This window comes from Thermopetrobacter sp. TC1, assembly GCF_000746275.1.
Taxonomy (GTDB): Bacteria; Pseudomonadota; Alphaproteobacteria; order Rhizobiales; family Aestuariivirgaceae; genus Thermopetrobacter.
Genome location: NZ_KN050831.1, coordinates 66463 through 120994, shown reverse-complemented (window position 1 = coordinate 120994; position 54532 = coordinate 66463). Strand labels below are relative to the sequence as shown.

Annotated in this window: 42 protein-coding genes and 2 pseudogenes (1 of these 44 cut by a window edge); 28 read left to right on the top strand and 16 right to left on the bottom strand. The window is 60.9% G+C overall.

Annotated elements, in window-relative coordinates; genetic code table 11:
• Positions 1 to 279: pseudogene (locus tag EK16_RS12670) on the top strand (hypothetical protein); the annotation flags it as partial.
• A 149-nt stretch (positions 280 to 428) separates the two neighbouring features.
• Here the strand turns inward: EK16_RS12670 and nadB are convergent.
• On the bottom strand, positions 429 to 2060 hold the full coding sequence (gene nadB / locus EK16_RS10870; RefSeq protein WP_051929280.1) for an L-aspartate oxidase: 1632 nt from the start codon (positions 2058 to 2060) through the stop codon (positions 429 to 431).
• A 215-nt stretch (positions 2061 to 2275) separates the two neighbouring features.
• On the opposite strand from nadB, the gene EK16_RS10865 reads away from it, so the two are divergent.
• A complete protein-coding gene (locus EK16_RS10865; protein ID WP_038037033.1) occupies positions 2276 to 3010 on the top strand; it encodes a cytochrome c biogenesis CcdA family protein in 735 nt (244 codons plus the stop codon).
• A 645-nt stretch (positions 3011 to 3655) separates the two neighbouring features.
• Here EK16_RS10865 and hfq read toward each other — a convergent pair.
• Both hfq and gltX read right to left on the bottom strand, forming a co-directional pair.
• Complete coding sequence (gene hfq / locus EK16_RS10860) at positions 3656 to 3901, bottom strand: RNA chaperone Hfq (RefSeq protein WP_038037031.1); 246 nt, start codon at positions 3899 to 3901, stop codon at positions 3656 to 3658.
• Between the two features lie 405 nt (positions 3902 to 4306).
• Positions 4307 to 5746: a glutamate--tRNA ligase gene (gene gltX / locus EK16_RS10855; protein WP_038037029.1), complete on the bottom strand. Its 1440-nt coding sequence runs from the start codon at positions 5744 to 5746 to the stop codon at positions 4307 to 4309.
• Between the two features lie 177 nt (positions 5747 to 5923).
• Between gltX and EK16_RS10850 the strand changes: the two genes are divergently transcribed.
• From EK16_RS10850 to nadC, 3 genes are all read left to right on the top strand, one after another.
• A complete protein-coding gene (locus EK16_RS10850; RefSeq protein ID WP_038037027.1) occupies positions 5924 to 8374 on the top strand; it encodes a ComEC/Rec2 family competence protein in 2451 nt (816 codons plus the stop codon).
• Positions 8375 to 8472: 98 nt separating this feature from the next.
• Positions 8473 to 8931 (top strand): polysaccharide biosynthesis/export family protein, encoded by a 459-nt coding sequence (locus tag EK16_RS11665; RefSeq protein WP_051929279.1) that lies wholly within the window; start codon positions 8473 to 8475, stop codon positions 8929 to 8931.
• Positions 8932 to 9150: 219 nt separating this feature from the next.
• Positions 9151 to 10050, top strand: coding sequence for a carboxylating nicotinate-nucleotide diphosphorylase (nadC, locus tag EK16_RS10840; protein WP_051929278.1), 900 nt, complete (start codon positions 9151 to 9153; stop codon positions 10048 to 10050).
• 85 nt (positions 10051 to 10135) lie between these two features.
• Here nadC and EK16_RS10835 read toward each other — a convergent pair whose 3' ends face one another.
• Positions 10136 to 10663: a gamma carbonic anhydrase family protein gene (locus EK16_RS10835; protein WP_038037086.1), complete on the bottom strand. Its 528-nt coding sequence runs from the start codon at positions 10661 to 10663 to the stop codon at positions 10136 to 10138.
• 521 nt (positions 10664 to 11184) lie between these two features.
• On the bottom strand, positions 11185 to 11814 hold the full coding sequence (locus EK16_RS10830) for a transglutaminase-like cysteine peptidase (RefSeq protein WP_197059689.1): 630 nt from the start codon (positions 11812 to 11814) through the stop codon (positions 11185 to 11187).
• 171 nt (positions 11815 to 11985) lie between these two features.
• On the opposite strand from EK16_RS10830, the gene EK16_RS10825 reads away from it, so the two are divergent.
• The 3 genes from EK16_RS10825 (at position 11986) to EK16_RS10815 (ending at position 14397) form a co-directional block, all read left to right on the top strand.
• Complete coding sequence (locus EK16_RS10825; protein WP_038037023.1) at positions 11986 to 12411, top strand: secondary thiamine-phosphate synthase enzyme YjbQ; 426 nt, start codon at positions 11986 to 11988, stop codon at positions 12409 to 12411.
• 303 nt (positions 12412 to 12714) lie between these two features.
• Positions 12715 to 13935, top strand: a complete 1221-nt coding sequence (locus EK16_RS10820; protein WP_038037022.1) for a hypothetical protein — start codon at positions 12715 to 12717, stop codon at positions 13933 to 13935.
• A gap of 45 nt (positions 13936 to 13980) precedes the next feature.
• Entirely contained in the window at positions 13981 to 14397 is a 417-nt protein-coding gene (locus EK16_RS10815; protein WP_038037020.1) for a bacteriohemerythrin, read from the top strand.
• A gap of 103 nt (positions 14398 to 14500) precedes the next feature.
• On the opposite strand, the gene EK16_RS10810 is transcribed toward EK16_RS10815, so the two are convergent.
• Both EK16_RS10810 and EK16_RS10805 read right to left on the bottom strand, forming a co-directional pair.
• Positions 14501 to 14722 (bottom strand): DUF2905 domain-containing protein, encoded by a 222-nt coding sequence (locus EK16_RS10810; RefSeq protein WP_038037018.1) that lies wholly within the window; start codon positions 14720 to 14722, stop codon positions 14501 to 14503.
• A gap of 224 nt (positions 14723 to 14946) precedes the next feature.
• Positions 14947 to 15456 (bottom strand): NUDIX hydrolase, encoded by a 510-nt coding sequence (locus tag EK16_RS10805; protein ID WP_051929277.1) that lies wholly within the window; start codon positions 15454 to 15456, stop codon positions 14947 to 14949.
• Positions 15457 to 15849: 393 nt separating this feature from the next.
• Between EK16_RS10805 and nosZ the strand changes: the two genes are divergently transcribed.
• The 10 genes from nosZ to EK16_RS10755 all read left to right on the top strand — a co-directional run bounded on the left by nosZ (position 15850) and on the right by EK16_RS10755 (position 27481).
• Positions 15850 to 18153: a Sec-dependent nitrous-oxide reductase gene (nosZ, locus tag EK16_RS10800; RefSeq protein ID WP_038037016.1), complete on the top strand. Its 2304-nt coding sequence runs from the start codon at positions 15850 to 15852 to the stop codon at positions 18151 to 18153.
• A 133-nt stretch (positions 18154 to 18286) separates the two neighbouring features.
• On the top strand, positions 18287 to 19003 hold the full coding sequence (locus EK16_RS10795) for a c-type cytochrome (RefSeq protein WP_051929276.1): 717 nt from the start codon (positions 18287 to 18289) through the stop codon (positions 19001 to 19003).
• 119 nt (positions 19004 to 19122) lie between these two features.
• Positions 19123 to 19899 (top strand): c-type cytochrome, encoded by a 777-nt coding sequence (locus EK16_RS10790; protein ID WP_051929275.1) that lies wholly within the window; start codon positions 19123 to 19125, stop codon positions 19897 to 19899.
• Positions 19900 to 20323: 424 nt separating this feature from the next.
• Positions 20324 to 21619: a hypothetical protein gene (locus EK16_RS10785; RefSeq protein WP_038037013.1), complete on the top strand. Its 1296-nt coding sequence runs from the start codon at positions 20324 to 20326 to the stop codon at positions 21617 to 21619.
• A gap of 234 nt (positions 21620 to 21853) precedes the next feature.
• Positions 21854 to 23284 carry a nitrous oxide reductase family maturation protein NosD gene (gene nosD / locus EK16_RS10780; RefSeq protein ID WP_051929274.1) on the top strand — a complete coding sequence of 477 codons (1431 nt, stop codon included), beginning with the start codon at positions 21854 to 21856 and terminating at the stop codon, positions 23282 to 23284.
• The gene (locus tag EK16_RS10775) at positions 23281 to 24060 is read left to right on the top strand and encodes a 4Fe-4S dicluster domain-containing protein (RefSeq protein WP_038037011.1); all 780 of its coding nucleotides are present in this window, start codon (positions 23281 to 23283) and stop codon (positions 24058 to 24060) included. The genes nosD and EK16_RS10775 overlap by 4 nt, the downstream gene beginning before the upstream one ends.
• Positions 24061 to 24063: 3 nt before the next feature.
• A complete protein-coding gene (locus EK16_RS10770) occupies positions 24064 to 25041 on the top strand; it encodes a NapH/MauN family ferredoxin-type protein (RefSeq protein WP_038037010.1) in 978 nt (325 codons plus the stop codon).
• A 192-nt stretch (positions 25042 to 25233) separates the two neighbouring features.
• Positions 25234 to 26094, top strand: a complete 861-nt coding sequence (locus EK16_RS10765) for an ABC transporter ATP-binding protein (protein WP_038037009.1) — start codon at positions 25234 to 25236, stop codon at positions 26092 to 26094.
• Positions 26094 to 26579 (top strand): nitrous oxide reductase accessory protein NosL, encoded by a 486-nt coding sequence (locus tag EK16_RS10760; protein ID WP_038037008.1) that lies wholly within the window; start codon positions 26094 to 26096, stop codon positions 26577 to 26579. Before EK16_RS10765 ends, EK16_RS10760 begins: the two co-directional genes overlap by 1 nt.
• Positions 26580 to 26650: 71 nt before the next feature.
• Positions 26651 to 27481 carry an ABC transporter permease gene (locus EK16_RS10755; protein WP_038037006.1) on the top strand — a complete coding sequence of 277 codons (831 nt, stop codon included), beginning with the start codon at positions 26651 to 26653 and terminating at the stop codon, positions 27479 to 27481.
• A gap of 32 nt (positions 27482 to 27513) precedes the next feature.
• Here the strand turns inward: EK16_RS10755 and EK16_RS10750 are convergent, their stop codons facing one another.
• The 6 genes from EK16_RS10750 to EK16_RS10725 all read right to left on the bottom strand — a co-directional run bounded on the left by EK16_RS10750 (position 27514) and on the right by EK16_RS10725 (position 34098).
• The gene (locus tag EK16_RS10750; protein ID WP_038037004.1) at positions 27514 to 28137 is read right to left on the bottom strand and encodes a hypothetical protein; all 624 of its coding nucleotides are present in this window, start codon (positions 28135 to 28137) and stop codon (positions 27514 to 27516) included.
• A gap of 81 nt (positions 28138 to 28218) precedes the next feature.
• Entirely contained in the window at positions 28219 to 28818 is a 600-nt protein-coding gene (locus EK16_RS10745; RefSeq protein WP_038037003.1) for a LysE/ArgO family amino acid transporter, read from the bottom strand.
• A 212-nt stretch (positions 28819 to 29030) separates the two neighbouring features.
• On the bottom strand, positions 29031 to 29813 hold the full coding sequence (locus tag EK16_RS10740; RefSeq protein WP_051929273.1) for a cytochrome b/b6 domain-containing protein: 783 nt from the start codon (positions 29811 to 29813) through the stop codon (positions 29031 to 29033).
• A gap of 3 nt (positions 29814 to 29816) precedes the next feature.
• Positions 29817 to 31490, bottom strand: a complete 1674-nt coding sequence (locus tag EK16_RS10735) for a tetrathionate reductase family octaheme c-type cytochrome (RefSeq protein WP_038037001.1) — start codon at positions 31488 to 31490, stop codon at positions 29817 to 29819.
• A 295-nt stretch (positions 31491 to 31785) separates the two neighbouring features.
• A complete protein-coding gene (gene ppk2 / locus EK16_RS10730; protein WP_051929272.1) occupies positions 31786 to 32685 on the bottom strand; it encodes a polyphosphate kinase 2 in 900 nt (299 codons plus the stop codon).
• Between the two features lie 132 nt (positions 32686 to 32817).
• Positions 32818 to 34098 carry an OmpP1/FadL family transporter gene (locus tag EK16_RS10725; protein ID WP_197059688.1) on the bottom strand — a complete coding sequence of 427 codons (1281 nt, stop codon included), beginning with the start codon at positions 34096 to 34098 and terminating at the stop codon, positions 32818 to 32820.
• Positions 34099 to 34442: 344 nt separating this feature from the next.
• On the opposite strand from EK16_RS10725, the gene ubiE reads away from it, so the two are divergent.
• The 10 genes and pseudogenes from ubiE (at position 34443) to EK16_RS10670 (ending at position 50087) form a co-directional block, all read left to right on the top strand.
• The gene (ubiE, locus tag EK16_RS10720; protein ID WP_038037065.1) at positions 34443 to 35204 is read left to right on the top strand and encodes a bifunctional demethylmenaquinone methyltransferase/2-methoxy-6-polyprenyl-1,4-benzoquinol methylase UbiE; all 762 of its coding nucleotides are present in this window, start codon (positions 34443 to 34445) and stop codon (positions 35202 to 35204) included.
• Between the two features lie 15 nt (positions 35205 to 35219).
• Positions 35220 to 36143 (top strand): 1,4-dihydroxy-2-naphthoate octaprenyltransferase, encoded by a 924-nt coding sequence (gene menA, locus EK16_RS10715; RefSeq protein ID WP_231573675.1) that lies wholly within the window; start codon positions 35220 to 35222, stop codon positions 36141 to 36143.
• Between the two features lie 52 nt (positions 36144 to 36195).
• A pseudogene (locus EK16_RS10710) lies at positions 36196 to 37062 on the top strand (bile acid:sodium symporter family protein); the annotation flags it as partial.
• 233 nt (positions 37063 to 37295) lie between these two features.
• Positions 37296 to 40784 (top strand): DNA polymerase III subunit alpha, encoded by a 3489-nt coding sequence (dnaE, locus tag EK16_RS10705; RefSeq protein ID WP_038036999.1) that lies wholly within the window; start codon positions 37296 to 37298, stop codon positions 40782 to 40784.
• 242 nt (positions 40785 to 41026) lie between these two features.
• The gene (locus tag EK16_RS12340; RefSeq protein ID WP_197059687.1) at positions 41027 to 42316 is read left to right on the top strand and encodes a hypothetical protein; all 1290 of its coding nucleotides are present in this window, start codon (positions 41027 to 41029) and stop codon (positions 42314 to 42316) included.
• A gap of 26 nt (positions 42317 to 42342) precedes the next feature.
• Positions 42343 to 43668 (top strand): hypothetical protein, encoded by a 1326-nt coding sequence (locus tag EK16_RS10695; protein ID WP_156098584.1) that lies wholly within the window; start codon positions 42343 to 42345, stop codon positions 43666 to 43668.
• A 458-nt stretch (positions 43669 to 44126) separates the two neighbouring features.
• Positions 44127 to 44615, top strand: a complete 489-nt coding sequence (locus EK16_RS10690; RefSeq protein ID WP_156098583.1) for a hypothetical protein — start codon at positions 44127 to 44129, stop codon at positions 44613 to 44615.
• 551 nt (positions 44616 to 45166) lie between these two features.
• Positions 45167 to 47299: a sodium-translocating pyrophosphatase gene (locus EK16_RS10680; protein WP_038036994.1), complete on the top strand. Its 2133-nt coding sequence runs from the start codon at positions 45167 to 45169 to the stop codon at positions 47297 to 47299.
• Positions 47300 to 48485: 1186 nt separating this feature from the next.
• On the top strand, positions 48486 to 48854 hold the full coding sequence (locus EK16_RS10675) for a DUF2147 domain-containing protein (protein WP_038036993.1): 369 nt from the start codon (positions 48486 to 48488) through the stop codon (positions 48852 to 48854).
• A 348-nt stretch (positions 48855 to 49202) separates the two neighbouring features.
• Entirely contained in the window at positions 49203 to 50087 is an 885-nt protein-coding gene (locus tag EK16_RS10670; RefSeq protein WP_197059686.1) for a homocysteine S-methyltransferase family protein, read from the top strand.
• Positions 50088 to 50202: 115 nt separating this feature from the next.
• Here the strand turns inward: EK16_RS10670 and EK16_RS10665 are convergent, their stop codons facing one another.
• The 3 genes in view from EK16_RS10665 to EK16_RS10655 are tightly spaced (at most 35 nt apart) and all read right to left on the bottom strand, a layout consistent with a single transcriptional unit that may run on beyond the window.
• Entirely contained in the window at positions 50203 to 51180 is a 978-nt protein-coding gene (locus EK16_RS10665) for a tetratricopeptide repeat protein (RefSeq protein WP_051929270.1), read from the bottom strand.
• 35 nt (positions 51181 to 51215) lie between these two features.
• Positions 51216 to 53222 (bottom strand): ShlB/FhaC/HecB family hemolysin secretion/activation protein, encoded by a 2007-nt coding sequence (locus EK16_RS10660; protein WP_197059685.1) that lies wholly within the window; start codon positions 53220 to 53222, stop codon positions 51216 to 51218.
• 30 nt (positions 53223 to 53252) lie between these two features.
• Positions 53253 to 54532: the 3' portion of a filamentous hemagglutinin N-terminal domain-containing protein gene (locus EK16_RS10655; protein WP_038036989.1), read on the bottom strand. Its footprint extends 1042 nt past the window's final position; only the last 1280 of its 2322 coding nucleotides appear in the window; the start codon falls outside the window, past its right edge — the gene reads right to left on this strand; the stop codon is at positions 53253 to 53255.

Here is a 54532-nt window from a genome sequence, read left to right as displayed (position 1 = left end):
TTCAAGTGGTTGAAGCAAAATCTGAAGGTCAAGCGTTTCATGGGCGAAAGCCGCAACGCCATTCTTGTACAACTGTGGGTGGCGGTGATCGCCTGGCTTCTGCTGCGTGAATATCACCGCCTGGTCACGAAAGCAGATACCGCAAGTGGTGCAATGAGGCTCAAGGACATCCGCGTGCTCGTGGCCGCAACCCTTTTTCACCCGCCGCCAAAACCGCCACGCGCCACACCCCACCCCACCACTTCCCTGCCCCTTTTCGAGGAGCTCCTCCCATGCTGAACTTTCCTTGGACACCAGTGGGCTTTCGCCGGTATGACGATGTGGGGGTCGTTTAGTCTGCGAGACAACACGACTGCGCCTGAGCCGGATGCTTTGCGCGGTGGCAGGGAGCGGTTTGCCGGATTTTCTACAGGACCTTTCAAAACGGCTCAGGACAGGTGGCCTTCGAGCATGAATTCGCAGCCCCAGAAGCGGTCGGGCACGAGGATGGTGGGGTGGCGCTGGCTTTCGCGCGGTTCGGGATAGTCCAGGGTATAATGCAGCCCCCGGCTTTCCTTGCGGCGCAGGGCGGAAGTGATGATCAGCTCCGCCACCAGGGCGAGGTTGCGCAGCTCGAGAAGATCGGAAGTGACGCGAAAGCCGCCGTAATATTCCGCGATCTCCTGCTGCAGGAGCGTGATGCGGTTGCGCGCCCGCTGCAAACGTTTGGTCGTGCGCACGATGCCCACGTAATCCCACATGAAGCGGCGGATTTCATCCCAGTTGTGGGAGACGACCACCATTTCATCGGAATCGGTGACCCGGCTTTCGTCCCAGGCGGGCAGGGGCGGCGGCGGCGGGATGTCCTCCAGACGGGCGAGCAGGTCATGCACCGCCGCCTCGGCATAGACCAGGCACTCCAGCAGGGAATTGCTGGCCATGCGGTTTGCCCCGTGCAGGCCGGTATAGGTCACCTCACCGACGGCATAGAGATTCTCGATATCGGTGCGCGCGCGCATGTCCACCATCACGCCGCCACAGGTATAGTGCGCCGCCGGCACCACCGGGATCGGTTCGCGCGTCATGTCGATGCCGAACTTGAGCAGGGCGGCGTAGATATTGGGAAAGTGGCTGCGGATGAAATCGGCGGGCTTGTGGGAAATGTCGAGATAGACGTGATCGATGCCCAGGCGCTTCATTTCGTGGTCGATGGCGCGGGCGACGATATCACGCGGCGCCAGCTCGGCGCGCTCATCAAAACGCGGCATGAAGCGCTCGCCATTGGGCAGCAGCAGCCGGCCGCCCTCGCCGCGCACGGCCTCGGAGATGAGCTGGGCCTTGGCCTGGGGATGATAAAGGCAGGTGGGGTGAAACTGCTCGAATTCCATGTTGGCCACGCGGCAGCCGGCGCGCCAGGCCATGGCGATGCCATCGCCGGTGGTGATGTCGGGATTGGTTGTGTAGAGATAGACCTTGGAGGCCCCGCCGGTGGCGAGAACGATGGCGCGCGCGCGAAAGAGATCAACGCGGCCGCTGTTGCGGTTGAGAACATAGACGCCAACGATGCGGCCGTATCCTTTTCCGGGCACGTGTTCGCGAATGAGGTCCACGGCCATGTGTTGTTCGAAGATGGTGATGTGCGGCGCGCGGCGGGCCTTGGCCGCCATGCTCTCTTCCATTTCGCGGCCGGTGGCATCGGCGGCGTGCACGATGCGGCGGGCGGAATGGCCGCCTTCGCGGGTTAAGTGATACTGGCCGTCATCTGCGCGGGTGAAACGGGCGCCATAGCGTTCCAGGCGGGCGATGGCCGCCGGCGCATGCTCCACGACGAAGCGCACCACCTCCTCATCGCACAAACCCGCCCCGGCGATCAGTGTGTCCCTGATATGGGCCTCGAAGCTGTCGGCATCATCGAGAACGGCGGCAATGCCCCCTTGCGCATGCCAGGTGTTGGTCTCCTCAAGCTCCGTCTTGGACAGAACGGCAACCTCCACCCCCGCCGCGTCCAGCTGCAGGGCGACGTCCAGACCGGCAGCGCCGGAGCCGATGACGATGACATCGAAGCTGTGCTCTTCCGACATGATGTCGGTTCTATAGCGGCTTGCTCAGGCTGCTTCAACGGCGCATGCCGCTTCAAGCCGGATTTCAGGGCACGATAACGGCGGGAAAGAGAGAGGAAAGGCGGTAGAAACAGTCATGCAACGTGTGCATGCGTGACAGGGCAGGGCGCTTTCGCTATCGTCTCTGCACAAAAACCATAAAACGCCTTGAGGAAACGAACGGGAACGAGGCATTCATGACGTTCGACATCGGTCTGGGAGGGGCTTTCCTGGCCGGAATCCTCTCCTTTCTCTCGCCGTGCGTTCTGCCCATCGTGCCGCCTTCGCTGGCCTTCATCGCCGGCATGTCCTTTGATGAAATGACGGACGAAAAGGCCGGGCGTCGCGGACGGCTTGTCCTGGCCACCGTGGCCTTCGTGCTTGGCTTTGCCACCATCTTTGTCCTGCTTGGTGCCACGGCGAGCACTGTCGGGCAGCTTCTGCAGCAGTATCGCGATATCGTGGCCGTCATTGCGGGCGGCATCATCATCCTGCTGGGCCTGCATTTTCTCGGCGTGTTCAGGATGATGATGCTCTATCGCGAGGTGCGGGCGCAGCCGCGGCAAAGGCCGGTGGGCCTGGCCGGCGCCTATGTGGCGGGGCTGGCGTTCGCCTTTGGCTGGACGCCCTGCGTGGGGCCGGTGCTGACCAGCATTCTCTTCGTTGCCGGGGCTCAGGATACCGCCATGCAGGGGGCTGCGCTGCTCTTGGTCTATGCGCTGGGCATTGGCGTGCCTTTCGTGGTGGCGGCCGCCTTTCTCGAACAGTTCATGGGCTTCATGCAGCGCTTCCGCCGCCATCTTGATGTCATGGAAAAGATCATCGGCGGCTTTCTCATCATCACCGGCATTCTCATCATGACCGGTGCCATGAACGCCATCGGCGAGTGGATCCAGAAGACCTTCCCGGCGCTGATGGAATTCGGCACATGAAATCCCGGAACGCGCAATAGCCCTTGCGGCCTAGCGCTCTCCGGCCATCTTCACCCACAAGGAGGGCGGAAGGGCAGGGGGGCGTTCCTTGAAAACGTTTCGGCGGGGCATGTTACCCCGCCGTCCATGCCTTAGGGTGAAGGTGAAAAATGCCAGGGGTCGTCCTAGATAAATAAGTCAATGTTGTTTTATGTCATTGAAATCATGGTAATTTTTCAATGTCTCCATAACATGGTTTTCAGGGTTGAGAGAAGCGCCAATGGCGATTTTTCGCCATTGGCGCTTCATGACCATTCTTTTCGCAACTCATTGAATGTCAAGCATGAAACCGCTACGCGGCGGCCCGCAGGGCCGTGCTTGACATTCAATGAGTTGTGGAACAGCAAAACCTAGTTTCTAGGACAGCCCAAAATGCCAAACAGTTCCGGAAGGATATGAAGTGTCCTTCCGGGCATGGATGTTTATTGCAATTGATTTGGGCAGGCACGGTGCCGCGCTGAAGATGGGACAAGGGCAGGCCTGACTTAAAAAAGGCGCTTGTCTGTTGAGGAGCAAGCGCCTTTGCATGATCCGTCAGATCTTTTTTCGCCTTTTTGTACCCCATCATCCAGAAGCGCACGGGGCAAAGGCGGAGGGATGCCCCGATCAGCTCTCGTCTCCCGATTCCTCATAGAGCTGGATGGGCTGGCCCGGCATGACCGTGGAAATGGCATGCTTGTAGACAAGCTGGGACAAGCCATCCCGCCGCAAAAGGACGCAGAAATTGTCAAACCACGTGATGATGCCCTGCAGCTTCACGCCATTGACGAGAAAGACCGTGACCGGAACCTTGTTCTTGCGAACGTGGTTGAGGAAGGTGTCCTGAAGATTTTGTTGTCTGTCCTGTCCCATGTGCCACCTCTTCCCGTGTCCGCCCTCTTTTAGGAATACGCCGCATCATCAGGCGGACAGTCGGTAACCCCCGTCTTTGCTTTGCATGCCTCCCCGCGCACTCTCTCAAGCCCCCCGCAGGGCCGGCATGCACTCGATGCTTCCAGAAACAGGGCAGGGCAGCCAAATCACATCAGGCCGAACGCAGGCTTGCATATCTCGCCCGGGATTGCGGCCCCCGAAACGCCCCACCCGTTTTTCGGCCGCACCATATCACATTTGTTGGAACGGTTCGAGTGTCAGAAGAAATTATCCCCATATAGGTGCAAAAATGTCACTCTTGCGCGCCATAATAGGCATCACTGCGGGCAGGAATGCCCAAGATGCCATTTCTGCGCGCAAGAGGGTTGTGTTCCGTGATAGTGCTTAGGCGAGCTGATCGCGAATGCGCGCAAGGCTTTCCTCGCGGCCAAGGACGGCGAGAACCTCGAAAATGCCGGGCGAGACATTGGAGCCGGTGAGCGCCGCGCGCAAGGGCTGCGCCACCTTGCCCAGCTTGAGTTCTTGTGCTTCCGCAAAGGCCTTGATGCGCTCTTCCAGTGTCTCCTCGGTCCAGCCGGCCTCATTGATCGCTTCAAGGACGGGAAGAAGATCGCGCAGGACGTCACGGCCGCCCTTGTCCAGGATCTTTGCGGCCTTCGGCGCAATCTCCAGCGGGCGCTCCGCATAGAGATAATAGGAAAGATCAAGGAGTTCCACCAAGGTTTTCGCACGTTCCTTCAGGCCGGGCAGGGCCTTGAGGAAACGCTGGCGTCCCTCAGGCTGCTCAAGCAGGCGCCGGGCCAGCTCCGCCCGGGTGCGATGGTCCTTATCGGCATGGGGCAGGAACTGTTCAAAGCGGGCAAGCAGCCGCTCATCGTCAAGATTGCGGATCCACCAGCCGTTCACACTCTCCAGCTTGACGAAATCGAAGCGCGCCGGAGACTTGCCGATGGCATCGACATCGAACCACTCAATGAGCTGTTCGGTGGTGAAAATCTCGTCATCGCCATGGCTCCAGCCGAGGCGGGCGAGATAATTGCGCATGGCCTCGGGCAGATAGCCCATGGCGCGATAGGCCTCAACGCCCAGTGCCCCGTGGCGCTTGGAGAGCTTGGCGCCATCGGGGCCGTGAATGAGGGGGATGTGTGCCATTTTCGGCATCTCCCAGCCGAGGGCGTCGTAGATCATCTTCTGGCGGGCGGCGTTGGTGAGGTGATCCACGCCGCGGATGACATGGGTGATGCCCATGTCGTGATCATCGACGACAACGGCGAGATTATAGGTGGGCGTGCCATCGGCGCGCATGAGTACGAGGTCATCCATGGCCTCGGCCTGCCAGCGCACCTCGCCCTGCACCATGTCGTGAATGACGATCTCGCCCTCGCGTGGCGCAGCAAAGCGCACCACCAGCGGCTTGTCATGCGGCGGGCACAGGCCCAGCTCGCGGCAGCGGCGGTCATAGGTCATCGGGCGGCCTTCGGCGCGGGCCTTCTCGCGCATCTCGGCCAGCTCCTCCGGCGTGCACTGGCAATAATAGGCATGCCCGCTTTCCAGCAGCCTGTGCACAATCTCGCGGTGGCGCTCCACCCGGGCGAACTGGGAGATGGGCTCGCCGGCCCAGTCCAGCTCCAGCCATTTCAGGCCCTCGATGATGGCATCCACCGCTTCCTGCGTGGAGCGTTCGCGGTCGGTGTCCTCAATGCGCAAAAGCATCTCGCCGCCGTGATGCTTGGCATAGAGCCAGTTGAACAGGGCGGTGCGGGCGCCGCCGATATGCAGAAAGCCCGTGGGCGAAGGGGCGAAGCGGGTTCTCACCTTGCTCATGGTTGTGAACGCTATCCTTAAGCTTGCGGATGTGACGGATCCTTGGTCTTTACGCTCCGTGCCGGGGAGTGCGCGCCTTGCTGTTGAAAACCGGGAGGCGGCGACGGGTCTGCACGGAATGCGTGCCGGAAACGGCGAATGGTGCTAGGCTTTTGCCAGTTTTTGCGGGGGCAGGCAATGGGCCTTGAACGTTTCTGGCAGGAGCGGGACGGCAAGAACACGCGGCGGCAGGGTGAAACACCGCCTGCGGCAGGCGTATGGCCGAATGACGAGGCGGAGGCCTTCGATGCCCTGAATGACGGCGAAGGCGATGATAGGCCGTGGCGTTTCTGGGGCAGGGGTTTGCGGCTGATGCGCAGGCCACTGGGGCCAGCGCCGGTGGCGGGCGATCTTGTGGCATGGCTGGCGGTGTTTCTCTGGGCCGGGGCGGCGCTGTGGTTCATCGCACCGGTGCGGCCGGGCCTGCTCTTATCAGGCCCCGTGGCCGGGCTTTTTCTGTTGCTTGGGATCTGGCAGGCGGCAAGAACCGGGCAGCGGGGCCTTTTGCTGCTTGCGGCCGCTTGTGTGGGCTTTGCGCTTGTCTCCTGGCGGGTGCTGCAGGCGCATGTGCGGCTTTTGCCGGCGCATGTGGGCTGGGTGACGCTCACCGGGCAGGTGGAGCGCACATGGCATGCAGGCCCCGGGCGTGTGCGCATGATCCTGCGGGTGAAGGATCTGCCTGAGGTGCGCAGGCGCTTCGTGCCGCAAAGGGTGCGGATCACGCTGCTGATCCCTAAGAAACGCAGTGGGAAAAACACCCGCGCGCAGGGTCATGAACGCCTGCCGCTGCCAGGGGATGTGGTGCGGCTGCGGGCGCGGCTTAAGCGTCTGCCGCAGCCGGTGGAACCTGAGGGCTTTGATCCGGCGCGGGCGCCTTTTTTCGCCGGCATTGGCGCGGTGGGCTTTGCCCATGCGCGGGGGCTGTTTCTCATCGAGGACGGATGCAAGGATTGCGGGCTGGCGCTTTTGGGCGCACGGTATCTGGAGCGCTGGCGCCGGGCGATTGCCGGGCGGTTGCGGGCGGTGATGCGGGATGACAACGCAGCGGCGCTGGCGGCGGCCCTGATCATCGGCGAGCGCGGGCGGCTTGCGCAGGCGCATCTGGAGGCGCTGCGCGCGGCGGGGCTTGCGCATATCCTTGCCATTTCCGGGCTGCATCTGGCGCTGGTGGCCGGTGCGGTGTTTCAGGCGCTGCGCTTTCTTCTCGCCGCGATCCCGGGCCTGGCCATCCGTTATCCCATCCGCAAGTGGGCGGCGCTGGCCGCCTTGCTGACGGCGGCGGCCTATCTGCTGCTGTCTGGCAATTCCGTGGCCACGCAGCGGGCCTTCATCATGCTGGCGGTGATGACGCTGGCCCTGATGCTGGACCGGCCGGCGTTGAGCATGCGCAACCTCGGGCTGGCCGCACTGCTGATCCTGATCCTGCATCCGGAAAAGGCGGTGACGGCGGGGTTTCAGATGTCCTTTTTCGCCGTGGCCGGGCTGATCGCCGTTTATGAAGCGGTGCGGCACGTTCGCTTGTCGCGAATGGTGTTACGCGCAGAAGCGGATGAATCCCGGACGCTCTGGCAGCGGTGGCTGCGGGGGCTGTTGCTTGGCTTTCTTGCGTTTGCGCTCACAACCCTGGTGGCGGCGCTGATGACGGCCTTGCCCTCGGCCTGGCACTTCAACCGCCTCTCGCATTGGGGGCTGTTTGGCAATGTTCTGGCGCTTCCCGTTGTCAGCCTCGTGGTGATGCCGGCGGGGGTTCTGGCGCTTGTTCTCATGCCGCTTCATCTGGATGCGCCCGTGTGGCAGGTGATGGAGGCGGGGCTGAAGGCGGTATTCACGATCAGCGGCTGGATTGCACACTGGCCCGATCCGTGGCTGGAGGTGCCGCAGATGCGGCTTTGGGCGGCCGCGCTGATCGCGGCAGGGCTTCTGTGGCTGTGTCTGCGGCGGGATGGCTGGCGGCTTGTGGGGTTGGGCGCGGTTGTGGCCGGGGTTCTTGCGCCGGCGGCGGTTCGGCCGGATGTGCTCGTTGATGCTCAAGGCAAGGTCGTGGCCGTGCGCAATGCGGCGGGCCAATTGCTTGCCACACCAGGGCGGGCCGGGCGCTTTGCCCTGTCGATCTGGCTGCGGCGGGATGGTGATCCGGCAACACCGAAAGAGGCCCGAAAGCGCAAAGGCTGGAGATGCGCACCATCCGGCGCATGCCGGACAGCACTGATCAGGAGCGGGCAGACGGGCGAAAGGGGCAGAACCATCGTCTTTCTGCCGGCGGTGATGGAACGGCGGCTTGAAAGCAATGCGCTGAAGCAGGCGATCGCTCAGGCCTGTGCCGATGCCGCCATCGTGATTGCCGCCTTTCCCTTGCGGGAGGGCTGCAAGGAGGTGCGCGTGCGCATCGATCGTTTCGTGCTGTGGCGGCAGGGGGCGCAGGCGCTCTGGCTTGATGAGGCAGGACGCATTGTGCGGCACCTCAGTGTCTCAGATAAGCGCGGCACATTGCCCTGGGGGCGTGCGCCCCTGCCGCGCAAGGCGGTGCGCGCCGATGTGCCGGCGGATGCGTCCGCAAGCAGAGAAAGGCGGATGATAACCGATCCTTAAGGCTTCAGGTTGTATGAGCGGAATGATTCGGCGCTTCGTTGTGACTTGCCCGAACGGGTGTTATGGGTTAAGGATGTCTGTTGACGGGGGGAACGCTCATGTCGGCAAGGAGGGAGGGCGACGTGAACGGCCCTGAAATCAGATACGGGCGGTCCGAGAGAAGGAGCATCGGCTCCGTCCTGTCCTCAAAGCGACAGCAGATCAGCAAAGGCGGCCTTGTTGCGGCCGTGGCGCTGACGGCCGCGTTGCTTTCCGCCTGTTCCACGACGGAGCCCAACATTACGCCGCCCGATGCCGGCATGGCGGTTGGTTTTCATGACGCCGCCGAGGTGATCACGGTCAAGGCGGGCGATAAGCTGAAGGTGATCGCCTTCGGGCTTGATTCCCTTTCCGGCGATTATGTGGTGGATGCTTCCGGAGCGCTCAATCTCGGCCGCTTTGGCAAGGTGCACGTGGCGGGGCTAACCTATCCGCAAATCGAGGAGAAGATTGCCGCCGCGCTGTCCACGGCGGGGCAGGAGGGCGTTCGGGTCAGCGTCCTGCCGGATAATGGCTGAAGCATCAGCCGGTTCCTGATCGGTCTTTCGTCCTTTCGGTCTTTTCGCAGGCTGTTTCCTGTCATACCTTTCTTGCGCGCTTTTCAGGGCGCGTTGCGCATGACGTCTTGGCGCTTCCTCTCTGTTCCGTCAGGGGGAGAGGCAGCGCACGGGGCCTTTGCGCGCGACATGGCGGGCCAAAGCGAAGGGAGGTGAAGCGTGAACCAAGCCGAGGTATGGATGCGGCGCATCCTTGATTTCACGCCGGCAGATGAGCGCCTGTTGCTGAAGGCGCCGCTTGAGGCGGCGGATGTGGCGCGTGTCATCGTATCCAGCCTTGAAGAGGACCTCGATGCGCGCGGCGATATCACCAGCGAAGCCGTCATTCCGCAGGATGCGCGTTTTGCCGGCACCATGCGCGCGCGTGAGGCGCTGGTTTTGGCGGGGCTGCCGGTGGCGGCGCGGGTGTTTGCCGCACTTGATCCTGAAATCACCTTTGAGCCGGAAGCGGCCGATGGCGCGCAGATTGCGGCCGGGGCGGTTCTGGCCCGGGTCTGTGGCCCGGCGCGCAGCCTGCTGGCGGCGGAGCGCGTGGCGCTGAACATCCTCCAGCATCTTTCCGGCATCGCCAGCGAGACGCGCCGTTTTGCGGATGCGATCGCGCACACCTCCTGCATCCTGCTGGATACGCGCAAGACCATTCCGGGCCTCAGGCGGCTTGAGAAATACGCCACCCGCATGGGCGGCGCACGCAATCATCGCCTCGGGCTTTTCGATGCGGTGCTGATCAAGGACAATCACATCGCCGTGGCAGGCTCGCTCACCGCAGCGGTGCAGGCGGCGCGCCAGGCGGGGCATGAGCACATCGAGGTGGAATGCGACACGCTTGAACAGGTGCAGGAAGCGCTGGATGCGGGCGTTGAGCGCATCCTGCTTGATAACATGGATCCGCCCACGCTCAGAAACGCGGTGGCCATGATCAACGGCCGGGCGCAGACAGAGGCCTCCGGCGGGGTGCGGCTTGAGACCATTGCGGCCATTGCCGAAACCGGGGTGGATTTCATCTCCGTCGGCCGCATCACGCAATCGGCACCGGCCAAGGACATCGGACTGGACTGGGCCGCTACGGCAGGCTCTTGAAGGGCAGGGAAGCGCTGTATGCACGCGCCGTCATGAAAGGCATGCTGCCAGAGGCATCAAGGCGGGCCAGAGACCGATGCGATGGTTAGACGGAGTGCATGGTTTTCAGATAGCGGCGGAAACGCTCCTGATAGGTGGCGGCGCCGCTGGTGAGGCCCTGTGATTCCTCTTCGGTGAGAATGCGGCGCACCTTGCCGGGCATGCCAACGACGAGCGCGCGCGGCGGGATCTCCTTGCCTTCGGGGATGAGGGCGCCGGCGCCGATTACCGCGCCTTCGCCGACGGTGACGCCATTCATGATGACCGCGCCCATGCCGATGAGCACGTTATCGCCGATGGTGCAGCCGTGCAGGATGACATTGTGGCCAACAACGACATTGCGCCCCAGCCGCAGGGGATAGCCGGGATCGGTATGCAGAACGCAGTTGTCCTGGATATTGGAGCCCGCTCCGATGATGATGGGCTCGACATCGCCGCGCAGCACCGCGCCGAACCAGATGGACACATCCCGCTCCAGCGTGACGCGGCCGATGACGGTGGCCGTCGGCGCCAGAAAATAATCCCCCTCCGGCGGCAGTTTCGGGTTGTGGCCGTCAAAGGCATAGACCGGCATGATGTTCATCTCCCCAATACGGCGGCGTTCCGTTTGTGTGCATGGCCCTGTCGGCATCCGGGGCGCAAAAGCGCTTCAAGCATGCCCGTGTGGGAGGCCTGTTCGCGAAACCGGGCACTTAAAGCCCATGGCGGTCCGTTTCAGAGGCATTTAGCCACATTATCGTCCCCATGACACACGGGTCCGCAGCATTGTCCACAACTGTTCATCTGAAGTCTGTGCACATTCCTTCTCCCCGCCTCGTGCTCACCCCTTGCTCGAAATGCGTGTATGCGGTGGTATATGAAACGTGTGTGGAATATCATGAGAACATGAGAGGAAAATTGTCAAGTCTCTTCGATCTGATGCCGGGAAGACGAGAATTGAAAAAAGGGAGGCCGGCCCCGGGTGGGAGCGGGGCCGGCCGTGCTGCCCGGCCTTTGTGGTGGGGGATGGGGGAGGGGGACGCCGGCCGGGCGCGGGGTCCTCGCGATTTTTTTCTGGCGCTTCAAGGCCTTGCAGATGATGCCTGAAGCGCCTGTTCAGTTGTTGCCGAAGATGCGCATGCCCTTGCCCTGGCCCGGGCGCCGGGTCAGAGAGACCCAGCGGCGCGGGTCCTGTTGCGACTGTCTCTTCAGCAGGGTGTATCCCGTCTTGTTCCAGGGCAGAATGGCATCCCGCCGGTTGTCGAGAATGAAATCCCCTTTCGTGGTGCGCACCATGAGCACGGCATGGCCGCCACCCTTTTCATCGAGCACCACGGTGATCAGCAGGGTTTCCGGCGGAAAGCCCAGCCCTTCCAGATACTTCTTCTTCAGAAGCACGTAATCCTCGCAATCGCCGGCGGTGGTGGGATATTCCCAGACCTCGGGCCGGTTGTAGAGCTCAAGGTCGGTGACCGGCCTGATCTTGCGGTTCACATAACGGTTCACCTGCCGCAGAAGGTCCCAGCGCCGGCTGTCAATGCGCGCCTTCGGCGTCATGTAGCCCACGGGCTGACAGTCATCCCTGTGCCGCGCACAGAAGGATACATAGCCAATGGGCGGCAGGGTATCGCCATATTCCGGCGCGAAGGCCGCCGCCGGCGCCACATTGCTGCGGGCCTCGGCCGATGCCGCGGCCAGAACGGACAGCGCAAGCCCTGCAGCGAGAGCGGCTCCTGTCCTGATCATGTGTGTCCACCCAACCATTGTTCGACGTCCCCTTTCGTTGTTATCTGTCGGGGATGCTAACAGGCGGGCTTTGAGATTCCGGAAAATGGCAGGCGAGAAATTCGCTCCAGCAAAAAGGAATTTGTTAATCCTGATGCAGCGGCGAGGAGATCCGTTATAAAGGGGAAGAGAATGAAGCAGGTTCAGGCGACGTTAACCATAAGCACCCGGGGAAAAGGACTTTACGAATTCACAGCAGACGTTTTGCGCTTTGTTTCGGAAAGCGGCATCCACACCGGTCTTCTTGTTCTCTATTGCCGACATACTTCCGCTTCTCTCACCATTCAGGAAAATGCCGATCCGGATGTGCAGCGGGATCTGGAAAGCTTCTTTGCGCGGCTGGTGCCGGAGGGCGCCTCCTGGTATCGGCATGTGATGGAAGGGCCTGATGACATGCCCGCCCATATCCGTTCGGCGCTGACGAATGTCTCCCTGACCATCCCTGTGGCTTCCGGCCGGCCTGTTCTGGGCACCTGGCAGGGCATTTATCTCTTTGAACATCGCGCGCGCCCGCACACGCGGCAGGTTTTTGCACACCTGATGGGAGACGCTGCGTAAGGCCCTTCAGTTTGTAATTGGGAATTGCCATTCCCGGTTGTAATCCTTTGTTAGCCTTTTCCCGACAAAGTGTTGGCGATGCATAAGCCCGCCCAAGGCTGCCGCCCGATGGCACGCCTTCGGGCCGGCGGGGCGAGAAATGTCGTCTCGGATCCGGTGGGGATCCGTGCCGGTGGGTTTGGCCCTGGTTCGGATGAGTGTTCGCTTCCGGGCGCGGATCTTACGCCCGGCAGGGGGAACGTGTGTGCCTGCATGAACCCCCCTGGCGAAGCGGGCAGTCGGCAACACAGAAGGACGAACGGGATGAAGTGGTTCGGTAGACGGAGCAAAAGCGAAGAGATCATCGAGGAGGTGGAGGCCCTCGCTTCCTCGAGCGGCACGGAGAATGACGAGCCCGTGGTCGCGCAGCCTGAAACCGCAACACCGGCGCGCCCGGTGGCGCCACAGCCGATTTCGCCGCAGCCGGCAGGCCCGGCGCATGGTGGTTTTCAGGGCAATACCGGCCCGATGTTCGGCGCTGCGCGCGATCAGTTCAATCAGGTCATGCGTGAAAACGTGCTGCTGCGGGAGGAAAATGCGCGACTGAAAGAGCAGGTGCGGCAGCTGCAGATGATGCTGGCCAACATGCAGGCGGCCGCCAATTACGCCGCGGCGGGCATGTGTGCGCCGGCGGTGCCGCCCGCCTATGCGCAGGCGCAGGCGGCCATGCCCCAGGCGCAGCCGATGCCGCAGCAGCCGATGCCGCAACAGCCCATGGCACAGGCACCGGGCTATGGTGCCCAGCCGCAGCCTGCGCCGCAGGCTCAGCCGCAGCCGCAGCCCGCGGCACCGCAAGGCGGCGGCAGCGATGATCTCAGGGCCATGCTGGCCGAGCTGAAGAATGAGATCGCGCAGGTGAAGCAGATGGCCAGCACGGATCCCTATCTGGCGCGGGCAGGCATGGCCCAGCCGATGGCCGCAGGGATGGCGCCGCAGTTTGGCATGGCTTCTGCGGCCGCCGGCAACGGGGGCGAGGATGTGCGCGCCATGCTGGCCGAGCTGAAGAGCGACATCGAGGCCCTGCGCGCCGAGCAGCGCTCCGCGGCCAAACGCAGCGGCAGCGAGGATCTGCGCGACATGCTGGCGCGCCTGAAGGAGGATATCCGCTCTCTGAAGGAGAGCACCCGCGCGGAGCGTGAGGAGACCGCGCCGCGCCCGTCGTCCTTCGGCCGTCGCGAGAGTGAGGCGGAAAGCACCTCCGACAATGTGGTGCACCGGCTCATCTCCGACATCGAGCAGGGGCTTGGCGTGCAGAAGGCCGATGAGGAGACCGCCTTCGGCAAGGCGGAAAAGGCCGAGCCCGAGGAGAGCAAGGACGATGCCTCGGCGAAGGCGCGCGATGAGCTTGCCGATCAGCTGGAACAGATGCTGGCCAAGCTCCACGATGAACTGAAACAGACCACCCATGCCCCTGATGAAGGCAAGGAGAACGATCTTTCCGGCGAGCACGACGAGGAGGTTCTGCGCCGGGCCTCCGGAGCGTGAGCGCGCGAGAGACGTTCGGATTCAAGCAAGCGGAGAGACGTGAACATGGTAAAGCTCGAGTGGCAGGATGCCTTCAACACCGGCATCGATCTCATCGACCGTCAGCACCAGATTCTCGTGCGGGCGATCAACCTGCTGTCCATGGGCCTGGAGCAGGGCTGCGAGAAGGATCTCATGGACGACATCTTCCATACGCTCGCCGATTATACGGCGACGCACTTCGCCGATGAGGAGCGGCTGTTCACCGAAGCCAGCTTTCCGGAGGCGGAGGCGCACAAGCGCACGCACGAGATGTTCCTGCAGCGGCTCAATGAGCTGAAGGCCAAGTTCGATCAGGGCGGCGATACCGCGCAGGAGGTGCTGGTCTTCCTGGTGGACTGGCTGAAGAATCACATTCTCGGCACCGACCGCAAGTACATCCCCTACGTGCTGGGCGAGGGCGGTCTGCGCAAGGCCGTGTGAGGCCACGCCAACGTTTTTCAGGCTGCATCTCCATCAGGGAATGCATGAGAGACACGATGACGGGCCATGCCGCTGCCCGGGCGGCGTGGCCTGTTTTGTTGCGTCATTTATCGAAGAAGCGGACGATGATGTTGAGAATGACGGTGAGCACGATGGAAAGAAGAATGGACGTGCCCAGAAGAATGTGCACGCTCCAGCCCTTGCCGCCGAGATGAATGTCACCCGGCAGGCGGCCCAGCCCGATGTCCCTGAGGAACGGCCAGAGCAGCCCGAGCAGCAGCAGGATCAGGCCGAAGATGATGAGAAATTTCTGAATGCCATCCATCTTTGTTTTTCATACGCTGGCAAACACCGCTCAGATTGCCGTTTTCATAAGGTCAGCGGCCGATGGAAAGGGGGGAAGCGCCCCGCCTGATAAATGGCGTTGCTCCAATAGGGCTTCAATGCTTTTTCTGAAGATGCATAGCCCATGCCATGCCCATCATATTTAAATGACGTTCCTGCGGCTGTGGGGCAGTTCGGCATTGATCAGTCTGGCCGGGAAGGGAATCAGCCTTGCTGCTGTTTTTCCAGAATTGCGCGCAAGGCATCGAGTAATGGCACCATGCCGGGGTTGATGCGCCGTTTTGCTTCTGAAAGCGGAAACCAGGCGGCGCGGTCGATTTCCGGAAATTCCTGCATGCGGCCGGAATGCGGCGGCCATTCCATGGTGAAGGTGTTGGAGCGCACGGTGCCGGCATCAAGGTCTCCTTCCGCAGCGAAGGCGATAATGCGCTTGCCGCTGCGCAGGCGCACCTCGGGCAGGGGGTGATAAGGCCCCGGTGGCGGCGGATGACCGGTTTCCTCGGCAAATTCGCGCAGGGCCGCATCAAGGGGCGGCTCGTTTTCCTCCATGAGCCCCTTGGGGATGGACCAGGCCCCCAGATCCCGGGATTTCCAGAATGGGCCACCGGGATGCACCAGCAGAACCTCCGGGCCGTCATCGGCAAGGCGGTAGAGCACAAGCCCGGCGCTGACGGGCGCAGAACGGGCACGATTCTTTTGCGTGCGCGATGACATGACGGGCGTGTTGGCGGCTTTTGGGCTTCAAGGCAAACAAAGCGTATCACACATTCGTCGTATGGGCGCGAAGGAAATAACCATGCACGCAGGAGGACAGGGCAGGGCGCATGTGGCTTGCCGTTCTTTTTCAACGCGTTATGTCCTGTTGCCCCCTTATGCTTCACGAATGCGTGATCAGGAAATGCATTGATATGGATCAAATCGGGACATTTTCTTTTGTTCAGGTTCTTGATGTTGGTCAATGATCACATTCCCTGACCAGTTCTAGGTTTTGGCCGTGGGAAAAGGCGGTCAACCTTTCCCGTAATTGCGCCTGCAGGTCATGAGCTCTGCGTGGAAGCGGCCATGACCAAAAGGCGAGAGGGAAGACAAAACCCAAGGGGACTGGTCATGAAATCCATCCTGAAAAAGGCGTTGCTGCTGTCCACAGCGGCGGGTCTCGGCCTTGCGCTGTCCGGCGCGGGTGCGAACGCCCAGGGTCAGCTCGAGGCCATCATGAAGGCCCGCGGTCTGACCGAGAAGGACGTTCTTGCCGCTGCCAAGACCTATGTGCCCACCGGCAAGCGCGACGAGTTCATCGTGTTCTCGTCGGGCGGTCAGTCGGGCCAGGTCATGGTCTACGGCATTCCGTCCATGCGCATCCTGAAGTTCATCGCCGTGTTCACGCCCGAGCCGTGGCAGGGCTATGGCTTCGACGACGAGTCGAAGGCCATTCTGGAGAGCGCGAAGATCAACGGCAAGCTGATCACCTTCGGTGATACGCACCATCCGGCGATCTCCGAGACCAAGGGCGAGTACGACGGCGAATACCTGTTCATCAACGACAAGGCCAACCCGCGCGTGGCCGTCATCGACCTGAAGGACTTCGAGACGAAGCAGATCGTCGTGAACCCGATCATGATGTCGGAGCACGGCGGTTCGTTCGTCACGCCGAACACCGAATACATCATCGAGGCCACGCAGTATCCGGCGCCGCTTGGCAAGTCAGTCTACGTGCCGCTTTCGCAGTTCAACGAGAAGTTCCGCGGTGCCGTCACCTACTGGAAGTTCGACCGTGAGAAGGGCCGCATTGATCCGGCCAAGTCCTTCTCCGTGGAGCTTCCGCCCTACTCGCAGGACCTTTCGGACGCCGGCAAGCTCGTGTCCGACGGCTGGTCCTTCACCAACTCCTTCTGCTCTGAGCGTTACATCGGCGGCATCGAGAAGGGCCGCCCGCCGTTCGAGGCCGGCTGCTCGCAGAAGGATACGGACTTCCTCCATGTGGTGAACTGGAAGAAGGCCGAGGCGCTGGTGAAGGCCGGCAAGGTGAAGATGATCAACGGCCATCCGGTGGTGATGATGGACACCTCCGCGAAGGAGGGCGTGGTCTATCTCATTCCGGAGCCGAAGTCCCCGCACGGCGTGGACGTTTCGCCTGACGGCAAGTACATCATCGTGTCCGGCAAGCTGGACACCCACGCCTCGGTGTACTCCTGGGAGAAGATCAAGAAGCTGATCGACGCCAAGGACTTCGCCGGCAAGGATCCCTACGGCCTGCCCATCCTCGACATGAAGAAGACCCTGCATACGCAGGTGGAGGTGGGCCTTGGTCCGCTGCATACGCAGTATGACTCCAAGCCCTGCGTGGTCTACACGTCCATCTACGTGGACTCGATGGTCACCAAGTGGGACTACTGCAAGGGCAAGGTGCTCGATCAGCTGCACATCCACTACAACATCGGCCACCTGATGACGATGGAGGGCGACTCGGTGACGCCGCAGGGCAAGTACCTGGTGTCGCTGAACAAGCTCGCCATCGACCGCTTCAACCCGGTCGGCCCGCTGCATCCGCAGAACCATCAGCTGATCGACATTTCCGGCGACAAGATGGAGCTGCTGTATGACATGCCGGTGCCGCTGGGCGAGCCGCACTATGCGGTGGCCATCCGGGCCAGCAAGCTGAAGCCGCTGGTGCGCTATCGTCTCGGCTGGGATTCGCGTAACGACCGGATCTCGCCCTTCAAGACCCGTCCGGGCCGTGAAAAGATCGTGAAGAAGGACGGCGTGGTGCATGTCTACGCCACGGTGATCCGCTCGCACATCACGCCCGAGATCATCGAGGTCGAGGAGGGTGACACGGTCTCCATCCACATCACCAACGTGGAGCGCGCCGAGGACGAGACCCACGGCTTCGCCCTGTCCGGTCACAACGTGAACCTCTCCATCGAGCCGGGCAAGACGGTGTCGGCCACGTTCAAGGCGGACAAGGCCGGTATCTATCCGTACTACTGCACGGAGTTCTGCTCGGCCCTGCACCTGGAGATGGAGGGTATCCTCGTTGTGCGGCCGAAGGGCGTCAAGGCCGAGGAGGCCGGGTTCTCCGAGGGTGTGAAGTACACCGAGGAGGACTACAAGAAGCAGTACCAGCAGAACCTGCAGGTGCAGAAGGTCATCGACAGCGTGGTCAACTTCATCGTCTCGCGCAACTACAAGGACTTCCCGACGGTCGTCGGCCTGGTCGAGGACGCCACCGACCAGCTGAAGTTCGCGGCTGACGCCAAGAAAAAGGCCGAGGAGTTCGCGGCGAAGAAGGATTGGCAGAACGCCACGCTGTGGGCGCAGCAGTGGTTCCAGTATCAGGTCAAGGCGGCCGACATCGGCCTGCGCGCCAAGACCTATCTGGAGCAGCACGGCGCCAAGGTCATCAAGAAGTAATCGGATCGCCGATGCTTCTGACCTGAAAACGAGACACACCCCGGCGGGGGGCGAAGGGTTCGCCCCCCGCCTCACATAAGGCCCCAGGATCGTTCCATATCGTGGAAGGCCAAAAACCGGGAGACAGTGAGGAATGAACAGCGGCATCCTGAAAAAGACGCTCATGGCGGGGATAGCGGCCGCGGTGGTCTCTGGCGCAGCCCTGATCGTCACGAGCGGGCCCCTTGGCGCAGGTGTGGCCCAGGCCGCGGAGGCCAAGAAGAAGCATCCGGGCAAGCGGTTGTACATGCGCAATACCTGCATCGCCTGCCACGGACGCAACGGCAAGCGCGCCATTCAGGACTATCCGAACCTTGCCGGACAGCCCAAGAAGTACCTCATCCAGCAGACGATGGACATCATCTCCGGCAAGCGCAAGGGCGGGCTCAACGCCCAGGGCAAGCCGCGGGCCGAGGCCATGCGTGGCGCGCTGGTAACCCCGGAGGGGCAGGTGCGCGTCAAGAAGGAGGACATCGAGAAAATCGCCGACTGGCTGGCCTCTATGGAGCCGGCGAAGCCCAATCCGCCCAAGGACTTGAAGCCCGAGGACATCAAGGCGGGTGAGAAGCTTTATAAGAAGAAGCGCTGCCGCACCTGTCACGGGCCAGAGGGCAAGAAGCCTCTTGCCGGATACCCCTATATCGCCGGTCAGAAATATGCCTACATCGTCAATCAGATAAAGGATGTGCGCGACAAGAAGCGCACCAACGGCAAGATCAAGACGATGTTCACCTTCGTGAAGAAGCTGAAGGACAAGGAGATCGAGCAGCTCGCTGCCTATCTTTCGACCATTGATCGCACTGCCAAGTGAGTTCATGATCGGCGCAGGCCACGGCCCGAAAACTGGCAGGCGAATGACAAAGGCGGTCACGAGCCGTGACCTGGCGATCGCTTGATAAGGAATCGATCAACCGAGGAGTGGAGAGACCCATGAAGAAAGCTCTGCTTATCTTGAGCGCTGCGGCCATCGGCCTGTCGGTGGCCACCGGTCCGCTGCTTGCCTGGAACGAAGGCGGCGGCGAGCAGGACGAGGCGCTGAAGATCCTGCTGGATCTGAAGAAGAAGATGGCCAACGATCCGAAACTGAAGGAGAAGGTGCGCAAGGACGGCATCGCCGTTTTCGAGGTCTGCTCCGCCTGCCACACCACCGAGGGCTGGGGCACCAAGGACGGCACCTTCCCGCAGATCGCCGGTCAGCATGATACGGTGATCATCAAGCAGCTGGCCGACATCCGCGCCGGCAACCGCGACAACCCGACCATGTATCCTTTCGCGCTGCCGCAGGAGATCAAGAACGCGGCGCCCGAAGTGGGCGGCGGCCCCTATGCGCTGGCAGTGGTGGCCCATTATATTTCCAACCTTCCGATGAACCCGGACAACGGCAAGGCCCCTCCCGGAGAGGCCAACCTGGAACGCGGCAAGAAGCTGTTTGAGGAAAACTGCGTGCGCTGCCACGGCCCGAATGGCGAGGGTTCGGAAGAGAAATTCTTCCCCAAGATCCAGGGCCAGCACTATCTCTACATGCTGCGTCAGTTCGAGTGGATCCGCGACGGCAAGCGGCGCAACGCCAACCCGGACATGGTGAAGCAGATCCAGGGCTTCACCAATCAGGACATGAAGGACGTGATCGGTTATGTCGCGTCCATCCCGGTGCCGAAGGAGAAGCTGGCGCCGAGCACGGACTGGGTGAATCCGGATTACGACTGATCGTTCAACGTCGGGCAGGTCGCCGGAGCGGATGGGTGCCATCCGTTCCGGCGGCGGCCAGACGCGGGGGTGCGCCTGGCAACCTGACTTCTGCGTGAGCGAAAGTCGATAATGCCGGTCTGCCCGGATCATCTGACGAAAGATTTTCCGGCGTTTTTGCGGCCCGCATGTGAGCACGTAACTGCCGCAAGACGGGCTGGACAGTGGCTTTGCCACGCAAGGCATCCTTCGTGCCGATGAACGGGATGGCGCGCCGGCGCGGACGATAGCGGCCGAGAATTCGTTTCCTTCTTGCGCCTTGATGCATTCGTTCGCGGCTGAACAGTTGCTTGTCCCTCATCCTGTCAGGAGCCGGATCCAGACCGGTGCCTGATGCATTCCAACAGGGGCGCGAAGGCATGCGAGAACATCAAAGGGGTGGGTCATGACGCAGGTGGCAGCCAGGGGCAAACAGAATGTCATCGTTGCGATCCTGGGCGCGATCGCCATTGCGTTGATGGTGGCGATCTATTTCCTGCCGGTGTGGTGGGTGTCGCTGACGGCGCCGCAATATCCGAAAACGGCATTCCCTGAGGGCATCCGCATTCACTTTCACATGAACGGTGTCTTCAACGGATGCCCGAGAGTGCAGAAGAAAGAGATCGAGGAAGAGGTCGTTCTCGACTGCGTGCACGAGATGGACGCCATCAACCACTTCGTCGGCATGTATCCGACCGGTGCCGGCGGTGTGGTCGAGAAGGCCTTCTCGCCCTTCCTCCTCTTCTTCCTTGCGCTTCTGGTGCTTGGCTTCATCATACCGCAACCCAAGCTGCGCTTTGCGGTCACGATGGTGGGCTGGGCGATCATGGTGGGCTGGATGTACATGACCATGATGACGCCCGGTGGCATTCGCTATCAGCCCGCATCCTACATCAAGTCGCTGGTTACGGCCCTCGGTGAGGGCAAGGAGGAGGCCGGCGAGGAGCTTTCGCCCATCATCGCCAAGCTGGAGGAGGAGCTGAAGAAATCCGGCAGCTCCTTCGTGAAGGCGGAGGAAGTGCGCTCCAAGCTCGAGGAAACGGGCCAGAAGCAGCTCTCGGAGATCATCGGCCAGCTCAATCGGGGCGGCGAGGGCATGCAGACGAAATCGCTGAAGCAGATCCTCGAGGAGGCCAAGCAGAAGGGCGAAGGCAAGGAGGTGAACATCGAGATCCTCCGCCAGGCTTTCCTGACCGATCAGGCGAGAAAGCCGCCGGAGAAGCGCCAGAAGTGGACGGGTTCGGGCATGCAGGTGCTGCTGTGGCACTATGAGAAGACGCTGGGCCGCTGGTTCAATGATCCCAAGCGCAATGTCCCGCTGGTGAAGACCATGACGACGGCGGCCTGGGCCGTGTTCTGGGGGCTGATCATCATTCCGCCGATCCTCTTCTTCCTCGGCTCCTTCGGCCCGCGCATCTTCTACTGGCTGATGGGCATCGTGCCGGCCCTGCTGCCCGTGGCCTTCGTGGTGGAATATTCCGCCTGGCTCTACTGGTTCGGCCACAACATGAGCCCGATGGGGGCGTTCACGCTGAAGCCCTTCATGCCGACGGTGTTCGGTCAGGGCAAGGTGGCGCAGTTCACCACCCACTCCTACCCGCACATCGGCTTCTTCCTGATGCTGGCGGTGGCGGTGGTGATGATCCTGGCCGTGCTCATCCGCCGCAAGCAGCTGAAGGAACAGGAGCAGCAGGCGGCCTGAATGCTTGCTCACGCAAAGTTGGCATGGACGGCTTTTCGCGAAGCCGTCCATGCCCCTCAACTCCGGTGATGCGCGCAAGCCATCCTTCTCCCGCTCTGTGAGATGGTAACCTGATCTTGATCAAGTCTCGCAGTGCCGTCTGGCAGTAGACATTCAAACATGAGCAGGCTGATCACATACGGACTGTCGGCTCCGGCAGGGAGCGTTCGCCAGCGCACGAGGCGGTTTTTGCGCGTGTTCCGTTCAGCGAGCGATGGTGCCGTTGCGTTTGCGGCGCTGTGCCGCCTTGCCCTGCTGGGGCTTCTCATAACGGTGCCGGCACCGGCCTTTTCGGCGGAAAAGCTCATTCCGCTGCAGCCGATTATCGACAGGGCCAAGCCCAATGAGGTGATCCTGCTCAAGCCGGGGCGCTATGCGGGCAATGTGGTAATCACCAAGCCGATCACGCTCATGGGCGACGGGCCGCGGGATAAGGTGATCATCGATGCCGGCGGAAAGGGCTCGGTGCTGGTTCTGAAAACGGACGGCGCCACCATCCGCAACCTGACCCTGGTCAATTCCGGTGATCAGTACAACGACCTCGATGCCGGCATTCAGGTGCGCGGCAATTTCAACATCATCAAGGACGTGCGCATCGACGAGTGCCTGTTCGGCATCGATCTGCAGCAGTCCAACAGCAACATCATCAAACGCAACGAGATCTCGTCTAAGAAGAGCTTCAGCCTCGGCCTGCGCGGTGACGGAATCCGCCTATGGTATTCCAAGAACAACCGCATTAAGAACAACCGGCTGCATCACGTGCGCGATCTCGTCATCTGGTATTCCGCCGACAACATCATCGCCAACAACACCGTCTCGGAGGGGCGCTACGGGCTGCACTTCATGTATTCCCGCTACAATTTAGTGGAGCACAACACATATCTGCGCAACTCCGTTGGTATCTATCTGATGTATTCCGACTCGGTGGTGGTGCGGAACAACCGGGTGATGCAGGCGATCGGCGCGGCCGGCATCGGTATCGGTTTCAAGGAGGCGAGCAATCTCGACATCCTCGATAACGAGGTGCTGTACAACTCCATCGGCCTTTATCTCGATGTGTCGCCTTTCCAGCCGGATACGACCAACCGCATCTACCGCAACACCATTGCCTTCAATGACGTTGGCGTGCGCTTTCTCAACGACTGGCACGGAAACCTTTTCCGGGACAATCGCTTCATGAGCAACATCCGGCAGGTGACCGTCTCCGTCTTCGCCTCGGCCAAGCGCAACGTCTGGGAAGGCAATTACTGGGACGATTACGAGGGCTACGACTTTGATGGCGACGGCTTTGGTGACACGCCTTACAGACTTTTCGTCTACGCCGACCGCATATGGATGGATGTGAAGGCGGCTGCCTTCTTCAAGGGCACGCCGGTGCTGACCATGCTTGATTTCCTGGAGCGCCTGGCGCCGTTCTCCGAGCCGTTGCTGATGCTTCAGGATGACAAGCCGCGGATCAGCCCGGAATTCGAGCCCTTGACCAAGGACTATCAGGGCAATACGGGGAACGAAGGCAAGACGCTGGAAACCTTTGGCCAGACCACGGCCGAGACGAAAGCCGGAACATCGCTTGAGGATTTCGATCCCTTCGGTTTGAAGGACGAGAACGTGGGCAAGGGAAAATGAGCAAGAGCAAGACCAAGGGCGGACAGGGCGGCAAGCGCCGCATGAGCCGCCGCGACAGGGAAAAGCGCCGCGCCCTTCTGCTTTCGATCCTGGCGGGAGGAGCGCTCACCGGCCTGTCGCTTGCCGGATACTATCCAATCATGACCTATGCGCGGGCGGAAAACAGGCTGCGGCCGCCCGGGGCCATTGACGAGCATGAGTTCCTCGCATCCTGCATCAAGTGTGGACAGTGCGTGCAGGTCTGCCCGGTGGAGGCCATTATTCTCGGCGACTTCACGGACGGCTTCGGCAATGGCGCACCTTACATTATCGCGCGTGATCAGGCCTGTGACTTCTCCTGCGATGCCACGCAGTGCATCCTGGCCTGTCCGACAGGAGCCCTCTCGCACGAAATCGACAAGAAGGAGCAGGTGCGCATGGGCCTTGCGGTGCTCACCCGCCCGGATACCTGCCTGGCGCGCAAGGGGCTGGGCTTTAAGGGCCTGGCGCGCGGAGAGAACTTCAAGGGCAAGCATCGCTACATCGAGGTGGATCGCTGGAATCCGATCCTGATTGCCGATCATCCCTATGATCTGGAGCTGTGCGACCTGTGCGTGCGCGAGTGTCCGATCAAGGGCGCGATCAAGCTGGAGCCGATGAGCGATGATCCCAACGACAAGCGCAAAACGCCGGTGGTGACCGACAAGTGCGTCGGCTGCGGCATGTGCGAGATGATCTGTCCGGTGGAACCGCCTTGCATCGAGGTGATTCCCCGCAAGAAATACGGGGAGGCGTGAACCATGAACCTGTTCGCCGAATCCCTGCGCCAGATGCTGGGGGCGGAGCCGCGCCGCCCGGAAAAGGACGATTACACGGAAGAGGCGCGCAAGCTTCACGAATTCAAGAAAACGCCGGAGGAGCGTGAGCGGCGGCGCCGGCTGCTGGCTGAGGAGCTCGCCAACAAGAAGGAGAGCTTCGCCTGGCGCAAATGGCGCTGGCCCTCGATCATCATCATCAATCTGCTCTTTGTCGTCTCCTACTATTACGACATCCAGCTGGTGGAAGGCGCGCTGACCGCCTCGCGCGTGCTCGGCTTTCATTTCGCCGATCTCAACTCCGCCCTGCAGGTGATGCTCGCCTTCAAGGAGGTGCTGATCAACCTCGCCATCGGCGTTACCACCGTGGCGGTGCTGTGGTGGCTGGTGGGCGGGCGCTCCTTCTGCGCCTGGGCCTGCCCCTATCACCTGCTCTCGGAATGGGTGGAGATGCTGCACGTGCGTCTGGCGGCGAAAGGCTGGGCCAAGGACTATCAGCTGGACCGGCGGCTGCGCACGGTGCTCTATGTGGTGTTTGCCGTGCTGGCTTTCGTCACCGGCTATACAGTGTTTGAATGGGTCTCGCCGGTGGGCATCACTTCGCGCGCGCTCATCTACGGCACGCTGGGCGGCATGGTCTGGGTGGTCCTGCTGCTGCTGATCGAGCTGTTCTTCGTGCGCCGCATGTGGTGCCGCTACATGTGCCCCATCGGGCTGACCTATGCGGTGGTGGGATCGGTTTCGCCGACGACGGTGCACTATGATCTCTCCAAGTGCCTGCATGAGGGCGAGTGCCGCAAGGTGTGCCTGGTGCCGCATGTGCTGGAGATCACCAAGAAGGGACGCGCCACCAAGGCCCAGATCGACATCGGTGCCGACTGCACCCGCTGCGCCATGTGCATCGAGGCCTGTCCGACGGGCGCCCTCTCTTTCCGCATCAAGGGGCTGGACAAGCTCCTGTGAACCGGAACACAAAGGCCGCAAGGGGGAGGGGCGCAGAGAATATCGGGCGCCCCTTCTCCATGACGGGAGCGAGCACGGGTTTGTGAGTGGAACTCTTGAGTTTGGTCAAGGCGGCAGGTTTCGCTTGCATCAAATGTGAACTTGGTCTCTTGCTGGTCTGTAACAGTAACCACTAAAGGGCAGAGGCGGCCGATGATCGAGTTGAAGAACGTGGTCAAGACCTTCCGGCGCACGCGGGTGCTGGACGGCCTGTCGCTGACCATCAACGACGGTGACCGCATTGCGCTCATCGGCTCCAACGGCGCCGGCAAGACCACGATGATCCGCTGTATCCTCGGCGAATACGTTCATGAGGGGGATGTTCTGGTCAACGGCCTTTCTCCGCGCCGGGATCGCATCGCCGTGCTGCGTCATGTGGCCTTCGTGCCGCAGATGCCGCCGCCCTTGCGCATGCCGGTTCGGGATCTCGTGGCCTTCGCCGCCCGCCTGTGCGGCACCACACAGGCGCGCATCGGCGAGATTGCGGCGCGCATGGGGCTGGACATCGAGGAGGTGGCGCGGCGGCCGTTTCTGAAGCTTTCCGGCGGTCAGAAGCAGAAACTGCTGATTGCCATCGCCATGGGCCGGGATGCCGACATCCTGATCATGGACGAGCCCACGGCCAACCTCGACCCGGCGGCGCGGCAGATCCTTTTCGATCTGCTGTCCGAAAATCTCGACAAGACCATGATCATCTCCTCGCACCGGCTGGAGGAGGTGGCCATGCTGGTCAACCGGGTGATCGAGCTGGACCGCGGCCGGGTGGTTCTGGATGACAGGGTGGAGGATGCCATCGATCCCGGCCTGAAGCAGAAGGTGCGCATAACCCTGCGCCGGCCGGATGAGGCCTTCGCCAAGGCCATTTCCGAATGGGGGTTCACAAGCAGCGACAATGTGGAATGGTCTGGCGTTATCGCCGGGCCGGACCGGCTGCGTTTCCTTGGCATGCTTGCCCGCTATTCGGGCGTTCTTGCCGAGGTGGAGATGCGCGAACTGGCGAGGGAGGCGGCGTGATGCCCCGGGCTTCGCGCAGAGGATTCCTGATCGTCATCGCCGGCGGCATGGCGGCTCTGCTTGCTGGTTGCAAGGAAAAGACCGGGCCGGAGAAGATCCGCTATGACCGCGAGGTGTGCGAGATCTGCAACATGATCATCTCCGATCCGCGCTTCGCCGCGGAAATCCGTGACCCTTCCGGAAAAATTCACAAGTTCGATGACATCGGTGATGCCATCCACTGGATGATCCGTCAGGACTGGTACAAGGCGGGGCAGAAGCCGAAGGAATTCTGGGTGAAGGATTACAAAACGGGCAAGACCTGGCTTGATGCCTACAAGGCCTATTACGTCTCCGGCCTGACCACGCCGATGGACTACGGCTTTGGCGCCGTGGCGGAAAAGGTGGAGGGGGCGGTCCCTTATGCGGAGATGGAAAAGGCCGTTATCGAAAAGGGCTTGAGCTCGCGCTGTCAGCATCTGGACGAACTGGAACCGGGCAAGTGAACACGTGGGCCTTTGCAGGCAGCCCCGGGTGCTCGGGGCGCCGGCGGGGCAGGGGAGGAGCAGGAAGGACCATGCCATCGATACTGCATACGGCCTGGCTGGACATTTCGGAATCGGTGCGCACCAAGTGGTTCGCTCTTTATGCGCTGGTTTTCGGCGGACTGATCGCGGTGCTGTTCATCTTTGGCCTGACCGAATCCCGTGTTATGGGGTTTACGGGCTTGTCACGCATGCTGGTGACCTTCATTCAGCTGACCATGGCCATCCTGCCCATTTTCGTGCTGCTTTCCACGGTGCGCTCGCTGGTGGGAGATCGTGAGGCCGGCGTTTATGAATACATGCTCGCCTTTCCGGTCTCCCTGGCGGGATGGTACTGGGGGCGGTTTTCCGGCCGTTTTCTGGTGGTGTTCATCCCGGTGTTCGCGGCCATGGCCATTTCGCTGATCGTGGGGCTGTTCATGGGCGCGGAAGAAATCCCGTGGCGGGATTTCGCCTGGTATTCCGCCCTTCTGGTCTCTCTGGCCTTCTGCTTTCTGGGCATTTCCTTCCTGGTTTCGGCGCTGACGCGCTCTTCCGATGTGGCGCAGTCCGTGGCCTTTTTCCTCTGGCTTCTGATGCTGATGTTCCTCGATCTGATCCTGATCGGCCTTCTCATTCAGTTTCAGACGCCGGCGGGAATCGTTGTGGGCCTTGCGCTGACCAATCCGCTTGAAGTGTTCCGCATCGGCGCGATGATGCTGTTCGATCCGCAGCTCATCCTGCTGGGGCCGGCGGCCTATATCATTCTCGACCTGTTCGGCTATTACGGCTTCATGGCCTATGCGCTGCTCTATCCGCTGGTGCTGGGCTTTGTGCTGGCGGGTATCGGCTATTGGGTGTTTAAGCGCACGGATCTTCCCTGAGCATGATCGTGCCTTAGGCCAGGGTCAAACATTCAGCGGGCAACGGGGCCGTGGCCCTGGCGATGCTCCACGAGAAGGGCAAGCCCCCAGAGGATGATGGCGCCGAAGACGATAAGCCAGAGATAGACGGCGAACCAGGCGATGACGAGCACCATGGTCATGATGGCAAGCCCGAGCAGGGCGAAGCGCCAGCCCGTCTGATAAAGCCCGTCCAGAGCAAGGCTTAAGCCCACGATGAGCATGGTGACGAAACCGGCGGCGGGAAAGGTCATGCGCCCGGCCTGCAGGAGCATGTGCACGATAAAGAGCGCAAACAGCGCAATCAGCCATTGCAGCCCCTGAAGGGCGATCGGCTGCAGCATGGGTTCCTTGCCGGCATGCAGGCGCACGCCGGTTGCCCCCATGGTGGCGATGGCAAAGAGCACGATGGTCACCGCCCAATAGCGGTATCCCAATGCAGGCGAGGCGTTGGTGAGCGCCATGCCCAGACCGGCAAGGGCCAGGGCGATGAAAAACAGCACCTCATAGAGCACCCGGTAGTGTCCCTGCAGGTTCGTTGCCTCGGCATCAGTTCCTTGCACCGTTTTTGCCGTCTGCGCCGGTGTGGAGGAGGGGCTGTTGCTCTTCTTGCCTTCGGTCTTGTGCTCTTCGCTCATGGTCTTTCTCGTTCTGGTGGTGATCGGCCCTTCTCGATGCTGGCGCAAAAGCCGGGCGGGAGCAAGGGCGGGCGGAAACGGTCATGCCCGCTCGGTAAGAAGGCGCAAGGCCAGCCAGATCATGATGAAGGCGATGCTTCCGTCCAATATCCGCCAGCTTGCCGGGCGTGAAAACAGGGGCGCCAGCAGGCGCGCCCCGTAGCCCAGGGAATAGAACCAGATGAAGGATGCCAGCCCGGCCCCCGCTCCGAAGGCCCAGCGGGCAGAGCCATATTGTGTGGACAAGCCCCCGATGAGCACCACCGTGTCCAGATAGACATGCGGATTGAGGAAGGTGAAGCCGAGAACGGTGAGGGGTGCCTGTTTGAGCGGCATTTCCTTTTCCGCCGGCCGCAGGATGTGGGGATGCAGGGCCCGGTGCAGCGCCAGCAGGCCATAGAAGGCAAGAAAGGCCGCACCGGCGTAACGGACGATAGTGATCAGCAGCGGATTGTCAGAGAGAAGCGTGCCGAAGCCGGCAATGCCGGCCATGATCAGCAGCAAATCGGAGAGAGAGCAGATCAGGCACAAGATGAACACATGAGAACGCGCCAGGCCCTGACGCAGGATGAAGGCATTCTGCGCCCCGATGGCCACAATCAGGCTGCCGCCCAGCGCCAGTCCGGCCAGGGCGGCCTGCATGGCTGTTGCTGCTTGTGCCACAGGTGTTAAGCTCCCGCTTTCCGTGCATTTGACCCCAGCCTGACATGGGGCCAGAGCGAATGCAAGGAGGGGAGCTGAAGCGATGATCTTCTCGTTATGACTGATGGTGCATGCGCGAATCCCAATGCCCTGCCTGATACGGCGGCTGGCCGGGGCGCAGGGCAGGCCCATGCCCGTCAATGATCAGCCTCTCATGATGCCGGCTGCAGGACTTCCTCAACACGGATGAGGCGCTGCGGGTAGTGCGTCTGCAGCCAGCGGCGCTCGGTTTCGGTGATCACGATATCCTCAACGCCGGTGATCATGGCCTTGATCAGATAAAGCGGCGTTTTGCCGAGCGTGGCCATGTAGGCATGGCCGAGGACGAACACGAGCATGAGCCAGGCGCCCATGGTGTGCAGAAAGGCAATGACCTTCAGCCAGCTGCCCGAAGAGGAGACCGCGGCCTGCCAGAAATCATAGGTGAGATAGGCAATCCCGGAAATCCACAGCACCGGACCGATGAAGGCCATCAGGCCGAAATAGGCCAGGGCCTGCAGGGGGTTGTGCTTGCGGCGCAGGGTTTTCTTATAGGGGTGCTGCTCGCCGCGCAGGATGCCCCAGGCATAATAGCGGGCGATTTTCACGATCATGGTCAGCCAGCCGCGCACGGCCTGGGCGAAGGTGGGGGCCTCTTCCGCCTCTTCCAGCAGCGGCACGAAGTGTCGCCAGGTGCCGGTGGTGAACTGCCAGAAGATGGTGAAGATCCACAGAATCATCAGGGCAACGGCGGCAAGGACGTGCAGGGTATGCGCCGTCTTGAAGGAGAAGAGCGTAATGGCGCCATGGATGGTGAAACCGGTGAGCAGCAGCAGGATGATCAGCGCCGCCTGCGTCCAGTGCCAGAAGCGTTCATAAAGGGTGAAGATCTGCACCTTGGCGAGGTAGGTCTTTTCGCCTTCGGCATTAGTGATGTTCGGCGTTTTCTCAACCATGGCTCAAGCCCCCCTCTTGCCGGTGTTTGCGCGCATGATGCGCAACAGGGCATGGCCGATGCTGGCCAGCAGGGTCAGGCCCGCAAGCAACAGCCCAAGCCCGTCCAGCCAGCTCCAGCGGTCGCGGCCGGGCATGTAAAAGCCGGCGAGTGCGGCAAGGCGGCCGTTTTCGCGCACGTGGCATTCATTGCAGGCCAGGGCCTTTTCCTTGGGCGCCACCATGTGATTGATCGGCCAGAGCATGCGCGTGTTCACGAAGCCGAACTTGCCGGAATAGGGCCGTTTGGCGATTTCCATGCCCTTGGCGATGGCCTTGGCAAAATCGAGATTGCCCCAGAAAGCGGCGTCATCCTCGCCCCACAGGTTGATATGGGCAAGCACGTTGCGCTCCGCATCATAGGGCTGCACCGTCTTCATCACCTTGAAGGGCATGATGCGGGCCTTGGGATCATCGGCGGAGCCTTCCACGCGGTTGATCCACACCGGCTTTGACGGATCGATGCGATCCTCAGGCAGCGTCCAGCGCACGGTGCCATTGGCCCACATATAGGTGGGCACGACGTTTTCGGCCCACTTGAACGTGCCTTTCATGGACACGTACGTGTGGCGCTTCTTGCCGTCGCCCTGCGTGTAGCCCTCTTCGGCGTAGGGCTTGCCATCCTTCAGACGGCCGGCGGTGGACCAGTCCCAGAACACCTTGGTGGCCACGCCGCCGCGGGCGAAGGCGGGAATATGGCAGGTTTCGCAGGCCACCCGGTCTGTATGATTGTTCAGTTTCCAGCCGACGGGACTGCTCCAGTCATGCGGCGCGGTACCGTGGCACTGGGCGCAGGAGGTTTTCTGGCGCGGCGCACCGGGCGGGCGTTTGCCGTCATCGCCCACGTTCATGACATAGCGCGAGCCGGACCAGACATGGCCGGCGCCCACGTGACAATCGGTGCAGACAAGGCCGGCGCCGCCCTTTTCGCGGCTGCTCATGTGCACATCGACATCGCGCGGCGGATCAAAGAGAACGGAGGAGAGATCGCCATGCTTCACGTTATCGCCGCCGCCGCCATAGAAATGACACTTGCCGCAGTTCTTGCGGGTGGGCAGGCCAACGTGCTGCGCCGCCTCGGTAAAGGGCACGGGCTTCTTGGGCGCGAATTTCTTGCGCACCTTGGGATGGCCGGGCGTGACCACCGTCTTGAAATACTTGCCCGTCTGATCATGGCAGACGAGGCAGTCCATGTTCTCGACCTTATCGAGATCGTATTCCGGCCCCGCCCGGTTGAAGCCGGCATGGCACATGGCGCACATGCCCTCGTTGCCAAGGGCGTTGGTGCAGAAGGCGTTGATCACGCGCTCCTTGCCCAGCTTCTGCCCCGTCTGCGGATTGGTGTAGAGCCAGGTCCAGTGCACGTTGTGACGCAGCTGTTCGGCCGCCTTGTTATGGCAGGAGAGGCAGGCCTTCGTCACTTGCGGGCCGGATTCAAAAGGCCCCTGCAACTCCTTGAATTTGCTGTGATCCGCTGTGGTGGAGAGATTGCGCAGGATGGTCTGGGATATGATCGTCTGCTTGTTCCCGGGGGGTGCTTTGGCCGATGGTGTGGTTTCTGCGGCCTGCGCGCCGGCAAGCATCATGGTGGAGGCAAGACCGATTCCCAGGATCAGGCCTTTTAAGCGCAACGGAGTCATGGCTGCGGTCTCCCCCTGCAAGAGCTGTTCCGGCCCGGATTTGCCCTGACAAGACATTCTTCAGGCCGGTCGTCTTGAGATTTTTCACATCCGCCCCTGCACGCTGTCGATGACTTTGGTCAGGCATCCCGCAAACGTGAAGTCATGAGGCGGATACGGATCCCCTCTTGAAATGAGATAGTGCAGTTATTGCGGCGTGCAATGGCAGCAGACTGTAAAAGGGCAGGGCAAAGATAAACTTGGTCATGGAGAGAAACGGCCTGTGATGGGGGCATGGGCGGCGTCAGCTTTGCCCTCATGATGTTTCCGCCCAATCCGCGCCGCTTTGCACGATACGGGGGTCGGGTTGGCCGATGGCCCCGGTGTCCTTGCCGTCATAATCGATGGCGGCGAGCACGGCGCGCATGGCTTCCAGCCGGGCGCGGCGCTGATCGTTGGCGTCAATCACCGTCCAGGGCGCAAGGTCCGTATGCGTATGGCGGAAGATGTCGGCAATGGCCTCGGTATAGGCCTGCCACTTGCCGACGGCGGCATGATCGATGGGAGAAAGCTTCCAGCTTTTCAGGGGGTTGGTCTTGCGTTCATAGAAGCGCTTGAGCTGTTCCGCGCGCGAGACGGTCAGCCAGATCTTGAACAGGCGTATGCCATCGCGCACGAGCATGGCCTCAAAGCGCGGCGCTTCCTCAAAGAAGGCCTGCCATTGTTCCGGCGTGCAAAAGCCCATGACCCGCTCCACGCCGGCGCGATTATACCAGGAACGGTCGAAGAAGACGATCTCGCCGGCGGTGGGCAGATGACGGACATAGCGCTGGAAATACCATTCGCCGCGCTCGCGCTCGGTGGGTTTGGGCAGGGCGACGGTGCGGGCGTGTCGGGGGTTAAGATGACGGGTGAAGCGGCGGATGGTGCCGCCCTTGCCGGCGGCGTCGCGTCCCTCGAAGATGATGACGAGACGCTGATTGTGCGCACGTACCCATTTCTGCAGCTTCACCAGCTCCAGCTGCAGCCGGCGCAGCTGTTCGCGATAGGCCCGTTTGGGAATGGGCGCGTCATAGGCATAGCCCGGCCCGTGTGGAAAGGTCAGGCGCGCGATGTCCTCAGGCAGGGCATCAAAATCCAGAGACCAGAGATGGTCAGGAATGTTCTGTGTCATGGCGGCATCGGGCCTGTCTTCGCCGCGTGGATGCGGCCGCATGATCGATTCTCTTTCTGATCATGATGGCAGGAGATGAGACGGAGCGCAAAAAGCCGAGGGGCCCGGCCTCCCGCTTCAGGCCGGACCCCTCGTCAGGAAGCCCCCCAGCTTCCCCTCATTCCGTTGTCCGTTTCAGCCTCCCGATCCGATGCGGGAGAAAAACAGGCTGGTATCGACCGTGGCTGAAACGGCGATGATATTCACGTGGTTCTTGTAGGTGGCGCGCAAACCTGTGCGCGGATGTGATGAATCGATGGCGACACGGCCGTCCTTCACGAACAGATGGCTGTAGCCCACATGAAGCGTGAGCCAGTCATCCGCCTTCCACGATGCGCCGACAGAGAGCCAGTGCCGGTCATTGTCCGGCACGCGGGTGCCGCGATGGGCGTCGGTCACCGGGCTGATCTCGTAAGCGTAACCGAGGCGGAAGGTGAGGGCGTCCGAATAGTCATATTCGGCGCCGGCGGCGAACAGCCAGCCGTCTTTCCAGTCGTAGCGTGTGGAATCCTGATTGCCGGAATAGCGAACGGTGAAATCTTCAAGCAGGCTCCAGTTCGTCCATTCCACCGTGCCCAGCAGGCGAAGGTTGTCGGTCACATCCTGGCGGATGGAAAAGGTGGCGATATCCGGCAGGGTATGCTTGACCCGGGCACTTACCGTACCAAGCCCAACTTTGGAGTAATGGCCCTTCAGCGTGTGCTTGATGCGGGACCGATAGCCGATGCCGATGCGGGTGCCGTCAAAGGGGGTGAAAAGAAGCCCGGCGGTGAAGCCCACGCCCCAGTCATCACCCTTCACATGAGAAAGAAGCTGACCGCCATTAAAATGCGTGGAAAGATCGCCCTTCATGTAGCCGATCTGCAATCCGGCGGCGACGGCAAGCATGTCATTGACGCGATAGCCGATGACCGGATTGATGTTGACGGTCAGGATCTTGGACTTGGAGCCGTACTGCGCGGCAAGCGTGGTTTCGGGATTGTGCGTTTTCAGGCCGAAAGGAGATGTGACGGCGAGACCGAACCAAATCCGGTCATTGAAACGATAGGTGTCGTATGAGGCCGTGACCAGCGCGTTTTTGGCAATATCGCCTGAATTATATGTGAAAGTGGGTGGCTGTGTGCCTGCTGCAGTTCTCTGGCCGCGCGCATTGGCATACGGGATGATGGCGGAGGCATTGAGGTCGCTGCGCCAGCCGCCGGGATTGAGAGTGACCACGGCGGGGTTCCAGAACATGCCGGAAAAGCCTGTGCCGCCCGCGGCCACGCCGGCGAAAGAGGCGCCCTGAAACTCGGCCGATTGTTCATGAATGGCAAAGCCGCCGGCCAGCGCATTTGCGGAAAAGACACCCATGGACAGAAACAGGAGCGCGGCAATGCATTTGCCTTTATGATGCAAAGCTCCCGTTGCGACCATGGCGTGCCTCACGACCATCCATCCTTTTGGTATTTGCAGATGTGACGATGACCGGCACACATCATCCGCATGGCCGAACATGGCGCAAGGGCGAAGATGACGAGATTGTCATGATCCCGCCACTTTTCAGACAGGCTGTGACCACGGTGCAACAGGTTTTTCAATCATGGCGCGCATGAATGTTCCCTATGGTTGTAACTCTTTCGACCACAATCTTGATGCCCGTCAATTTCCGGGTGGCGCGCCCATGCTTTATCCCCAACCGATCATGTGATTCCTGAAAAGGCGTAAGGCAGAGGCTGCCGGCCGGCATGAACCGGCCAGCGAAGATTGAGCGAGGCGGCATGACGGGCACGGATCTGAAAAAGACCTTTGGCTTCTTTTCCGTATCGCCTGAGGAGCGGCGGCGGCGGATCCGCGCCCTGTTCGATGCGGTGGCGGCCCGCTATGACCTGATGAACGATCTGATGAGCTTCGGCATCCATCGCCTGTGGAAGCGGCGTTTCGTCAGCCGGGTCGTGCAGTCTCTGCCGCAGGGCGGCATCGTCATCGATCTTGCGGGCGGCACCGGCGATGTCGCCCGGCTCATCAAGCGCCGGCGCGCCGATGCGGAGGTGATCCTTGTTGATCCGTCCGTGGCCATGATGCGCGAAGGCCGCGCGCGACACCCCAAATGCCTTGAACATGTTTTCATGGTGGCGGCGGAAGGCGAGGCGCTGCCCTTTGCCGATGACAGCGTGGATGCGATCACGGTCTCCTTTGGCCTGCGCAACATGACTGACCCCGATGCGGCGCTTGATGAGATGTTCCGGGTGCTCAAGCCGGGAGGCAGGCTGCACTGCCTGGAATTTTCTACGCCGCAGTGGTGGCTGAAGCCCTTCTATGATCTCTATTCCTTTTTCATCATTCCGCGGCTGGGGGCCTGGGTGGCCAAAAGGCCGGAGGCCTATCGCTATCTGGTGGAATCGATCCGGCGTTTTCCCGGTCAGAAGGCCCTGGCGCGCAAGATGCGCGTGGCGGGCTTTTCCGATGTGAGCTGGCGCAATCTCAGTTTTGGCATTGCCGCCATGCACGAGGGGCGAAAGCTTGCCGCCGGTGGACAGTAGCAGCGGGCGCATGGCATGAACGGGGCGATGGATGCGTTTCTGCGGCAGATTGATGTGATGCGCCTGCGCCTGCAGGCGTGGATGATGGCGGCGCGCCCGCGCACGCTGACCATTGCCGTCTCTCCGGTGATCGTGGGCACGACACTGGCCTGGCGCGATGGTGCGCGCATCGATCTTGCCGTCTTCGCAGCCGCCCTGATCGCGGCCGTGCTCATTCAGGCCGGCACCAATCTGCACAACGATGCGGCCGATGCCGATGCGGAGGCAACAGGGCGCATCGGCCCGCTCAGGGTGACGGCGGAGGGGCTGCTTTCCGCCGAACAGGTGCGCCGCGCCGCCTATGGCTGTTTTCTGCTCGCCTTTCTCATCGGCATCTGGCTGGTGGCGAAAGGGGGCGTGCCCATTCTCGTCATCGGACTTTTGTCGCTGGCTGCCGGGCTTGCCTATTCCGGCGGACCATGGCCGATTTCCCACACGCCGCTGGGCGAGGTCTTCGTGATCATCTTCTTTGGCCTTTTCGGGGTTGCGGGCAGCTACTGGCTGCAGATGCACGCGCTTTCCGCCGCAGCCCTTGCCGGCGGGCTGGTGGTGGGGCTGCCGGCGGCGGCCATCCTGCTTGTGAACAACACCCGCGACATGCTGCAGGACATGGCGGCGGGCCGGCGCACGCTGGCCATTGTCATTGGTCGCTTTCATGCCGGCCTGCTCTATGCGGCATTGCTGCTTATCCCATACGTTATTGTGCTGGCCCCGTGGCCTGGGTTTCACACCATGAGCGGGCGCATGCCCTGGCTGGTGCCGCTTACCTTGCCCTATGCCCTGTGGCTGGTGTGGTCCTTCTTCAAGGCGAGCGGGCCGCGGTTCAACCTCGTTCTGTTCAATACGGCCAAGCTGCAGTTTGCTATTGCCGCGCTTTTATGCCTGGCGCTCGTGCAATGAACGGTCTTGAGGAGTTCACGGCGGGGAGGCGAAGAGAGGAGGGGAGGCGAACACAATGACGGTGGAAAAAATGCTGCCCCTGGGCCTGGCCTTCATCATGCTGGCGCTGGGGCTCAATCTGAAAATAGCCGACTTCACGCGCCTGCTGAAGATGCCGCGGCCGGTTTTTGTTGGGCTGTTCGTGCAGATGGTGCTGCTGCCCGTTCTCGCCTTTGTGTTGCTTTTGCTGTTTCCGATGCGGCCGGCCTATGCCGTGGGGGTGATGATCCTGGCCGCCTGTCCGGGCGGGATCACCTCCAACATGATCACGCGCATCGCCCGCGGCGATGTCGCTCTTTCCATCACGCTCACCGCGATCACCTCGCTTGCCGGGATGATCACCATCCCCCTCATCGTCGGCTTTGCCCTGAACTGGTTCACGGGCGAGACGCTGACCGGCTCCCTGCCGGTGGGGCAGATGGCGATGAAGGTCTTTGCCGTGGCCACGCTGCCGGTTCTCGTCGGCATGGCGATTCACCATCTGGCGCCGGGGGCGGCACAGGCCATGGGCAAGGTGGTGCGGCCGCTGTCGATCGTGGTCTTTCTGCTCATCGTCATCTGGGCCTTCGCCTCCTCCTGGACGCGCATGAGCCGCTCCATGGGCGAAATCGGCCCGGTGGTGATTCTGCTCAATGTGCTGGTCATGGCCGCAGGCTGGCATCTGGCGCGGTTTTCCCGCCTGGGACGGGAGCAGGCCATTGCCATCGCCATCGAGGGCGGCCTGCAAAACGGCGCGCTCGGCATTTTTGTGGCCGTGAACCTGCTGCACGATCCGGCGATGATGACGCCCTCGATCACCTATGCACTGGTGATGAACATCACCGTAGCCCTGTTCATCGTCTGGACCATGGCGGCCGTGGCCTTTCAGCGCCTGCGCTGAGGGGTGTTCAATGCAACACTTCTTGAAGCCTTTGCGGCGTTTTGCCTGTGCATGACGTGTGCATGGGCAAGGGCACCCTTAAGCGTGCGGCTGGCCAGAAACGGCACCCTTCGGGTAGATTTCTGCGCAAATGGCCGGGCGAGTCCTTTATGTGCGGGCAAGGATGCCCGCCGTTCGCCCCGTTCGGATGCGACTGATGAGAGCCCCATGAACCAAGAGCCCCGTGAACCATCATGAATGCACCTTTCATTCACCTGCGCGTGCACAGCGCCTATTCCCTCTCCGAGGGTGCCCTGCGCATGAAGCAGCTTGAAGAGCTGGCCCTGCGCTATGAGATGCCGGCGCTGGCAATCACCGATACCAATGCGCTGTTCGGGGCGCTTGAGTTTTCCGTGACCATGGCCAAAGCCGGGGTGCAGCCGATCATCGGCTGTTCCTTGCGCTGCGATTTTGATGACGCCACAACGGAAGAGGGCGGGCCTGTTCCGGCGAGCCTTGCCGCGCCGCATGCCCATCATCCGCAGCATCACCCCTTCATCGCCCTTTTGGCCATGAGCGAGGAGGGCTATGGCAACCTGATGAAGCTGTCCTCTAAGGCCTTTCTCGAAGGTGCGGAAGAAGGAGAGCCGCACGTAGCATTGAAGGATCTGGCCGCGCATGCGGAGGGGCTCATCTGTCTCACCGGTGGTCCGGATGGCGTCATCGATACGGTGCTGCGGGAAGGGCAGACGGAAAAAGCCAGGGCCCGCCTTTCCGCGCTGAAGGAGATTTTTGGCGATCGCCTCTATGTGGAACTGCAGCGGCATGGCACCGCTGCCGAGAAGCAGGTGGAGCCGCGGCTGGTTGAGCTGGCCTATGACATGGACCTGCCGCTGGTGGCGACGAATGAGGCCTATTTCGCCGATCCGGAGGACTATGAGGCGCATGATGCTTTGCTGTGCATCGCCGAGGGCACGGTTCTGGGCGAGGATGAGCGCCGCCGGGTAACCCCTGAGCACTGGCTCAAACCGCCGCAGATGATGGCGGAACTGTTTGCCGATCTGCCCGAGGCGGTGGAGAACACGGTGGAGATTGCGCTGCGCTGTCATTATCGCCCGCAGCCGCGCAAGCCCATCCTGCCGCATTATTCCACGGCGGATGGCGCCCATGTCGAAGACGAGGCCGAGGAGCTGCGCCGGCAGGCCCGGGAGGGACTGAAACGCCGCTTGCAGGAATACGGCCCCTGGCAGGGCTATACGGAAAAGGACTACGAAGAGCGCCTGGAATATGAGCTGGACGTGATCGTCCGCATGGGCTTTCCCGGCTATTTCCTCATCGTGTCCGACTTCATCAAGTGGGCCAAGGCGCAAGGAATTCCCGTGGGGCCCGGACGCGGCTCCGGCGCGGGCTCGCTGGTGGCCTATGCGCTGACCATCACCGATCTCGACCCCTTGCGCTTCAACCTCCTCTTTGAGCGCTTCCTCAATCCGGAGCGCGTCTCCATGCCGGATTTCGACATCGACTTCTGTCAGGACCGGCGCGAGGAGGTGATCGCCTACGTGCAGGAAAAATACGGTCACGAAAACGTCGCCCAGATCATCACCTTCGGCAAGCTGCAGGCGCGGGCGGTCTGCCGTGATGTGGGGCGGGTGTTGCAGATGCCCTATGGCCAGGTGGACCGGCTTTCCAAGCTCATTCCCTCCGGCCCCGGGCAGAACGTGACACTGGCCGAGGCGATCGAGGCGGAGCCCAGGCTGCAGGAGGCGGCGCGCGAGGAGCCGGTGGTGGCGCGCATGCTTCAGATCGGCCAGAAGCTGGAAGGGCTCTATCGCCATGCCTCCACCCATGCGGCCGGCGTGGTGATCGGTGACCGGCCGCTTGTGGAGCTGGTGCCGCTCTACCGCGATCCGCGTTCGCCGCTGCCGGTCACCCAGTTCAACATGAAGTGGGTGGAGCAGGCGGGGCTGGTGAAGTTCGACTTTCTCGGCCTGAAGACGCTGACGGTGATCCAGACGGCGGTGGAGTTCATTCGCCGCAAGATCCCCGATTTCGACATCCGCGGCATCGGCTTTGACGACGAAAAGACCTATCGCATGCTGGCACGGGGCGAGACGGTGGGCGTGTTCCAGCTGGAAAGCCAGGGCATGCGCGATGTGCTCCGCCGCATGGAAGCCGACAGCATCGAGGACATCATCGCCATCGTCGCCCTCTACCGCCCGGGGCCGATGGAAAACATCCCCAAATACTGCAACGTCAAGAAGGGGCTGGAGGAGCCGGACTATCTCCATCCCAAGCTAGAGCCCATCCTGAAGGAGACCTACGGCATCATCGTCTATCAGGAGCAGGTGATGCAGATCGCCCAGGTGCTCTCGGGCTACTCGCTGGGCGAGGCGGATCTTTTGCGCCGGGCCATGGGCAAGAAGATCAAGGAGGAGATGGACCGGCAGAAGGCCCGTTTCGTGGATGGCGCGGTGGAACGCGGCATCGATCGGGCACAGGCGGAGGCCATTTTCGATCTCGTGGCCAAGTTCGCTTCTTACGGCTTCAACAAGTCGCACGCGGCCTGTTACGCGGTGGTGGCCTGGCAGACCGCATGGCTGAAGGCCAATCATCCGGTTGAGTTCCTTGCCGCCTCCATGACCTATGACATGGGCAACACCGAGAAGCTCAGCCTCTTTGCCCGCGAGGCGGCGCGGCTGGGCATCGAGATCGTCATGCCCGATGTCAACCGCACGCAGGTGCGGTTCGAGGTGGAGGGCGGGCGCATCGTCTATACGCTCTCTGCCCTGAAGAACGTGGGCACGGCGGCGGTGGAACATCTGGTGGCGGTGCGCGAGCTGGGCGGCCCCTTTACCTCTCTGGCCGATTTCGCCCGGCGCATTGATCCGCACATCATCAACCGCCGGGCGCTGGAGGCCATGGCACGGGCCGGTGCCTTCGATTCCCTCAATCCCAATCGCGCGCAGGTGCTGGCGGCGGTGGATGCCATGCTGGAGCTTGCGCAGAAGGCCAAGGAGGAGCGCGAGACCGGGCAGGTGTCCCTGTTCGAGGCGGCGCTTGGCGATGGGGGCGGAAAGGCGGCGCAGGAGGAGCTGCCGCTGCCGGATGTGCCGCCGTGGCCGGGCATGCAGAAGCTGGAGGAGGAGTTTTCCGCCGTCGGCTTCTATCTCTCCGGCCATCCGCTTGATGACTACATGGAGACGCTGGAGCGCATCGGCGTGATGCCCTATGCCATCTTTCGCGAGAAGGTGTTGCGGGACGGCCGGTTTGCGGCGCGGCTTGCGGGCTGTGTGACCATGAAGCGCGAGCGGCGGGCCAAATCCGGCAATCTCTTTGCTTTTGTCGGCCTGTCCGATCCCACGGGACAGTACGAGGCCGTGGTCTTTTCCGAAACGCTCTCTGCCGCGCGCGATCTGCTGGAGACCGGCTCGGCGGTGGTGGTCACCGTGGAGGGCGAGGCGGACGGGGAGGATGTGCGCCTGCGCATCACCGCGGTTGAGTCTCTTGAGCGCAAGGCGCGTCGCATCACCCGCGGGCTGAAGATCTTTGCCCGCGAGGCGGTGGATGCCCGTCATGTGCGCGCCCTGCTCAAGAACGGCGGTCAGGCGCCGGTGCAGCTTGTGCTGATGGATGAGGACCTGGGCGAGGTGGACATTCTGCTCGGCGAGCAGTTCTCGATCTCGCCCCAGATCAAGGCAGCGCTCAAGGCCCTGCCCGGCATCATCGAGGTGCGCGAACTGTGAGCGCTGGGGGCCGGGCTCGCGGAATCCCGGTGAAATCTCCTGTTTCAAATGGTGATTCAGATCAACGCAGCCGGCAAAATATCATGAGAAAGTGAAAAACGAGGGTGGCAGATGGGCCGGCTTGCATGAGACGTCTTTTTGCCAGACTGTTCCTGGTTCTTCCCACACTCATCGGAGGGGCGGGATTTGCGTACTCGACAGGCCTTTCCACAGACAGCCCGGAAAGACCGGCCCAATTCCGGATGATCCCGGAAACAGGATTGAATGTGGCTCAGGCCGGCAATAATGACGGGCCGAATTTCGGCATCTGCATCGATCTCAAGACCGGTGAAAGAGGCCACTGCGGGGAGACGAACGATCAGGCCCGCCATCCCAAAAGGCCGATAAATCCAGCCAGGCAACCTACACGACAAAATCGCATCATCGTTATCAGGTCCGGGTGTTCACCGGAAATGCGCCGTGTGATGGCCGGGCTGCCATGCAAGGAACAATCCATATGTATCGATACGGCCACGGGGCGGCGCTGGGATTGCACCGGGCACGAACCCGGTAAACGCACGTCGACCCAACATACTCCTGGAAAGGATGGCAAAAGGCCTCTGCCCCCTTTCGTGAAAAAGGCGGCAGGACAGTATGAAATCATACTCTTTCTGCCGGAAACGGCGCATCTGAAAGCGTTGCGCAAACGGATTTTCGGGCCATCGACAGCACCATTCAGGATGGCGGAGATTACCGGGCGTGTCCTGTGGAAAGGGCAGGGACGCAAAGGGGCGGCTACGCGCGTTCCGGTGAAAGGCATTGTGTCGCGGGATCTGCGTTTTCTGCGCAAGGAAGAGACACGAACGGATTCCCGCGGCTATTTTCAACTCAAGCTCTTGGTGAACCCCAAGGGATTTATTCCCCGTCGTCGTTTCAGCATAACCGTATGGCGGTCTCTCAAAAACGGCATCATCCTGCCACCACCGCGCACATCGCGACCGTCTAATACAGGGCCGGCATCGGCTGGGAGGACATGGTCTTCAAAATATTCACGTCGATACTGGGGAGAACCGGCAAAGGGCAAACCTGACGTTTCAGCCAGACAGAACAGCCACAAGAATTCAGGCGGGTTTTCCAGGCCGTCCTGGCGCAAACATTATGTAGTCAATCCCAGATATGCGAAGATTTGGAATGGCGTAAGCTGGTTATGGGTTAAAATAAAAGATGCCTTTCATCACGCCTTGGGTGGAAAAGGAAATCCAAATCAGAAAAGATGGGAACGCAATCATGCAGCAGGGCGCGATTTCGCCAATGCTTTCGATGTCGTGAAAGACTTTGCCTCGGGTGGTGTGGGAAAAGGTGTCAAAGGGGTTGATGTGGCGCAAAAAGTCATCAAGGGTGTTGATGTTGTGAGCAAATACAAAAATAAAAAAGTTAGAAGAAATGAAAAAGGAAGTACGAAAAATAAGCGTTCATCATGGGTTATTTACATAAAGAATATATCAGATCGTTTAAGGGAAAACGCTAGAGCTACCGATGAATATCATCAATAATATAAAAAATGATGATGAGGTGTGCGATGAATTCTGCTCATAGACATCATCGCCTTTGTGCGTTTTTTAATTTCACAGCCGCTATGGCGGTTCTTGTTGCGTTATTGTCCATTACGTCTGCGATGGCTGGTGATCCGGTCAGTAGTGGCGTAACCGGGCAGGGGCACATCCGGCTGGATTTCACTGCACCGACATCTGACAGGAAAACGAATAAATCAGGGCGAAACCATGGACTGACTGAACAAGACAGGTCCGGAACAAGTTCTGAACGCCCGCTGCCTGGTCTGCATCCCGAAAAGGGGGCGCAACGGCTTTCGCGCACGGCGCGGGTCGCGAGAGATATCGAATGGTTTGCCAGGGGTGTGATGAATTTGCGCGATGCGGCCTGCTCGGTCACTGGCCGGGATGTCGTAATTCGGATGGATATCACCGGCCTGGAAGGTAACGACATTTTCATTGCCATGAGTACTCTGGCGGTTCTGGCCGGTATCTCGGCGCCCTGGACCCAAGAGGTGCGCATGGACCTCGTCAAGGGAAAGCAGCTTATGGCCCAGGTGCGCGTGCCAACCCATGCCGTGTTGCGTCTCTCTCAGGGCCTGATTGACGAAACGCTTTTTTATCGCACATGGATCATGCGTGATCTCACCCGCATGGAGCAGGCCCGATCAGAAGAAAGGAACTCCTTGAGAGGGCACATGCGCGCCAAAACAACACCTGCGCAAAGTTCATCGCATTCAACCCAAGGGCATTCCGGCCAGGGAAGAATCGGGAAAGGTGGACATTATCGCGCAGTTTACGAAGTCGATCTCGATGGGGATGGTCGTTTGGAGCTTGTTGCTCTGGTTCCGGCACAGGCAGTTCCCGGCGGGATCTGTCACCGTCCGATCGTGAAGGATGATGACAACTCCGTCCTGTGGGAAGGGCCGAAAACGGCTCCCATGATGCAGGCTGATCCTTTTTTCTTCTGTGAACTGGAATCCGGGATAACCATGCCGGAGGTCGTGGGCGATGTGGAAGGAGACGGGATTGTCGAAATCATTTCGCCAGTCTTGGATCAAAATCCCGTCCGGCCACAGATTTTCCGCAAATTGCGTTGGTTGAATGGTCAGTTCGTTCCTGTTCGATACAAGATCCTCGCTTCTCCGCCACACGATAAGCGTCGCCTGGTATGGATGCCGGCAGATCGTGAAAATGTTCGGCGCTGGGTGGCAGGATTTTCCAGAATAGAACGCCCTGGAGTGGTCCACGTTCTTATCAATGATCTTTTGAATGCGGATCAAAATTCCATGTCTGCCGCACGGATCGTGTCCGATGGGATGGGTGGATTTACAATCGAGCGAAATACCCCATGAGACGGTCGAATTTTTGAGGCGGGGACTGAAAACATCATGGCTTCCTGCTTCTCACGCACTCTCCGGATTAAATTGAAATTCCCATGCAGAAATCGGAAGAGGGGCGTTCACCGGCGAATTGATTCGTTTGAGGGTGGCTTTGAGTGAGGCCATAAGTTCCATTGAGCAGCTGCTGCAGGTGTGGCGTGTGCGCATTTTGCGTGCATGTTGAAATTTGTCGTGAAAATGTTGTGTTTTTCATGTGACCTAGCGTAAAGCTAATGGGGCAAAATGCCTCGGGGGCTGGGCATCAGGGGGAAAAGTGACGTTCGGACTATGGATAAATGACCATATTTCGGATAGGTTGCCGGCCCGATGCGGCATGTCAGGGAGTTCAGGGAGCAATGTGGAAGATAGCTGGCGCTGCCCTTATTGCGATGTTGGCCGTGGCCCCGGATCCGGCCCAGGCGCAGCAACGCATGGGCGCGGCGCCACGGGGCCATACGATGAAGGTGCTCAATCAGCGGCCGCTGACGCTGCAGGAGGCGAAGAACGCCATCGACGTGCTTCTGCTCCTGCGCGAGAAATACAAGAATTATAATTTTGAAGGAAAGGCCGACGGGCCGGCGGGGGTCATCGAGGCCATGAAAAATTCCGCCATCCGGGGGCAGATCGAGAAGGAGCTTAAACGTTATGGCTTTTCCTCGATCGAGGACTGGGTGGCCGCCTTCGTATCTGCGGGGCTTGCCGTCTCCTATGTCAAACGCAATGCCAACGGCGCGGTGGAGCGCCGTATCCAGGAGATCGAGAGCGACCCCAATCTGCCGGAGGATCTCAAGCGCCGGCTTGTTGGCATGATCCGCGCCATGAAGCCGCCGAAGGAAAACGAGCAGGTGGCGCAACAGCTTCTGAACGATTCCGCCTATGCCGAGAAGATTAAGAAGCTGATGCCCAGCACAGGCGAATGATCATTTCGGGGCATTCGCCTTGACGTGTCTTCTTAAGCTCTGCCGCGGCTTTGGCAAACGGCTCTTCAAATGGCGGACTTGTGGCACGCAGACACTCAGAGGGGCAGGGCGCTGCGAACCTGATTTTTGCCGCTCTTGACCAAGGTCAAGCGCAGTGCCGCTTTTCTTCTTCATCTTTCCTGTGCTTTTCCGCATGGCGGTTGCCAATACATTCAAACTTTGGCATGTTCCGCCACGGAAGAAGCGGGGAGGCGGGAAAAGGCGGCGCCGGAGCACCATAATCACAATGAAAACCTCAAGCCTTCATGAGAAGGCCTTAGTGTGCGCCGCCAGCGTGTCCTGAACCCGGAAAAGGACCACAATTCCCGCATCCTGAATTGCGTGTGCGTATCCCGGCCTGCAGTCTTGCCCGGCCGCAAGGGCCTTGATGCACAAGGCAGGCGAAGGCGGGGCGCAGCGCGGGGGAAGCGCGCCCTGGCCCGGTCCTTCAAAACGGTCGGGCGCGTGGCGTTTGAAACACTCCGGGGAAAGAGGAAGAAGGGCCTGAACACATGAGTGGCACGTTGTGGATCGTCATCGGGGCGGCACTGCTCTCCATCCTGTTCGCATTGTGGAGCATCCGTCAGGTGCTCTCGGCTGACGCCGGCACGCCGCGGATGCAGGAGATCGCCGCCGCCATCCGCGAAGGGGCGACAGCCTATCTGACGCGGCAGTATTCCACCATCGCCATGGTCGGCGTGGTGGTTTTCGTTCTCGTGGGGCTGTTCCTGTCGTGGACGGCCGCCATCGGTTTCGCCATCGGCGCCATCTTCTCCGGCATGGCGGGCGTTATTGGCATGATGGTTTCGGTGCGGGCCAACGTCCGCGTTGCCGCAGCCGCCGCGAAATCACTCTCCGCCGGTCTGGACATCGCCTTCAAGTCCGGTGCGGTGACGGGGCTTCTGGTGGCCGGTCTCGCCCTGCTCGGCGTATCCGGCTATTTCTGGATCCTGACCGGGCCGCTGGGATATGCGCCGACGGACCGCACGGTGATCGACGCGCTGGTGGCGCTGGGCTTCGGTGCTTCGCTGATCTCCATCTTCGCCCGTCTTGGCGGCGGCATCTTCACCAAGGGTGCGGACGTCGGCGGCGACCTGGTGGGCAAGGTGGAAGCGGGCATCCCGGAGGACGATCCGCGCAACCCGGCCACCATCGCCGACAACGTGGGCGATAACGTGGGCGACTGCGCCGGCATGGCCGCCGACCTGTTCGAGACCTATGTGGTGACGGTGGTGGCCACCATGGTGCTGGCCTCCATCTATTTCACCGGCGAGGTGGCGGTTAAGATGATGCTGTTTCCGCTCCTGATCGCGGCGGCCTGCGTCATCACCTCCATTCTCGGCACGTTCTTCGTCAAGCTCGGGTCCAACAATTCCATCATGGGCGCCCTGTACAAGGGCTTTGTCTCCACGGCGGTGATGTCGCTCATTGCCATTGCCATCATCGTCTGGGGCTGGCTGGGCGGCAGCGAGACCTTCACCGCAGGCGACAAGACCTTCACCGGCCAGGCGCTGTTCTGGTGCGGCGTGATCGGTCTGGTGGTGACCGGCCTGATCGTCTGGATCACCGAATACTACACGGGCACGGGCTTCCGGCCGGTGCGCTCGATTGCGCAGTCCTCGGTGACCGGGCATGGCACCAACGTCATTCAGGGCCTGGCCATCTCGCTGGAGGCCACGGCACTGCCGGCGCTGGTGATCATCTTCGGCATCATATTCACCTACATTCTCGCCGGGCTTTATGGCATCGCCATTGCGGTGACGACCATGCTGTCGCTGGCGGGCATGGTGGTGGCGCTGGACGCCTTCGGCCCGGTGACGGACAACGCCGGCGGCATTGCCGAAATGGCCGATCTGCCGCCGGAAGTGCGCGACACCACCGATGCGCTGGATGCGGTGGGCAACACCACCAAGGCGGTGACCAAGGGCTATGCCATCGGCTCGGCGGGCCTGGGCGCGCTGGTGCTGTTTGCGGCCTATACGGCGGATCTTGAGTATTTCTCCAAGATCGCGCCTGAAGGCTCTCTGCTGCATGGTGTGCAGGTGGACTTCTCGTTGTCCAATCCCTACGTGGTGGCCGGTCTGCTCTTCGGCGGCCTGCTGCCCTATCTCTTCGGCGGCATCGCCATGACGGCGGTGGGCCGCGCCGGCGGCGCCGTGGTGGAGGAGGTGCGCCGGCAGTTTCGCGAAAAGCCCGGCATCATGGAGGGCAAGGAGAAGCCCGACTATGGCCGCGCCGTGGACATGCTGACCAAGGCGGCGATCAAGGAGATGATCATCCCCTCATTGCTGCCGGTGCTGTCGCCGATCGTGGTGTTCTTCGTGGTCTATTTCATCGGCGGCGCTTCCAACGCCTTTGCCGCCCTAGGCGCGATGCTGCTCGGCGTGATCGTGACCGGCCTGTTCGTGGCCATTTCCATGACCACCGGCGGCGGCGCCTGGGACAACGCCAAGAAGCTCATCGAGGACGGCTTCGTGGACAAGGCCGGCGTGGAGCACAAGAAGGGCTCCGAGGCGCACAAGGCCGCAGTGACCGGCGACACGGTGGGCGATCCCTACAAGGATACGGCCGGCCCCGCCGTGAACCCGATGATCAAGATCACCAACATCGTCGCCCTGCTGCTGCTGGCCGCGCTGGCGCACTGACGCGCGAACGGTGGCACCGGCGAGATCCTGAAGACAACACACGCAACGAGGCCGCGGCATGATTTGTGCCGCGGCCTGTCGCTTTTTGACCATGATGCTCAGGCTGCTGTAGCCAAGTCTATGAACCCACTACACGACACGCCGCTGCCTTCTATCTTGTCACCCCGGTTTTCGCCCATCCGTGTCCAAATAAAATTTTTAGGCGAAGCGAGTGATTTTCACCATAAGGAATGTAAGCACTCATATTGTGCATAGATGCTTTTACTAGGCATTCTTTCTCCCTTGCCCAAACTTGAAAGTCTACTATTTTTTATACAAAAATTCAATTAGTTACGTCATGCCCGGGCGTGTCCCGGGCATCCAGGGGCGGTTTAATCATGCGGTTAAGGCAGGTAGGAACGCTTCTTCCATGTTAAAGACTCATCGCCGGAAGGATGTTGTACATCCTTGCCCAACGTTTCGGCGGGGTATATTACCCCGCCATTCATGCCTTAGGCGGGGTTGTAAACCCCGCCAAAATGTTCCGGAACGGGATACAATCCCGTTCCGGCATTTTATATCCATACGACGCAAATCAAGCCTGTTGGTGAGCACCATCGCCCGCCAGACCCGCCTCATCCCTGGCTCTGGATTGCCGGGACAAGGCCCGGCAATGACGTTTTCTTTTTGTTTATCAATGAGTTAAACAACTAACGCCTAACTCATGGAAAGCCTTTTTTCCTTGGTCGATTTGGCGGCAACAGCACGCTTTATGAATCTCCTCGGGCTCGCTTGGGCGGAAGCAGAGGGCTTGTGCCGCAAATTCATGCGTTTGTGGCCTCAGGTTTCCGGCTGATCTGCGGTATGACGATGTGTGCGTCGTGTCGTATGATCCATGAGGTCAAGACAGGCGTGTTTCTGATTGAAAGGTATAGCTTTTCTTTTGATGCGTATAATGAGTTGCAATATCACTTCTGAATATGTTAATATTTATTTGGCGATGTGCGCTCAGGCGATCATAACGATAACATATGCATTGCCGCGGGGAGGAAAGGGGTTGTCCGCATCGGGTCTTCTTGAGTTTGCCCCAATCGTGTGATCGGATCTTTCCTTCCCGGCAAAGGCCTGCGCATTGCCGCGATCTCCGTCTTGTCGCATTCTGCAGGCGGAATCGCAGTCGGAAACCGTTCAGGAGGAGGGAACCATCATGCGCAAGATCCTTGCTATGGCGGCCGGCCTTGCTTTCGTCGGGATGACCAGCGTCTCGGCTCTGGCGCTGGACATCAACAAGATGCTCGGCAAGTGGAAATGGCAGGATTACGTGGTCGAGGTCACGAAGGGCGGTGAGTATGGCGTTTCCGCCAAGGTCATTTCCGGGCCGCGCAATGTGGGCATGGAGATGATCCAGTCCAAGCTGGAGGAGAAGGACGGCGTGGTTGTCGGGCGCATCAAGCATCCGGGCAACGGCAAGGTCTACAACACCAAGATGACGATGCCGGATGACAAATCCTGGAAGCTGGATGGCTGCACCGATGACGGCGCCTGCGCCACCGGCGTGTTCACCAAGGTGGAGTGAACACATCGCGGCATGCCATCCTTGGATTGGAAGGTGTCCGCCAGGATAGTGACCTTTGTTTGTTACTATTTGGCGGATGACCACGATGGCGCGTTGCATATAATGAATGAAGCACGGCGAAGGGCTTCGTGAATGGCGAAGCTCTTCGCTTTCGCTTTTTATCAACAAATGGGGCGATTCGATTTGTTGGCAGCCAATTCTTTCACAACTTCTGACTTCTGGTCAGATAAGAGGGATATTTTCATACTGTTTTCAGGCGGTTGAGCATGTTGACGCATTCGTCAGCTAGTCACGATCGTGGGGGCAGGATAGGATCATCATATGTATGTCCATGTGAAAGACCGCCTGATGACGGGCCGGCCGGTGATTGTTGCCGGCAGTTGGGGCAGCGCGCTTGCGGAGAAGGGCGTGGTGCCCGATGCACAATTGTGGACATCGCCCGCCAACCTGGAGGCGCCCGATATGGTGCGTCAGGTGGTGGCCGACTGGGCCCATGCGGGCGCCCATGCCATTCTTGTGAACAGCTATTCCACCGGGCCGCTTCTCATGCACGGGCTTGGGCGGCTTGATGATATGGAGCGGATGGACGGCCGGGCCATCGGGCTGGCGCGCGAGGCTCTGGAGGATTTCGAACGGCCGATCGCCCTGGCGGGCAGCTTTTCCATCCATGGCGCTCTGGCGCGCAGCGAGGCGGAACCGGAGGACGACCTTTCCGGACGGGAGCTCGAAATCCTCTTTCGGCGCAAGGCGGCCATTTTCAAGGATCACGGCTGCGATTTCATCTATATGGAGCGGATCCGTGGCATTCGCCGCGGGCTGATCGCGGTTGAGGCAGCGGTGTCCACCGGTCTGCCGGTCTGGGTGGAGCTTGCCATCGACCGGGCCGAGGACGGCCATGTCTGCAGCGCCGGGCCCTGTCGCTGGCGGTTTGAGGACATGGTGTCTTCCCTGATGAGCACGGGGGCGGTGGCCTGCATCGTCTCGCACGAGGACCCGCAGGTGATCGCCGATGCCCTGCAGATCCTGCGCATGGTCTGGGCAGGGGATCAGGGCGTTTCCCTGCGCAACGGCGCTTGTGTGCGCGGGCGCTGGCAACAAGGGGATCTGGATGCGGAGGCCTATCTGGTTGAGGCCGAGCGCTGGCGGCGGCAGGGGGCGCGCATCTATGCCATGACCGCCGGAACCGGGGCAGACATCATCGCTCCCCTGGCAGAAGACGTGGCCAGGGTCTAGGCAGGCCTCATGAATTACGCGGCGCCCATGACATGGATTCCGATCACTTTCCGCCCAGAGGCCGATGCCTGTTGCAATGGCAGAGTGGTTTTCACGGCCCTCTGGGTCAGCGTGATCAGAAGATGGTCAGGCGCTTGCTCAGGGGCTGATTTTCAGCCTTTTTGGGCTTCCAGTTGCGGGAAAGAGCCTGCGCCTTGAGGACGTCCTGCTTGCGCATGCGCCGCTCGAGAGTTTGCAGGGCCTGTGCGGCCGTTCGTTGCTGACGGGCGGCGGCGAGGTTGAGATACATGTAGGCCTTGATCAGGTTCTTTTTCGTACCGATGCCTGCCGCATACATCTGTCCGAGGCGGAAGAGGGCCGCCGGGTTGCCGCGTTCTGCCACCTTGCGCGTGAGTTCAAAGGCCTTTTTCTTGTCGGTCTTGCCGGCCTGTCCGCCAAGATAAAGCTCGGCCAACAGGTTGCCCGCCCCCAGATGTCCCTTGGCATAAGCCTTTTGCAGATAGTCCAGGGCCTTTTTCTTGTCCTGCTTGATGCCACGCCCTTCCAGCAGAACAATTCCGCAATCAAACAATGCGTTCGCCGCGCCGCTTTCCGCCGCCTTGCAAACGAGTTTGGCGCCTTCCGCATAGTCGCGGATCACGCCGTTTCCCGTCAGATAGAGCAGGCCGAGCCGGTCCATGGCCAGGGCGCTGCCACGTTCCACCCCCTTGCGATAGAATGCGACGGCCGTTTGCATGCCGGCGGCATCCTGCAACAGGCCGAGCTCCAGCAATCGGCCCAGATAGAATGCGGCATCCCCGTTCGTGCGCGCGGCGCGCAGCAGGAGCGGTACGGCTTTCTGCACCTTTCCTTCGTCCAGGAGGGCCAGCGCCTTTTCCAGCTGCTTTTCGGCAGAAGGCTGCGGCGCCGTCTTTTCAGTCGTTTGCGTGGCAGAGGGCTGGTCGGCCTTCTTGTCGGGCGCGGCATGGGTGGCCGGCGCGATGAACAGGGCAAGAAGGCCGATCGTCAGCAGGGCTGGGCTCAGCCCGGAGAAGGACCTTTTCCGGGTGCGGTTGGTGTCTGATGTCTTTGGAAAGTGTGGTTTTTCAGACATGGTCTTTTGCGCCTTTGTTGTTGGGGTGTTGCTCTTCAATAGATCCTGACTTTCAGCCTGGCCTGGACCTCGAAATCTGCCGGCTTTTGCACATGTGTGGAGCGGTGAAGCGCGCGGGCGATGCTGACATCCAGGGAAATACGCCTCCAGTCGAGCCGGATGCCGGCGCCGGCGCCGAACATGGTCCAGCCCATCTTGTTGGCCTTGTCATAGGCATAGCCAAAATCCACGAAAGCATAGGGCCGCAGACCGGTGAGGATGCTGCGGATCTCGCGCTCCACCTCGTTTGCTTGCGATCCGTTTCGGGGCAGCAGCGTCTCGGGCAGGGAAAAGCGCAGCTCGTTTTGAACGATGAAGGCGGAATCGGCATCAACGGCCACGCTGTCAAAACCGCGCACGGTCAATTCGCCGCCCATGGTGATCTGTTCGGAGGCATAAAGGGGCTGAAAGGCGTACTGGCCCTGCCAATAGGATGAAAAGAGCATGTTCGGCGTGACCTGCGCCTCCAGGGAGGCGTTCAGGAGAAGGGCGGTGAATTTGCTTTTCGGCGCTGTTGGATCGTCAACGTCCTTCGTCGCATGCAGGATGGGCAGGCCGAGATTGATCCCGGGCGTGAGGCTCAAGGCAAGGGTCTTGTCAGGAAAGACATTGAAGGTTGCGCTTAAGCCGAGCACGGACAGTCTCTGCGGCATGAGCTTGGTGTCATTGATGTAGCTTTTCACCCACTTGTGACTCAAAGCCGCCTGCAGCCGCGCATTTACCCAGCCGGCCCGCAGAACGTGCCATCCCGCGGCCAGCATGATGCTGGCATCCTGCTTGTAGTAATCGGCGATCTCCGAGATCTGTTCCAGGGTTTCCGTGAACTGGCCGGAGAGGGAAAAGTCCAGATATTTGTAGGGAAAGGAAAAGGCTCCCTGAAGGGTGTTGCTGTTGTTGCCGGTGGATACGGTCAGGGTGAGCGTATCGTTGATATCGAGAAGATTGTCGGCCTCCAGGGTGAGCTCGCCGCTGAGTTTCGAGGGGAAGTTTTCCCGGCGACCATAAACGATGCCGCCGTAAATCCGGTATGGATCGCCAATGGTGTTGGTGAATTCCAGGATGGATCCTCCCACGGTCTTGCCCGGCTTGATGTTGACGTTGGCGTTCGCGGAAGGGGCGCGGTTCATCTGGGCCAGCGCCTGTTCGAGGGCACGAATATGCAGGATGTCGCCCTTGTAGAGGGGCAGGGCTGTGGCAATCTTGCGCTTTGGGCCGGGGCGGCTCTTGCCATTCCGGGTCTCGGTATAGGTGATGTCTTCCACCCGCCCTTCGATGATTTTGATGGTCAGCGTCCCTGTGGCGATATTCTGGGGCGGCAGGGTGCTGTAGGTGGTGATGTACCCTTGCGCGGCGAAAAGGGCGTTGATGGCGGAGGTCATCTTTGCGATGTCCGCAGGCTTTAGGCAGCGCCCCTCATAGGGCGCCACGGTCTTGCGGACATTCAGCTTCCGGATCAGGGGGCTGCCTTTCAGCCGGATGTGCCGGATGTGCCAGCAGGACGGCGGCGGCGGAACCGGACGACGCTTTTTGCGAACAAGGGAACGCGCCATGCGTCTTTTGGGAAGTTTCAGCGCCTGGGCAGACGGGCTTTCGATCACGACGAGATCGAGGATGCCGTCGGCAACATTCTGATCAGGCAGGATGACCTGGGCTTCAGGCAATCCGTTTTCCGCATAGATTTTCTTCACGCCCTTGAGCAGAGCCTGCATGTCCTGCGCATTCAGGCAGCGACCGACCTGCTGCGCGAGAAACGGGCGCAGCAGGGCTTCCGGCAACAAAGCCGTTCCCCGCAGGTTGATGGTTCTGATTGGAAAACATGTTGCGGCGGTGTTCTGGGGGGGCTGGGTAGAAGGCTTTTCTGTCGAGTTTGGCGCTTCGGGCTTCTCCGCCGCTATGACGAGGGAGATAGAGGCGCAGACGGCAAATCCCGCCATGCCCAGAAACAGAAGACGCGCAGGGCGGGCCCCCTTGCGGGCGTGACCACGTGTTGCGCGCTTCTGCATGTGCCCCCGGACGCGATGCATTGCCGTTGATCAGAAGGTGTTGAAAGGCCAGAAGTCGATGCGGATGGCGTTCTTGCGGCGCAGTCCTTTCGGTTTCGCCGTGAGCGAGACCGGGCCGCCGATGGTGCGCAGCACCTTTTCGTCAACATCCACGGCATCAAGAACGATGGTTTCCCCCTCGGTGATGAGGCGGATCTCGCCCTTGTTCGTGTTGAGCAGGCTGCCCTGATAGTTGGTGAACAGGCGCCCCCAGTGTCCGATGAACAGGCCGGAAATCCCCGATGGCCTGGCATAGAATTCCTTCCAGTAAAGCGGCTCGAAGTGAATGCTCCTGCTGGAAATTTCAATGCCCTGCGTGGCGGTGAGACTGCCGCCATAGTCATACCAGCTCTTGCCGGCCTTGATGGTGATCTTGCCGGTGGCGAAAATGCTGGCGGTTTCCGTTGTGATGTGCGAAGAGCCGCGATAGGTGCAGAACATCAGGAAACAGCGGCGCTTGATGGTTGTCTTGCCAAGCGCGATCGAAATGTTCTGCGCCGTTTCGGCAATGTCCAAATTCACGTTGCCGGCGGCGATTTCGCTGCCGACATTGCGCATGGTCTTTGCCTGAATGTGAAGATCGCCCGCAGCCTTGATTTGTCCGATCTCCTTTCCGACAAGCAGGTTGCCATAAAAGTAAGTTTTCTTGTTGGAGCCGAGCAGCCGGGGAAGCCCTTTGGTCTTGCGCTTGATCCTAAAGGATTCGCGCCGGGCATCGTTGAGCACGCCGTTTTCCGTTTCGAGCGTGATGTCGGCTTCCGAAAGCAGGCGTCCTGAGAGGTTTTCGATGCCGGCCTTGGCGCTGATATAAAGCGCTTCCTTCTGCGAATAGATGGAGCCGATGCGGTCCACCGCCAGGGTGCGATTGATGAGCTTGCCGTCGGTGATGATCGTAACGCCGCCTTGCGACTGATCCGAACCGCGGATGCGGATCGTGCCCTGGATCAGGCCGCCGTCGTTGATGACATCGCCGGTGAAGGTTCCAAGCACGCCGCCCAGACGGGCTTCGAGCAGGCTTCGGCGAACAGTGTTGCTCCGGACCTTAAGCGCGCTTGCAGAAAGAAAGACGGAATCATCGGCGACAATTTCCTGCCCGATGGCGGATATGGTTCCGGATTCTGACAGCAGGTGAATATTCGCGGTCGATTGCATCGTGCCGTTTGTCAGAGAAAGGCCCTCTCCGGCGCCAACGTGTATGCGGCCTTTGCTGTCGATTTCCGTATCATCGATATCGATGCTCTCCTGAGCGGAGAGATCAATGCCGTGTTCAT

Coding starts and splice junctions, on each gene's coding strand:
- nadB (WP_051929280.1), bottom strand. CDS start 2,060: ATGTCGGAAGAGCACAGCTTCGATGTCATCGTCATCGGCTCCGGCGCT.
- EK16_RS10865 (WP_038037033.1), top strand. CDS start 2,276: ATGACGTTCGACATCGGTCTGGGAGGGGCTTTCCTGGCCGGAATCCTC.
- hfq (WP_038037031.1), bottom strand. CDS start 3,901: ATGGGACAGGACAGACAACAAAATCTTCAGGACACCTTCCTCAACCAC.
- gltX (WP_038037029.1), bottom strand. CDS start 5,746: ATGAGCAAGGTGAGAACCCGCTTCGCCCCTTCGCCCACGGGCTTTCTG.
- EK16_RS10850 (WP_038037027.1), top strand. CDS start 5,924: ATGGGCCTTGAACGTTTCTGGCAGGAGCGGGACGGCAAGAACACGCGG.
- EK16_RS11665 (WP_051929279.1), top strand. CDS start 8,473: ATGTCGGCAAGGAGGGAGGGCGACGTGAACGGCCCTGAAATCAGATAC.
- nadC (WP_051929278.1), top strand. CDS start 9,151: ATGCGGCGCATCCTTGATTTCACGCCGGCAGATGAGCGCCTGTTGCTG.
- EK16_RS10835 (WP_038037086.1), bottom strand. CDS start 10,663: ATGCCGGTCTATGCCTTTGACGGCCACAACCCGAAACTGCCGCCGGAG.
- EK16_RS10830 (WP_197059689.1), bottom strand. CDS start 11,814: ATGATCAGGACAGGAGCCGCTCTCGCTGCAGGGCTTGCGCTGTCCGTT.
- EK16_RS10825 (WP_038037023.1), top strand. CDS start 11,986: ATGAAGCAGGTTCAGGCGACGTTAACCATAAGCACCCGGGGAAAAGGA.
- EK16_RS10820 (WP_038037022.1), top strand. CDS start 12,715: ATGAAGTGGTTCGGTAGACGGAGCAAAAGCGAAGAGATCATCGAGGAG.
- EK16_RS10815 (WP_038037020.1), top strand. CDS start 13,981: ATGGTAAAGCTCGAGTGGCAGGATGCCTTCAACACCGGCATCGATCTC.
- EK16_RS10810 (WP_038037018.1), bottom strand. CDS start 14,722: ATGGATGGCATTCAGAAATTTCTCATCATCTTCGGCCTGATCCTGCTG.
- EK16_RS10805 (WP_051929277.1), bottom strand. CDS start 15,456: ATGTCATCGCGCACGCAAAAGAATCGTGCCCGTTCTGCGCCCGTCAGC.
- nosZ (WP_038037016.1), top strand. CDS start 15,850: ATGAAATCCATCCTGAAAAAGGCGTTGCTGCTGTCCACAGCGGCGGGT.
- EK16_RS10795 (WP_051929276.1), top strand. CDS start 18,287: ATGAACAGCGGCATCCTGAAAAAGACGCTCATGGCGGGGATAGCGGCC.
- EK16_RS10790 (WP_051929275.1), top strand. CDS start 19,123: ATGAAGAAAGCTCTGCTTATCTTGAGCGCTGCGGCCATCGGCCTGTCG.
- EK16_RS10785 (WP_038037013.1), top strand. CDS start 20,324: ATGACGCAGGTGGCAGCCAGGGGCAAACAGAATGTCATCGTTGCGATC.
- EK16_RS10775 (WP_038037011.1), top strand. CDS start 23,281: ATGAGCAAGAGCAAGACCAAGGGCGGACAGGGCGGCAAGCGCCGCATG.
- EK16_RS10770 (WP_038037010.1), top strand. CDS start 24,064: ATGAACCTGTTCGCCGAATCCCTGCGCCAGATGCTGGGGGCGGAGCCG.
- EK16_RS10765 (WP_038037009.1), top strand. CDS start 25,234: ATGATCGAGTTGAAGAACGTGGTCAAGACCTTCCGGCGCACGCGGGTG.
- EK16_RS10760 (WP_038037008.1), top strand. CDS start 26,094: ATGCCCCGGGCTTCGCGCAGAGGATTCCTGATCGTCATCGCCGGCGGC.
- EK16_RS10755 (WP_038037006.1), top strand. CDS start 26,651: ATGCCATCGATACTGCATACGGCCTGGCTGGACATTTCGGAATCGGTG.
- EK16_RS10750 (WP_038037004.1), bottom strand. CDS start 28,137: ATGAGCGAAGAGCACAAGACCGAAGGCAAGAAGAGCAACAGCCCCTCC.
- EK16_RS10745 (WP_038037003.1), bottom strand. CDS start 28,818: ATGCAGGCCGCCCTGGCCGGACTGGCGCTGGGCGGCAGCCTGATTGTG.
- EK16_RS10740 (WP_051929273.1), bottom strand. CDS start 29,813: ATGGTTGAGAAAACGCCGAACATCACTAATGCCGAAGGCGAAAAGACC.
- EK16_RS10735 (WP_038037001.1), bottom strand. CDS start 31,490: ATGACTCCGTTGCGCTTAAAAGGCCTGATCCTGGGAATCGGTCTTGCC.
- ppk2 (WP_051929272.1), bottom strand. CDS start 32,685: ATGCGGCCGCATCCACGCGGCGAAGACAGGCCCGATGCCGCCATGACA.
- EK16_RS10725 (WP_197059688.1), bottom strand. CDS start 34,098: ATGGTCGCAACGGGAGCTTTGCATCATAAAGGCAAATGCATTGCCGCG.
- ubiE (WP_038037065.1), top strand. CDS start 34,443: ATGACGGGCACGGATCTGAAAAAGACCTTTGGCTTCTTTTCCGTATCG.
- menA (WP_231573675.1), top strand. CDS start 35,220: ATGAACGGGGCGATGGATGCGTTTCTGCGGCAGATTGATGTGATGCGC.
- dnaE (WP_038036999.1), top strand. CDS start 37,296: ATGAATGCACCTTTCATTCACCTGCGCGTGCACAGCGCCTATTCCCTC.
- EK16_RS12340 (WP_197059687.1), top strand. CDS start 41,027: ATGATCCCGGAAACAGGATTGAATGTGGCTCAGGCCGGCAATAATGAC.
- EK16_RS10695 (WP_156098584.1), top strand. CDS start 42,343: ATGAATTCTGCTCATAGACATCATCGCCTTTGTGCGTTTTTTAATTTC.
- EK16_RS10690 (WP_156098583.1), top strand. CDS start 44,127: ATGGGCGCGGCGCCACGGGGCCATACGATGAAGGTGCTCAATCAGCGG.
- EK16_RS10680 (WP_038036994.1), top strand. CDS start 45,167: ATGAGTGGCACGTTGTGGATCGTCATCGGGGCGGCACTGCTCTCCATC.
- EK16_RS10675 (WP_038036993.1), top strand. CDS start 48,486: ATGCGCAAGATCCTTGCTATGGCGGCCGGCCTTGCTTTCGTCGGGATG.
- EK16_RS10670 (WP_197059686.1), top strand. CDS start 49,203: ATGACGGGCCGGCCGGTGATTGTTGCCGGCAGTTGGGGCAGCGCGCTT.
- EK16_RS10665 (WP_051929270.1), bottom strand. CDS start 51,180: ATGTCTGAAAAACCACACTTTCCAAAGACATCAGACACCAACCGCACC.
- EK16_RS10660 (WP_197059685.1), bottom strand. CDS start 53,222: ATGCAGAAGCGCGCAACACGTGGTCACGCCCGCAAGGGGGCCCGCCCT.